Origin of the sequence: Rhodopseudomonas sp. BR0G17, assembly GCF_010907025.1 — a bacterium.
In the GTDB taxonomy this organism is placed as follows: Bacteria; Pseudomonadota; Alphaproteobacteria; order Rhizobiales; family Xanthobacteraceae; genus Rhodopseudomonas; species Rhodopseudomonas palustris_H.
In genome coordinates, this window is record NZ_QUML01000034.1 from 1 (window position 1) to 54846 (window position 54846).

The 54846-nt window shown below is 65.2% G+C and carries 51 protein-coding genes and 1 pseudogene; 25 read left to right on the forward strand and 27 right to left on the reverse strand.

Features of this window, described 5'->3' with window-relative positions; translation table 11 throughout:
- Together DY467_RS20910 and DY467_RS20915 are read left to right on the forward strand one after the other, a co-directional pair.
- On the forward strand, window positions 1-828 hold an 828-nt coding region (locus DY467_RS20910), incomplete at its 5' end, for a polysaccharide deacetylase family protein (protein WP_164638708.1).
- Window positions 829-865: 37 nt separating this feature from the next.
- Window positions 866-1429: a dihydrofolate reductase family protein gene (locus tag DY467_RS20915; RefSeq protein ID WP_164638709.1), complete on the forward strand. Its 564-nt coding sequence runs from the start codon at window positions 866-868 to the stop codon at window positions 1427-1429.
- A gap of 7 nt (window positions 1430-1436) precedes the next feature.
- On the opposite strand, the gene DY467_RS20920 is transcribed toward DY467_RS20915, so the two are convergent.
- The 3 genes from DY467_RS20920 to aspS form a co-directional block, all read right to left on the reverse strand.
- The gene (locus DY467_RS20920; RefSeq protein ID WP_107346631.1) at window positions 1437-1877 is read right to left on the reverse strand and encodes a DoxX family protein; all 441 of its coding nucleotides are present in this window, start codon (window positions 1875-1877) and stop codon (window positions 1437-1439) included.
- A 104-nt stretch (window positions 1878-1981) separates the two neighbouring features.
- Window positions 1982-4291, reverse strand: a complete 2310-nt coding sequence (locus DY467_RS20925) for an NADP-dependent malic enzyme (protein ID WP_107344917.1) — start codon at window positions 4289-4291, stop codon at window positions 1982-1984.
- 45 nt (window positions 4292-4336) lie between these two features.
- The gene (aspS, locus tag DY467_RS20930; RefSeq protein WP_164638711.1) at window positions 4337-6112 is read right to left on the reverse strand and encodes an aspartate--tRNA ligase; all 1776 of its coding nucleotides are present in this window, start codon (window positions 6110-6112) and stop codon (window positions 4337-4339) included.
- Between the two features lie 259 nt (window positions 6113-6371).
- Here aspS and DY467_RS20935 point away from each other — a divergent pair, with 259 nt between their 5' ends.
- The 3 genes from DY467_RS20935 to DY467_RS20945 all read left to right on the forward strand — a co-directional run bounded on the left by DY467_RS20935 (window position 6372) and on the right by DY467_RS20945 (window position 10051).
- A complete protein-coding gene (locus DY467_RS20935; RefSeq protein ID WP_164638713.1) occupies window positions 6372-7850 on the forward strand; it encodes a protein adenylyltransferase SelO in 1479 nt (492 codons plus the stop codon).
- 102 nt (window positions 7851-7952) lie between these two features.
- Window positions 7953-9131 (forward strand): ribonuclease D, encoded by a 1179-nt coding sequence (gene rnd / locus DY467_RS20940; protein ID WP_107344920.1) that lies wholly within the window; start codon window positions 7953-7955, stop codon window positions 9129-9131.
- Window positions 9128-10051, forward strand: coding sequence for a bestrophin family protein (locus DY467_RS20945; RefSeq protein ID WP_164638715.1), 924 nt, complete (start codon window positions 9128-9130; stop codon window positions 10049-10051). The genes rnd and DY467_RS20945 overlap by 4 nt, the downstream gene beginning before the upstream one ends.
- A gap of 22 nt (window positions 10052-10073) precedes the next feature.
- Here DY467_RS20945 and ppx read toward each other — a convergent pair whose 3' ends face one another.
- From ppx to DY467_RS20965, 4 genes are all read right to left on the reverse strand, one after another.
- Window positions 10074-11579: an exopolyphosphatase gene (ppx, locus tag DY467_RS20950; protein WP_164638716.1), complete on the reverse strand. Its 1506-nt coding sequence runs from the start codon at window positions 11577-11579 to the stop codon at window positions 10074-10076.
- A gap of 12 nt (window positions 11580-11591) precedes the next feature.
- Window positions 11592-13802 carry an RNA degradosome polyphosphate kinase gene (locus DY467_RS20955; RefSeq protein WP_164638718.1) on the reverse strand — a complete coding sequence of 737 codons (2211 nt, stop codon included), beginning with the start codon at window positions 13800-13802 and terminating at the stop codon, window positions 11592-11594.
- Window positions 13803-13952: 150 nt separating this feature from the next.
- A complete protein-coding gene (locus tag DY467_RS20960) occupies window positions 13953-14642 on the reverse strand; it encodes a P-loop NTPase family protein (protein WP_205502614.1) in 690 nt (229 codons plus the stop codon).
- A gap of 30 nt (window positions 14643-14672) precedes the next feature.
- Entirely contained in the window at window positions 14673-15218 is a 546-nt protein-coding gene (locus DY467_RS20965) for a CDP-alcohol phosphatidyltransferase family protein (protein WP_107344924.1), read from the reverse strand.
- A gap of 266 nt (window positions 15219-15484) precedes the next feature.
- On the opposite strand from DY467_RS20965, the gene purM reads away from it, so the two are divergent.
- Complete coding sequence (purM, locus tag DY467_RS20970; protein WP_164638720.1) at window positions 15485-16558, forward strand: phosphoribosylformylglycinamidine cyclo-ligase; 1074 nt, start codon at window positions 15485-15487, stop codon at window positions 16556-16558.
- An 8-nt stretch (window positions 16559-16566) separates the two neighbouring features.
- Window positions 16567-17220 carry a phosphoribosylglycinamide formyltransferase gene (gene purN, locus DY467_RS20975; RefSeq protein WP_107356006.1) on the forward strand — a complete coding sequence of 218 codons (654 nt, stop codon included), beginning with the start codon at window positions 16567-16569 and terminating at the stop codon, window positions 17218-17220.
- A gap of 63 nt (window positions 17221-17283) precedes the next feature.
- Here purN and DY467_RS20980 read toward each other — a convergent pair whose 3' ends face one another.
- Entirely contained in the window at window positions 17284-17487 is a 204-nt protein-coding gene (locus DY467_RS20980; RefSeq protein WP_013502093.1) for a cold-shock protein, read from the reverse strand.
- Between the two features lie 493 nt (window positions 17488-17980).
- Here DY467_RS20980 and DY467_RS20985 point away from each other — a divergent pair, with 493 nt between their 5' ends.
- On the forward strand, window positions 17981-18757 hold the full coding sequence (locus tag DY467_RS20985; protein ID WP_107356007.1) for a Crp/Fnr family transcriptional regulator: 777 nt from the start codon (window positions 17981-17983) through the stop codon (window positions 18755-18757).
- Between the two features lie 84 nt (window positions 18758-18841).
- On the opposite strand, the gene DY467_RS20990 is transcribed toward DY467_RS20985, so the two are convergent.
- Together DY467_RS20990 and ndk are read right to left on the reverse strand one after the other, a co-directional pair.
- Complete coding sequence (locus tag DY467_RS20990; protein WP_164638722.1) at window positions 18842-19663, reverse strand: TerC family protein; 822 nt, start codon at window positions 19661-19663, stop codon at window positions 18842-18844.
- Between the two features lie 73 nt (window positions 19664-19736).
- Window positions 19737-20159, reverse strand: a complete 423-nt coding sequence (gene ndk / locus DY467_RS20995) for a nucleoside-diphosphate kinase (protein WP_011158602.1) — start codon at window positions 20157-20159, stop codon at window positions 19737-19739.
- A 146-nt stretch (window positions 20160-20305) separates the two neighbouring features.
- Here ndk and DY467_RS21000 point away from each other — a divergent pair, with 146 nt between their 5' ends.
- Window positions 20306-22183 (forward strand): ABC-F family ATP-binding cassette domain-containing protein, encoded by a 1878-nt coding sequence (locus tag DY467_RS21000; RefSeq protein ID WP_164638724.1) that lies wholly within the window; start codon window positions 20306-20308, stop codon window positions 22181-22183.
- Between the two features lie 3 nt (window positions 22184-22186).
- Here the strand turns inward: DY467_RS21000 and DY467_RS21005 are convergent, their stop codons facing one another.
- From DY467_RS21005 to DY467_RS21015, 3 genes are all read right to left on the reverse strand, one after another.
- Window positions 22187-22726, reverse strand: a complete 540-nt coding sequence (locus DY467_RS21005; protein WP_107344930.1) for a hypothetical protein — start codon at window positions 22724-22726, stop codon at window positions 22187-22189.
- Window positions 22727-22855: 129 nt separating this feature from the next.
- Window positions 22856-23308: a DNA polymerase III subunit chi gene (locus DY467_RS21010; RefSeq protein ID WP_107344931.1), complete on the reverse strand. Its 453-nt coding sequence runs from the start codon at window positions 23306-23308 to the stop codon at window positions 22856-22858.
- Window positions 23309-23316: 8 nt separating this feature from the next.
- Window positions 23317-24819, reverse strand: coding sequence for a leucyl aminopeptidase (locus DY467_RS21015; protein WP_164638726.1), 1503 nt, complete (start codon window positions 24817-24819; stop codon window positions 23317-23319).
- A gap of 409 nt (window positions 24820-25228) precedes the next feature.
- Between DY467_RS21015 and lptF the strand changes: the two genes are divergently transcribed.
- The 7 genes from lptF (at window position 25229) to DY467_RS21050 (ending at window position 34024) form a co-directional block, all read left to right on the forward strand.
- Window positions 25229-26395, forward strand: a complete 1167-nt coding sequence (lptF, locus tag DY467_RS21020) for an LPS export ABC transporter permease LptF (RefSeq protein ID WP_107344933.1) — start codon at window positions 25229-25231, stop codon at window positions 26393-26395.
- A 13-nt stretch (window positions 26396-26408) separates the two neighbouring features.
- The gene (lptG, locus tag DY467_RS21025; RefSeq protein ID WP_107346633.1) at window positions 26409-27494 is read left to right on the forward strand and encodes an LPS export ABC transporter permease LptG; all 1086 of its coding nucleotides are present in this window, start codon (window positions 26409-26411) and stop codon (window positions 27492-27494) included.
- A gap of 8 nt (window positions 27495-27502) precedes the next feature.
- On the forward strand, window positions 27503-30010 hold the full coding sequence (locus tag DY467_RS21030) for an LPS-assembly protein LptD (protein ID WP_164638728.1): 2508 nt from the start codon (window positions 27503-27505) through the stop codon (window positions 30008-30010).
- A 78-nt stretch (window positions 30011-30088) separates the two neighbouring features.
- On the forward strand, window positions 30089-31015 hold the full coding sequence (locus DY467_RS21035) for a SurA N-terminal domain-containing protein (protein ID WP_164571859.1): 927 nt from the start codon (window positions 30089-30091) through the stop codon (window positions 31013-31015).
- A gap of 60 nt (window positions 31016-31075) precedes the next feature.
- Window positions 31076-32089, forward strand: coding sequence for a 4-hydroxythreonine-4-phosphate dehydrogenase PdxA (gene pdxA, locus DY467_RS21040; protein ID WP_164638730.1), 1014 nt, complete (start codon window positions 31076-31078; stop codon window positions 32087-32089).
- Entirely contained in the window at window positions 32086-32949 is an 864-nt protein-coding gene (gene rsmA / locus DY467_RS21045) for a 16S rRNA (adenine(1518)-N(6)/adenine(1519)-N(6))-dimethyltransferase RsmA (protein ID WP_107344936.1), read from the forward strand. The genes pdxA and rsmA overlap by 4 nt, the downstream gene beginning before the upstream one ends.
- 16 nt (window positions 32950-32965) lie before the next feature.
- Complete coding sequence (locus tag DY467_RS21050) at window positions 32966-34024, forward strand: alcohol dehydrogenase (RefSeq protein ID WP_164638732.1); 1059 nt, start codon at window positions 32966-32968, stop codon at window positions 34022-34024.
- Window positions 34025-34092: 68 nt separating this feature from the next.
- Here the strand turns inward: DY467_RS21050 and DY467_RS26560 are convergent, their stop codons facing one another.
- Window positions 34093-34311, reverse strand: a complete 219-nt coding sequence (locus tag DY467_RS26560; RefSeq protein WP_246701597.1) for a hypothetical protein — start codon at window positions 34309-34311, stop codon at window positions 34093-34095.
- Between the two features lie 208 nt (window positions 34312-34519).
- Between DY467_RS26560 and DY467_RS21055 the strand changes: the two genes are divergently transcribed.
- Window positions 34520-35365: a hypothetical protein gene (locus DY467_RS21055; RefSeq protein WP_246701598.1), complete on the forward strand. Its 846-nt coding sequence runs from the start codon at window positions 34520-34522 to the stop codon at window positions 35363-35365.
- A 3-nt stretch (window positions 35366-35368) separates the two neighbouring features.
- Here the strand turns inward: DY467_RS21055 and gmk are convergent, their stop codons facing one another.
- The 8 genes from gmk to DY467_RS26565 all read right to left on the reverse strand — a co-directional run bounded on the left by gmk (window position 35369) and on the right by DY467_RS26565 (window position 42557).
- Window positions 35369-36031, reverse strand: a complete 663-nt coding sequence (gmk, locus tag DY467_RS21060) for a guanylate kinase (RefSeq protein ID WP_107344939.1) — start codon at window positions 36029-36031, stop codon at window positions 35369-35371.
- Window positions 36032-36033: 2 nt separating this feature from the next.
- Window positions 36034-36921, reverse strand: coding sequence for a YicC/YloC family endoribonuclease (locus DY467_RS21065; RefSeq protein WP_164638734.1), 888 nt, complete (start codon window positions 36919-36921; stop codon window positions 36034-36036).
- A gap of 102 nt (window positions 36922-37023) precedes the next feature.
- On the reverse strand, window positions 37024-38280 hold the full coding sequence (mltG, locus tag DY467_RS21070; protein WP_107346635.1) for an endolytic transglycosylase MltG: 1257 nt from the start codon (window positions 38278-38280) through the stop codon (window positions 37024-37026).
- A 202-nt stretch (window positions 38281-38482) separates the two neighbouring features.
- Window positions 38483-39748: a beta-ketoacyl-ACP synthase II gene (gene fabF / locus DY467_RS21075; protein ID WP_107346636.1), complete on the reverse strand. Its 1266-nt coding sequence runs from the start codon at window positions 39746-39748 to the stop codon at window positions 38483-38485.
- Between the two features lie 96 nt (window positions 39749-39844).
- Window positions 39845-40084, reverse strand: a complete 240-nt coding sequence (locus DY467_RS21080) for an acyl carrier protein (RefSeq protein WP_002716125.1) — start codon at window positions 40082-40084, stop codon at window positions 39845-39847.
- A gap of 303 nt (window positions 40085-40387) precedes the next feature.
- Window positions 40388-41125 carry a 3-oxoacyl-[acyl-carrier-protein] reductase gene (gene fabG, locus DY467_RS21085; protein WP_107344942.1) on the reverse strand — a complete coding sequence of 246 codons (738 nt, stop codon included), beginning with the start codon at window positions 41123-41125 and terminating at the stop codon, window positions 40388-40390.
- Between the two features lie 19 nt (window positions 41126-41144).
- Entirely contained in the window at window positions 41145-42104 is a 960-nt protein-coding gene (gene fabD, locus DY467_RS21090; protein WP_107344943.1) for an ACP S-malonyltransferase, read from the reverse strand.
- A 237-nt stretch (window positions 42105-42341) separates the two neighbouring features.
- Complete coding sequence (locus DY467_RS26565; RefSeq protein WP_246701599.1) at window positions 42342-42557, reverse strand: hypothetical protein; 216 nt, start codon at window positions 42555-42557, stop codon at window positions 42342-42344.
- Between DY467_RS26565 and DY467_RS21095 the strand changes: the two genes are divergently transcribed.
- The 5 genes from DY467_RS21095 (at window position 42538) to rplI (ending at window position 46313) form a co-directional block, all read left to right on the forward strand.
- The gene (locus tag DY467_RS21095; RefSeq protein ID WP_349627672.1) at window positions 42538-43719 is read left to right on the forward strand and encodes a diguanylate cyclase domain-containing protein; all 1182 of its coding nucleotides are present in this window, start codon (window positions 42538-42540) and stop codon (window positions 43717-43719) included. The genes DY467_RS26565 and DY467_RS21095 overlap by 20 nt on opposite strands.
- Window positions 43720-43890: 171 nt before the next feature.
- Window positions 43891-44367, forward strand: coding sequence for a 30S ribosomal protein S6 (gene rpsF / locus DY467_RS21100; RefSeq protein ID WP_107344945.1), 477 nt, complete (start codon window positions 43891-43893; stop codon window positions 44365-44367).
- 5 nt (window positions 44368-44372) lie between these two features.
- Window positions 44373-44612: a 30S ribosomal protein S18 gene (gene rpsR / locus DY467_RS21105; protein ID WP_011158623.1), complete on the forward strand. Its 240-nt coding sequence runs from the start codon at window positions 44373-44375 to the stop codon at window positions 44610-44612.
- Between the two features lie 127 nt (window positions 44613-44739).
- Complete coding sequence (locus DY467_RS21110) at window positions 44740-45690, forward strand: hypothetical protein (RefSeq protein ID WP_164638738.1); 951 nt, start codon at window positions 44740-44742, stop codon at window positions 45688-45690.
- 35 nt (window positions 45691-45725) lie between these two features.
- Window positions 45726-46313, forward strand: coding sequence for a 50S ribosomal protein L9 (gene rplI / locus DY467_RS21115; protein WP_107344947.1), 588 nt, complete (start codon window positions 45726-45728; stop codon window positions 46311-46313).
- A gap of 169 nt (window positions 46314-46482) precedes the next feature.
- Here rplI and DY467_RS21120 read toward each other — a convergent pair whose 3' ends face one another.
- The 3 genes and pseudogenes from DY467_RS21120 to DY467_RS21130 form a co-directional block, all read right to left on the reverse strand.
- The gene (locus DY467_RS21120) at window positions 46483-47457 is read right to left on the reverse strand and encodes a hypothetical protein (RefSeq protein ID WP_164638739.1); all 975 of its coding nucleotides are present in this window, start codon (window positions 47455-47457) and stop codon (window positions 46483-46485) included.
- Between the two features lie 307 nt (window positions 47458-47764).
- Window positions 47765-48072: pseudogene (locus tag DY467_RS21125) on the reverse strand (class I SAM-dependent methyltransferase); the annotation flags it as partial.
- Window positions 48073-48191: 119 nt separating this feature from the next.
- A complete protein-coding gene (locus DY467_RS21130) occupies window positions 48192-48389 on the reverse strand; it encodes a hypothetical protein (protein WP_107344949.1) in 198 nt (65 codons plus the stop codon).
- A gap of 395 nt (window positions 48390-48784) precedes the next feature.
- Between DY467_RS21130 and DY467_RS21135 the strand changes: the two genes are divergently transcribed.
- Complete coding sequence (locus DY467_RS21135; protein ID WP_164638741.1) at window positions 48785-50281, forward strand: replicative DNA helicase; 1497 nt, start codon at window positions 48785-48787, stop codon at window positions 50279-50281.
- Between the two features lie 67 nt (window positions 50282-50348).
- The gene (gene alr, locus DY467_RS21140) at window positions 50349-51590 is read left to right on the forward strand and encodes an alanine racemase (protein WP_164638743.1); all 1242 of its coding nucleotides are present in this window, start codon (window positions 50349-50351) and stop codon (window positions 51588-51590) included.
- Between the two features lie 144 nt (window positions 51591-51734).
- Here alr and DY467_RS21145 read toward each other — a convergent pair whose 3' ends face one another.
- Complete coding sequence (locus DY467_RS21145) at window positions 51735-51992, reverse strand: hypothetical protein (protein WP_164638745.1); 258 nt, start codon at window positions 51990-51992, stop codon at window positions 51735-51737.
- On the reverse strand, window positions 51989-53626 hold the full coding sequence (locus DY467_RS21150; protein WP_164638747.1) for a hypothetical protein: 1638 nt from the start codon (window positions 53624-53626) through the stop codon (window positions 51989-51991). The genes DY467_RS21145 and DY467_RS21150 overlap by 4 nt, the downstream gene beginning before the upstream one ends.
- Before the next feature lie 205 nt (window positions 53627-53831).
- On the opposite strand from DY467_RS21150, the gene radA reads away from it, so the two are divergent.
- Window positions 53832-54846 (forward strand): DNA repair protein RadA (gene radA / locus DY467_RS21155; RefSeq protein ID WP_164638749.1); only part of this gene is annotated, 1015 nt, incomplete at its 3' end.

Below are 54846 nucleotides of genomic sequence, written 5' to 3' on the forward strand. Positions count from 1 at the left end.
GCCCCAGCGCCCGCCCCACAAGCGGCAGCCGCCGCCAAGCCGGTCTGCGCCAATCCTGATGCGCTCGGTGTCGGCCGCGTGGTCGAGATCGACACCACGGGCGGCCCCGGCTTCGGTTTCGAACATTTCAAGCAGCTCGACTTCCTTCGCGACAAGGAAGTGGTGCTGACGTTCGACGACGGTCCCTGGCCGGTCAACACCCCGGCGGTGCTGAAGGCGCTCGGCGACCAGTGCACCAAGGGGATCTTCTTCCCGATCGGCAAGCACGCCACCTACCACCCCGAAATCCTCAAGCAGGTCGCCGCAGCCGGCCACACTGTCGGCTCGCACACCTGGTCGCACGCCAATCTCGCCAACAAGAAGTTGACCGAGCAGCAGGCCAAGGACGAAATCGAAAAGGGTTTCGCCGCGGTGAAGTGGGCGATCGGCACCGCGCCGTCGCCGTTCTTCCGCTTCCCGGCGCTGCAGCATCCGCCGGCGCTGGTGACCTATCTCGGCACCCGCAATGTCGCGATGTTCTCCTGCGACATCGACTCGTTCGACTTCAAGGTGCGCAAGCCGCAGCAGGTCGTCGACAACGTGATGAACAAGCTCGACAAGCTCGGCAAAGGCATCATCCTGATGCACGACTTCCAGAAGAGCACCGCCGAGGCGTTGCCGGAGCTGCTGCGGCGGTTGAAGGCCGGTGGCTACAAGGTCGTGCAGATGCGTGCCAAGGCGCCGGTGCAGACGCTGCCGCAGTACGACGAGGAGCTCGCCAAGAGCAATCCGCTGCCGACAGTGAGCACCCGGCCGGTCAGCGCCGTCGTGCAGACGATCTCCGAATAAGCCGCATCGCCTTGCAGATGCGGATTGCGAAGCGCCAATGACGGCGACGCCGGCGTTGACGATCGAGGGCTACGTCATCGTGTCGGCCGAGGGCAACCTCGCCGACGCTAATCGGCTGATGCCGGACGCCTTGAAGTACAAAGGTGATCAGGCGTTCTTCGCCGCGGCGCTGGACCGCGCTGACCTGATCGTGCACGGCCGCAATTCGTTCGAAGACCAGCCCAACTCGCCGCTGCGCCGCCGGCTGATCGTGACGCGGCAGGTCTCCGGCCTGGCACCCGACCCGTCGAACCCGAAAGCGCTGCTGTGGAATCCCGCGGGCGCCTCGTTCGCGGAGGCCTGCGCCCGCGCCGGCGTGACCACTGGCACCGTGGCAATCATCGGCGGCCCCGAAGTGTTCGCGCTGTTCTTCGATCGCTACGACACGTTCTATTTGTCGCAGGCTCCGCGGGCACGGCTCCCCGGTGGCGAGCCCTGCTTCCCGGGTGTGCCCGAGCGGACGCCGGAACAGATCCTGTCAGCGCACGGCCTGCACCCGGCCGACCGCCAGATCCTCGACGCCGACCACGAGGTCAGCGTCACCGCTTGGCGCCGCAGCTAAGCGAGGGTCAGGCGTGGCCGCCGGACGCCGCGCCGCCCCTGCCGATCCCGGCAATGATCAGCAGTCCGCCGACCAGCGAGAGACTCTTCAGCGCGACCGCCAGATTGGCTTGCGCATCCGCACCGGTCTGGTTCCAGAAGTCGTGGAAGTAATAGGTTCCGATCGCCACAAACACGATCAGCACCAGCGCGCAGAAGCGCGCCCCGAAATTCAGCGCGATCAGCAAGCCGCACAGCAGCTCGATGCCGCCCGCCGCCAGCGCCAGCATCTGGGCAAACGGCATTCCGGCCGCCTGCTCGAGCTGCGCCGTGTAGGTCGCCAGCATCTCAGGCACAACGAACTTGCCGGCCGCCTGGGTGGTGGCAGGCAGATCGAGCAGTTTGATCGCGCCGGAGTAGATGAACAGAATGGAGAACAGAAAGCGCCCGAGTGCGATCAAGGCCGGCATGTGCATCCCCATCGACAGCGGCGAACGCGCCGCACCGCGCCGTCAGTATGGGCGCGGTGCATGGGGTTTTCAAACGAACAAAAAACGACAGGCCTGACGTGGCCTCAGGCGAACAGCGTTCCCTGATGCCGTCCCGCCCGCTCCTGTGCCTCGACCACCGCCACCGCGGTCATGTTGAGGATGCCGCGCGCCGTCGCTGACGGGGTCAGGATGTGCGCCGGCAATGCCGGGCCGATCAGGATCGGGCCGACGGGCAGCGCCTCGCCCACCACCTTGATCATCTGGTAGGCGACATTCGCGGTATCGAGATTGGGCATGATCAGCACGTTGGCGACGCCGGTCAGCCGCGAATGCGGCAGGATCATCTGCCGTGACGTTTCCGACAGCGCGCTGTCACCCTGCATTTCGCCGTCGGCCTCAATCTCCGGATGCTTCTCGGCCAGGATCGCGGTGGCGCGGCGCATCTTCAGCGACGAGTCGGTCGGGAAGCTGCCGAAGTCCGAGTGCGACAGGAACGCGATCTTCGGCTTGATATTGAAGCGCTGCACGTGGACCGCCGCGAGCGCTGCCAACTCGGCGAGCTCTTCGGCGGTCGGATTCGGCCGCACCTGGGTGTCGGCGATGAAGATCGGGCCCTTCTTGGTGATCAGCAGCGCCAGCGCAGCGTAGTCCGACACGCCGGGACGACGGCCGATCACGTCTCGGACGTGGCGCAGATGGTTCATGTAGCGGCCGTCGAGACCGCAAATCATCGCGTCCGCCTCGCCGCGCGCCACGGCGAGCGCCGCGATCACCGTCGAGTTGGTACGCACCACCGTGCGCGCCGCTGCCGGCGTCACGCCGGCGCGGCCGGCGATGTCGATGTAGGACTGCACATAGGAGCGATAGCGCGGATCGTCCTGCGGGTTGACGAGATCGAAATCCTCGCCGGGACGGATCGACAGGCCCGAGCGCTTGATCCGCGCTTCCACCACCGACGGACGGCCGACCAGGATCGGCCGCGCCAGCTTTTCCTCGAGGATGGTCTGCACCGCGTGCAGCACCTTCTCGTCTTCGCCTTCGGCGTAAATGACGCGGACGGGCTGGCCCTTCGCCTTGGCGAACACCGGCTTCATCACCAGGCCGGAGCGGAACGCGAAGCGCTCGAGCTGCGCGTAGTAATCGTCGAACGAGGTGATCGGACGGGTCGCGACGCCGGAATCCATCGCAGCCATCGCCACCGCCGGCGCGATCCGCAAGATCAGGCGCGGATCGAACGGGCTCGGGATCAGCGAGCCCGGGCCGAAGCCGAACGCTTCGTCGTTATCGAGACCGACCGACACCGGGTCCGCCGGTGCCTCGCGCGCGAGCTGCGCGATGGCGTCGACGGCGGCGTGCTTCATCGCCTCATTGATCGCGGTGGCGCCGACATCGAGCGCGCCGCGGAAGATGTAGGGGAAGCACAGGACGTTGTTGACCTGGTTCGGGAAGTCCGAGCGTCCGGTGCAGATCATCGCGTCCGGCCGCACCTTGCGCACGTCTTCCGGCATGATCTCGGGCGTCGGATTGGCGAGCGCCATCACCAACGGCCGCTCCGCCATCTGCTTGACCATGTCCTGCGACAGCACGTTCGGTCCCGAGAGGCCGAGGAAGATGTCGGCGCCTGGGATGACTTCGGCCAGCGTCCGCTTGTCGGTCTTCTGCGCGTAGACCTCTTTCCAGCGGTCCATCAGCACATTGCGGCCTTGGTACACCAAGCCTTCGAGGTCACAGACGAAGATGTTCTTGCGCTGCGCGCCGAGCGACACCAGCAGATTGAGGCAGGCGAGCGCCGCTGCGCCAGCACCGGCCGCGACGATCTTGACCTTGGAGATGTCCTTGCCGGTCAGCGCCAGCGCGTTCTTCACCGCGGCGCCGACGATGATCGCGGTGCCGTGCTGATCGTCGTGAAATACCGGGATCTTCATCCGGTCTTTCAGCATCGCCTCGATCTCGAAGCACTCCGGCCCCTTGATATCTTCGAGGTTGATGCCGCCGAAGGTCGGCTCCAGCGCGGCCACCGTTTCGACCACGCGATCGACGGTATCGGCCGCGATCTCGATGTCGAACACGTCGATGCCGGCGAACTTCTTAAACAGAACCGCCTTGCCTTCCATCACCGGCTTGGCGGCGAGCGGCCCGATATTGCCGAGGCCGAGCACCGCCGTGCCGTTGGTGACGACGGCGACCAGGTTGGATCGCACGGTGAGTTCGGCGGCCTGCGCCGGATCGGCCGCGATCGCGTTACAGGCTGCAGCAACGCCGGGGGAATAGGCCAGCGCAAGGTCGCGCTGGTTGGCGAGCGGCTTCGATGCCTGAATCTCCAGCTTTCCGGGCTTCGGCCGGCGATGATAGCCGAGCGCTGCCGCCTGAAGATCTTCGGAATACGACGCCATACGTTCCCCCGCCATTGTGGTTGGTTTCGACTCGCTGCCTGACGCTTACTTAGTGTCGGGCAGATTGAGCCGGATGTGCAGTTCGCGAAGTTGCTTGGGCGACACCTCGGACGGCGCCCCCATCAGCAGATCTTCGGCACGCTGGTTCATCGGGAACAGCGAGATTTCGCGCAGGTTGGTGGTGCCGCACAGCAACATCACGATGCGGTCGACGCCGGCCGCCATGCCGCCATGCGGCGGAGCGCCGTACTGGAAGGCGCGGTACATGCCGCCGAACCGGTCGATCACTTCCTGCTCGCCATAGCCGGCGATTTCGAACGCCTTCACCATCGCCTCGGGGCGATGGTTACGGATGCCGCCCGAAGCGATCTCGTAGCCGTTGCAGGTGATGTCGTACTGGAACGCCTTGATGGTCAGCGGATCCTGCGACGTCAGCGCTTCCATGCCGCCCTGCGGCATCGAGAACGGGTTGTGCGAGAAGTCGACCTTCTTGTCGTCCTCGTTGTACTCGTACATCGGGAAGTCGACGACCCAGGCGAGCGAGAACTGATCCTTGTCGATCAGGTTCAATTCCTCACCGACCTTGGTGCGCGCGAGCCCGGCGAACTTGACGAACTTGGACGGATCGCCGGCCACGAAGAACGCGGCATCGCCGGCCTTGAGGCCGAGCGCGGCGCGGATCGCTTCGGTGCGCTCCTGCCCGATGTTGTTCGCCAAAGGACCGGCGCCCTCGCCGCCTTCGCGCCACATGATGTAGCCGAGGCCCGGCTGGCCTTCGCCCTGCGCCCACGAATTCATGCGATCGCAGAACGCTCTGGAGCCGCCACCCGGACCCGGGATCGCCCAGACCTGGTTGCGCTGCTCTTCGAGCATGCGCGCGAACACCTTGAAGCCGGAGCCGCGGAAGTGCTCGGAGACGTCCTGCATCTCGATCGGGTTGCGCAGGTCCGGCTTGTCGGTGCCGTACTTGCGCATCGAGTCGGCGAACGCGATGCGCGGCCAGCCCTTGGTGACGCGCTTGCCCTTGGCGAATTCCTCGAACACGCCGGTGATCACCGGCTCCATCGCGGCGAAGATGTCGTCCTGGGTGACGAAGCTCATCTCGACGTCAAGCTGATAGAACTCGCCCGGCAGACGATCGGCGCGCGGGTCTTCGTCGCGGAAACACGGCGCGATCTGGAAGTAACGGTCGAAGCCCGACATCATCAGCAGCTGCTTGTACTGCTGCGGGGCCTGCGGCAGCGCGTAGAACTTGCCGGGATGGATGCGGCTCGGCACCAGGAAGTCGCGCGCGCCTTCCGGCGACGACGCCGTCAGGATCGGGGTCTGGAATTCGAAGAAGCCCTGCTCCTTCATCCGCCGGCGCATCGAGTCGACGATGGCGCCACGAGTCATGATGTTCTGGTGCAACTTCTCGCGGCGCAGGTCGAGGAAGCGATAACGCAGCCGCACGTCTTCCGGATATTCCTGCTCGCCAAACACCGGCAGCGGCAGTTCGCCCGCCGGGCCGAGCACTTCGATCTCGGTCACGAACACTTCGACCGCGCCGGTCGGCAGGTCGGGATTCTCGGTGCCTTCGGGGCGGCGGCGGACACGGCCATCCATCCGCACCACCCATTCGGCGCGGAGCTTTTCGGCGTCCTTGAACGCGGGAGAATCCGGATCGGCAACGCATTGGGTAATGCCGTAATGGTCGCGCAGATCGATGAACAGCACGCCGCCATGGTCGCGAATGCGGTGGCACCAGCCGGACAGGCGAACGGTCTGGTCGATATGGCTGTCGCGGAGCGCGCCGCAGGTATGGGTTCGATAACGGTGCATGGAAATCCCGGGAAAGCCGTCTTTAGGCAGAATCGCGTGTCCGCAAGCCGTTGCGGAGAGCGTCAGGGTTTACCCGAGCGAACCCACCGCGGCAACCAAATGCGGAACGGGGGACCACCGCATTCAAAGCAGGCCGCAAGTCCCCTTTACAACCTTTCGCCTACCCGCCTCCGGATTGCAGCTTTTCCGCGGAAGCTGTTGAAACCGGCCGGTTTCCGGCGGATTGTCGAAACGGCGAAGCGTTCTTAACTGGTGATCGATGACAGCGCATTTTCCGTTCGACAACAGCTACGTGGCGCTCCCGCCGAACTTCTTCGCGCGGGTTGCGCCGACGCCGGTCGCCGCCCCTCGGTTGATCAAGCTGAACCGCCCGCTTGCGGTCCAGCTCGGGCTCGATCCGGACCTGCTCGAGACGCCCGAAGGCGCCGCGATCCTCTCCGGTAACCAAATGCCGGAGACCGCAGCCTCGATCGCAATGGCCTATGCCGGCCACCAGTTCGGCAACTTCGTGCCGCAGCTCGGCGACGGCCGGGCGATCCTGCTCGGCGAGGTGGTCGATCGGAACGGAGGCCGCCGCGACATTCAGCTCAAGGGCGCCGGCCGGACACCGTTTTCCCGGATGGGCGACGGCCGCGCTGCGCTCGGTCCCGTGCTGCGCGAATACATCGTCAGCGAAGCGATGGCTGCGCTCGGCATCCCCACCACGCGCTCGCTCGCCGCGGTTCTGACCGGTGAAACGGTGTTGCGCGATCCGATCCAGCCCGGCGCGGTGCTGACGCGGGTGGCGTCCAGCCACATCCGGGTCGGCACCTTTCAGTATTTTGCCGCCCGAGGCGATCTCGACAGCGTCCGGGCGCTCGCCGACCATGCCATCGCCCGCCACTACCCGGAGGCGGCGCAGGCCCCCTCGCCTTATCTGGCCCTGCTCGAAGGCGTGATCGGCCGGCAGGCGGAACTTGTGGCGAGCTGGATGATGATCGGCTTCATCCACGGAGTGATGAACACCGACAACTGCTCGATTGCCGGCGAGACTATCGACTACGGCCCCTGCGCCTTTATGGACACCTTCGATCCGAAGACCGTCTATTCCTCGATCGACCAGTTCGGCCGCTATGCCTACGGCAACCAGCCCCCGATCGCGCTGTGGAACCTGACCCGGCTGGCCGAATGCCTGGTGCGGCTACTGGCGGATGACGACGACAAGGGCATCGAAATCGCCCAGACCGCGCTCGGCGGCTTTGCCGAGCGGTTCAACGCCGCCTATCTGGCCAAGCTGGCGGCCAAGCTCGGCCTGTTCACCAGTCAGCCGGACGACCAGCAGCTGTCGCAGGAATTCCTGGCTGCCCTGGCCAAGGGCGAAGCCGACTTCACGCTCGCCTTCCGCCGGCTGAGCGATGCCGCCGGCGATCCGTCGGATCTTAGTGAAGTTCGGGCCCTGTTCACCGATCCGGCGCCGTTCGACGAGTGGGCCCCGCGGTGGCGCGCCCGGATCGCAGCCGAGCCGGAGGATGCCGCGACCCGCCAAGCCGCAATGCGGCGGGTCAACCCGGCCTATATCCCGCGCAATCACCGGATCGAGGCGGTAATCCGGGCTGCCGTCGACCGAAACGATTTCACGCCTTTCGAAGAAATCCTGACGGTGCTCGCCAACCCCTTCGAGGAACAGGCGGAATTCGCCCGCTATGCGGAGCCGCCGCAGCCCCATGAACGGGTGCTGGAAACCTTCTGCGGAACTTGATCGCCGCCGGGCGAGCGTGTCTAGTGGACCGGATTCGACGGCTTTGGGCAGCCGGCGCGGCCGATTGTCGCCCGAACCGTCCCCCGAACGCGACAGAGTTTAATGGACCTGATTTCAACTTCCGAGCAGCTTGCCGACGCCTGCGCCCGTCTCGCCCGCCATCCCGTCATTACGGTCGACACCGAGTTTCTGCGCGAGACGACGTTCTATCCGCTGCTCTGCGTGGTGCAGATGGCGAGTGCCGACGAAGCGCTGGTGATCGACGCGCTCGCCGAAGGCATCGATCTGAAGCCGTTCTTCGACCTGATGGCGAACGAGCAGGTGCTGAAGGTCTTCCACGCCGCCCGCCAGGACATTGAAATCGTCTGGCACCGCGCCGGGATCGTGCCGCATCCGATCTTCGACACCCAGGTCGCCGCGATGGTCCTCGGCTATGGCGACAGCATCGCCTACGACCAGCTCGTCGAGCGCATCACCGGCCATCGTCCCGACAAGACCCACCGTTTCACCGACTGGTCGCGCCGCCCGCTCACTCAGGAGCAGGTCCACTACGCGGTCTCCGACGTCACCCATCTGCGCGACGTGTTCGCTGCGCTCGATGCCGACCTGAAGAAGCGCGGCCGCAGCGATTGGGTCAGCGAGGAAATGGAAGTCCTGACCTCGCCGAATACGTATGACGTCCACCCCGAGCGCGCCTGGGAAAGGCTGAAGACGCGCGTGCGCAAGCCCAAAGAGCTTGCGGTGCTGATGGAGATCGCCGCCTGGCGCGAGCAGGAAGCGCAGAGCCGCGACGTGCCGCGCTCGCGCGTGCTCAAGGACGATGCGCTCGGCGACATCGCCACCCACGCGCCGACCTCGCTGGAGAAGTTGGCCAACCTGCGCTCGCTGCCGAAGGGATTCGATCGGTCGAAATGGGGCACCGAGATCGTCGCAGCGGTGCAGCGTGGGCTCGCGCGCGATATGGCTTCGCTGCCGAAGATCGACAAGCCGCGGAACAACTCGAACGGCACCGCGATCGTCGAACTGCTCAAGGTGCTGCTGCGGATGACCTCCGAGCGCCACGCCGTCGCTGCCAAAGTCATTGCGACCGTCGACGACCTTGAACAGATCGCAGCCGATGACAATGCCGATGTCGGCGCGCTACGCGGCTGGCGCCGCGAGTTGTTCGGCGAGGCGGCTCTCGCTCTGAAGCACGGCCGGCTGTCGCTTGCGATCGAACGCGGCAAGGTGATTCAGGTCGACCGCAGCGCCGCCACTCGGAGCTCAAGCGCCGAACAATGATCGTTCGACCGCAGCCTAATCTGCTTCAGCTGTTCTTTCTGGTTCAAGGCTCGGTGGTGCAGCGGATCTTTCCGCAGGCGCTGCTGATCGCGGCCTTGTCGGTCGCGGTGGTGTGGGCGCATCACGCCTATCCGGGCCTCGTCTCCGATTTCAACAGCGCGCCGTTCACGGTGCTCGGCATCGCGCTGTCGATCTTCATGGGCTTCCGCAACAACGCCTGTTACGATCGCTGGTGGGAGGCTCGCCGGCATTGGGGCGAGCTGATTTGTCTCAGCCGCAATCTGGCGCGGCAGACGCAGATCCTGCCCTGCTCCGGCGAAGAGCCGGAGCGCAGCCGGCGGACGCTGCTGAGGCTGGCGATGGCATTCGCCCAAGCACTGGTGCTGCATCTTCGCCCAGGAATCGACACCACCAAGGTGACGCGCCATCTCACCGTCGAAACCCGCGCGCGCTATGAGGCCAGCTGCAACGCGCCCGAAGTCATCCTCTCAGCCATGCAGGCCGAACTGGCGGCACTGCATCGTAGCGGCGAACTACGCGACATCCCGTTCCAGATCATCGATCGCACCATCGGCCAGATGGCGATGGTGCAGGCTGCGTGCGAACGCATCCGTTCGACGCCGGTGCCGTTCGGCTATTCGCTGCTGCTGCACCGAACCGCTTACGTGTTCTGCCTCCTGCTGCCGTTCGGCTTCGCCAACACGCTCGGCTGGCTGACGCCGTTCGCCACGGCGCTGGCGGCCTACACCTTCTTCGGCCTCGACGCGCTCGGCTCCGAGCTGGAAGAGCCGTTCGGCCAACTGCCCAACGATCTGCCGATCGCCGCGCTCGCCGATACGATCGAGATCAACCTGCGCGAAGCTCTCGGCGAAACCGACCTGCCGCCCTTGCCGAAGCCGGTCAACCACATCCTGGTGTGAGCAACTAAGAGCTGGGCAGACTTCAGCGCAGCACGATCGTCCCTGATCGCCCGACCATCTTGGCGAGCTGCTTGAACCGGCTGCCGACGCGATCGGCGACGAGATCGACCAGGCTGTGCTCGAACACCAGCATCAGCTTGCGGCCCTCGGTGCGGAAATGCGTTGCAGGCAGCACGCCCGGCCGCGCCGCGCTGATCAGATGCGCCACCCGGAACGCGGCGCCGAGCAGCCGGGCGCGTTCGTCGAGCGCTTCGGTCACCAACTCGCGCGCCGACATCGGCGGCTCGTTCTGTTCGCTGAAGCCAGCGTAGCGGTAGTACACCGACAGCCCCATGAAGGCACGGTCGCGATGGGTGACGTCACCGAAGTTGGCGTTGGCGATCAGCGACAGTGTCTGCTCGCCGCGATGATCCGGATGCACGCGCCAGCCGACGTCGGACATCAGGCAGGCGGCGCGGCGGAGGCGGCGATCCTCATCGGTTTCCTTGACCTTGGCGACGCGGAACAGCCGATCGGTCCATTCGATCAGCTCCTCAGCATGCCGCGCCGATCGCGACAACAGCAGGTTCAGGTTCTGCGCGGCGCACAGCAGCCCATCCTTGGCGCGCTCTTCCGGCGGCAGCTGCTCGTACAGCAGTCCTTCGCGCACGCCATAGGTCGAGAACACGATCGTCTTCGGCTTCGCAATGCGGATGACGTATTCGAGCACGACCGCCGCATAGGCGAGCAGCGGTCGCCGCGCATCCGCGACGACTTCGATATCGGCGAGCTGATTAGCAGCCGCCAGCACCCGCAGCCGCTGCGCGAACCGCAAGGCTTCGGCTGCCGAGATCGAATAGCCGTGCATCACTTTGAGCGAATGGCCGCTCTGGATGATGTGGATCCGGGCGAGCGCACGCCAGGTGCCGCCGACCGCATAGAACGTGCGGCCGCGGGCGGTCTTCAACGGTCCCGCCTGGGACAGCAGTTGCTGAGCGATCCGCTCGGCGCGCTTGAGTGACTTCTGCGAGGCGTCCTGCAGAGCCAGGCTGCCGAGCGGCAGGGTCACGCCCTTACGGACGGCGTTGCCGCGGACATCGATCAGTTCGAGCGAGCCGCCGCCGAGATCACCGACGACGCCGTTCGGCTTGTGCACGCCGGAGATCACCCCGAGCGCCGACAGCTTGGCCTCGCGCGGTCCTGACAGGATCTCGATGGTGACGCCGCAGATCCGCTCGGCCTCGGCGATGAAGTCGGGGCCGTTCTTGGCATCGCGGCATGCGGCGGTCGCGATCGCGAACACCTTGCCGACCTTCATCACCCGGATCAGCGCACGAAACCGCCGGAGTGCCACCAGCGCCTTGCTGACGGCGTCCTTCGTCAGCAGCCCGGTGGTCTGCACCTCGCGGCCGAGGCCGCACAGCGCCTTCTCGTTGAAAACGGTGACCAGACTGCGCGCCAGCGCCTCGTAGACCACGAGACGCACGGAGTTCGAGCCGATGTCGATGACGGCGACGCTGGGTTCGCGCCTGTGCGGCTGCTTGCTCAACGTCGTCGTCCCTTAGGAAGTCTGCTGGGACTGCTGACGTTCAGCACGCCGGGTGAGCCGGCGGGGTGAGGATTCCTGGAGCGACTTCCCACGGCCGGACAAGCTCGGATTGGTCATGAAGTAGTTGTGGACGTTGAAGGGCTCCTCGCCCTTGGCCGCCTTCATACGCGTCGACGATCCGTCCGGCAATAACCGCCAGCTTTGCTCGGTATCTTTCAGGTTGGCGACCATGATCTGCTCCAGCACCTGCTGATGCACGGTCGGGTTGAGCATCGGGCACAGCACTTCGACCCGGCGGTCGAGATTGCGCGGCATCATGTCGGCGGAGGAGATGTACACCGCCGCCTTGGCACTGGGCAGGCCGTAGCCGTTGCCGAAGCAATAGATACGGCCGTGCTCGAGGAACCGGCCGATGATCGACTTCACCCGGATGTTGTCCGACAGACCGGGGACGCCCGGACGAAGGCAGCAGATGCCGCGAACCACCAGTTCGACGGAGACCCCTGCCCGCGAGGCTTCGTACAGCGCATCGATGATCTCGGGGTCGACCAATGCATTCATCTTCAGCCAGATCGCGGCCGGCTTGCCGTGGCGGGCAAAGGTCGTCTCGCCGCGGATGTGCTCGAGCATGGTCTTGCGCAGCGTGATCGGCGATACCGCCATCTTCTCGATGTCGCTCGGCTCGGCGTAGCCGGTGATGTAGTTGAACACCCGCGCAGCGTCGCGGCCGAGGATCGGATCGGAGGTGAAGTACGACAGGTCCGTATAAATACGCGCCGTCACCGGATGGTAGTTACCGGTGCCGGTGTGGATGTAGGTCGTCAGGCTGCCGCCCTCGCGCCGCACCACCAGCGACAGCTTGGCGTGGGTCTTGAGCTGCAGAAACCCGTATACTACCTGCACGCCGGCGCGCTCGAGGTCACGTGCCCAGCGGATATTGGCTTCTTCGTCGAACCGTGCCTTGAGTTCGACCAGCGCAGTGACCGATTTGCCGGCCTCGGCGGCTTCTGCCAGCGCGCGCACGATCGGCGAGTTGTTCGAGGTGCGGTACAACGTCTGCTTGATCGCGACGACGTCGGGATCGCGCGCCGCCTGCTGCAGGAACTGAACGACGACGTCGAACGATTCATACGGATGGTGAACGATCAAGTCTTTCTGCCGGATCGCCGCGAAGATATCACCGCCGTGGTCGCGCACCCGCTCCGGATGCCGCGGCACATAGGGCACGAATTCGAGGTCGGGACGATCGACGCGAGTAAGCTGCGACAGCTCGTTCATCGCCAGCACGCCGTCGACCAGGAACACCTCGTCGTCGGCCGCGGTGAGCGCGCGCTGCACGAACACGCGCAGCTCCTCCGGCATTGAGGCGTCGACCTCCATCCGGATCACCGACCCGCGCCGCCGCCGCTTCAGCGCGGTCTCGAACAGCCGCACCAGATCCTCGGCCTCTTCCTCGATTTCCAGTTCGCTGTCGCGGATGATCCGGAACGAGCCCTGGCCCTTGACGTGGTAGCCGGGGAACAGCCGCCCAATGAACAGCGAGGTCGCCTGCTCCAGCGTCATCACCCGCACGGTCTGGTCGCGGCCGTTCGCAGGCAGACGGATGAAGCGGTCGATCCGCGCCGGCATGCGGATCAGCGCGTTCATCGGCTTGCCGTCGGAGACCCGTGCCAGCTGCAGGCCGATGGTGAAGCCGAGGCTCGGGATGAACGGAAACGGATGCGCGGGGTCGATCGCGAGCGGCGTGAGCAGCGGGAAGATGTTGTGGAGGAAGTGATCCTCGATCCAGGTGCGCTCCGCCTTGGTGACGTCCTTGCCGTCCAGCAATAGGATACCGGAATCGGCGAGCACGCCGCGCAGCTCGCGCCAGATCGACTGCTGGTCGCTGGCGAGTTTAGAGACCGCCTCGTTGATCAGCGCGAGCTGTTCGGACGGCGTCAGGCCGTCCGGGCTGCGCTCGGTGATGCCTTCGCGGATCTGCGCCTTGATACCGGCGACGCGGACCATGAAGAATTCATCGAGGTTGTTGGCCGAAATCGACAGAAACCGCACCCGCTCCAGCACCGGGTGGTGCGGATTGACCGATTCTTCGAGCACCCGACGGTTGAAGTGTAGCCATGACAGCTCGCGATTGATGAATCGCTCGGGGCCGGCAGCAATCATCGACGCCGGCTCGGCTTCGCCTTTTTTCTCTTCGATGGCAATCACTTGCTCGGAGTCCATGAGAAATTGATCCAGACCAGGATGTGGCGCACCGCGGCTGCGGCGCCGCGAGACAATGCTGACGCTGCATGACGTTTCCATGACATTGAGAAACGAGGCGCAGAAGCCGTCAAGCGGCCCGCCTTCCCGCCATATGCCGCAGGGCGGGCGCTAGTCGGCGCGCAGCACTTCGGAGGCGAGCGCCCGGGTCACCGGACGGCCGAGCCGCAGCGCCATGGTGTCGAGCTTTTCCACCACCTGGCGGGCAGCCACGAATGACCGGTCGATCCGGTTGGCGAGGTAACCGACCAGCGCAGCGTCGATGCACATCTGGCGGTCGGCGCAGAACTTGACGATCAGGGCACGAAACAGCGCATCGTCAGGCGGCAGCAACGACACCACCGGCACGGCCCGCAGCCGCGACTTCAGGTCGCGCAGGTCGATCGACAAGGCTGCCGGCTCGACCCGGCCGGTGAACAGCACATAGGCCTCGTCTTCCCGCGCCATGTTCATCAGGTGGAAGAGCGCCCGCTCGTCGAAGCTGCCCGGCACAAGGTCTTCCACCACCACCGCGCCGGTCGCCAGCGCGCCGGGCACCGCTGCGGCATTCAGCGCCTGCGCCGCGGTCGACCGGGCGCCCGCCAGTTCGGCCCAGATCGCTGCCAGGTGGCTCTTGCCGCTGCCCTCGGGGCCAACCAGCATCATGATACGGTTGGGCCAGTCCGGCCAGCTCTCGATCAGAGACAGCGCCGCGGTGTTGGCCGAACCTTCCAGGAAATCCTCGCGCGACAGGCTTTCGGCATGCGGCAGGTCGAGGGCTAATTGTCGAGGTTCAACGCGAACTGGCACGGGGCGCTCCATGCCGGCCCAAAACGCGGCCGGCCGACGCGGTCAACGGCTTGGCTCGATCGTGCTCATATGCCGCATCCACTCGACGAGATAGAGGGAGACGGAAAGCAAGGTCAAGACGGTCACCGCGCCCATCAGAAAGAGGTCGTAAGGCGCGGGTTCGAAGCCGAAGGCGAGCGCGCCGAGGATCAGCGCGGCGAACGACACCTGCGCGACGGTGTTCAGCTTCGACACCATCAGCGGCTTCATCGGGATCGGCCTCCCGAACACCCAGGAGATCATCACCGCACCGACGATCATGATGTCGCGCGACACCACCAGGATCACCAGCCAGCGCGGGATCGCCCCCCAGATCCCGAGCGAGACGTAGATCGAGACCAGCAGCGCCTTGTCGGCGAGCGGATCGAGCAGCGCGCCGAGCTCACTGGACATGTTGAAGCGCTTGGCCAGAAACCCGTCGACCGCGTCGCTGACCCCGGCCACCACGAACACCGCGAAGGCGATTTCCATCTCATTGGACGCGATCGCCCAGACGATCACCGGCACCAACAGGATGCGGCAAAGCGTAATGATGTTTGGAATGCTCACGCAACGTTCCCGGCTTCCGGCCCAAATCCGCCGAAAAACCTCGACTTTCGACGGTTGAGCGGGCTGGTTTTCTACATAGACCATGCTGGGTCCCCTTGCGAGCCATTGCACGCTGGCGGAATCCGACGTAACCACCCCAAAACATCGGCCGGGCGCGGACAAGCGGGACTTAGGTCTAGCGTCGTCGCGCCGGCGAAATCGACGGCGGGCTCCGCCCTGGCGACGGATGCCCGGGTGCCGCACAGCTTGAATTGGGAAAACCGGGCATGACCGAGCGGAAGCACGGCCTCACCTACGCCGACTCCGGCGTCGACATCGATGCGGGCAACCGGCTCGTCGATCTGATCAAGCCGATGGTGCGCGCCACCGCGCGGGCCGGCGCGGATTCCGAGATCGGCGGCTTCGGCGGCCTGTTCGATCTGAAGGCGGCCGGCTTCAAGGATCCGGTGCTGGTCGCCGCCACCGACGGCGTCGGCACCAAGATCAAGGTAGCGATCGACGCCGGCCTGCACACCGGCATCGGCATCGACCTGGTCGCGATGTCGGTCAACGACCTCGTGGTGCAAGGCGCCGAGCCGCTGTTCTTTCTCGATTACTTCGCCTGCGGCAAGCTGGATCCCGAGGCGGCCGCCGAGATCGTCGCCGGCGTGGCGGAAGCCTGCCGCGAGTCCGGCTGCGCGCTGATCGGCGGCGAGACCGCCGAAATGCCGGGCCTGTACAAGGACGGCGACTACGACCTCGCCGGTTTCTCGGTCGGCGCCGCCGAGCGCGGCACGCTGCTGCCGTCGAAAGATATCGCCGAGGGCGACGCGGTGATCGGGCTGGCCTCCTCCGGCGTGCACTCCAACGGCTTCTCGCTGGTCCGCAAGATCGTGGAGAAATCCGGCCTGCCCTATGACGCGCCTGCGCCGTTCTCGCCGGTGATGACGCTCGGCGGTGCGCTGCTGGCGCCGACCAAGCTCTATGTGAAGTCCTGCCTGCAGGCGATCCGCGACACCGGCGCCGTCAAAGGCCTCGCCCACATCACCGGCGGCGGCTTCACCGAGAACATCCCGCGCGTGCTGCCGAAGCATCTCGGGGTCGGCATCGACCTGCCGCGGATCCCGGTGCTGCCGGTGTTCAAGTGGCTCGCCGAACAAGGCGAGATCGCCGAACTCGAGCTGCTGCGCACCTTCAACTGCGGCATCGGCATGGTCATGATCGTCAAGGCCGACGCCGTCGATCAGGTCATTGAGAGCCTCACCGCCAGCGGCGAAAGCGTGCACCTGCTCGGTCAGGTCATTGCCGCCAAGGGCGAGCAGCGCGTGGTCTATGACGGCCACCTCGACCTCGCCTGGTGAGCGCGCCGATGAAGCCTCGCGTTGCTATCCTGATTTCCGGGCGCGGCTCCAACATGGCCGCGCTGATTGAAGCCGCGGCTGAGGACGGCTTTCCGGCCGAGATCGCTGTGGTGATTTCCAACGTGGCGACGGCGGGCGGCCTTGCGATCGCCGAGCGCAGCGGCATCGCCACCGTGGTGATCGAAAGCAAGCCGTTCGGCAAGGATCGCGCCGGCTTCGAAGCCAAGCTGCAGGCCGAGCTCGACGCGCGCGGCATCGAGCTGATCTGCCTCGGCGGTTTCATGCGCCTGTTTACGGCCGAGTTCGCGCAGCGCTGGTACGGCCGGATGCTGAACATCCACCCGTCGCTGCTGCCGTCGTTTCCCGGCCTCGATCCGCATGGCCAGGCGTTGCGCGCCGGCGTGAAGATCTCCGGCGCCACTGTGCACTTCGTCACGCCGGACACCGACGCAGGCCCGATCATCGTCCAGGGCGCGGTCCCGGTGCAGGACGACGACACGCCGGACACGCTGGCCGCACGCGTGCTCGCGGTCGAGCATCGCATCTACCCAGAGGCGCTGCGGCTGCTCGCTGCCGGCCTGCTCCGGTTCGACGGCGATCTCTGCCGGTCCGCCACGCAAAGCGCAGCTGAGCGAACGCTGATCGTGCCCGCGGCCAGCTGAGCGGCAGCACGAAGTTCCCCCGGCTTTCGACCGGGGGCAGTCCGACGAACCTTCGGCCTTGAATTAGGAGATCTTCAGGTTCTCCGCCGAGGTACGGCCGCGATTTTCGACCAGATCGTACTCGATCGCCTGGTTCTCGTTGAGCGTGCTCAGCCCAGCGCGCTCGACCGCCGAAATATGGACGAAAACGTCCTTATCGCCCGTGGTCGGACGGATGAAGCCATACCCTTTTGTGGGGTTGAACCATTTGACGGTGCCCTTTTGCATCGCCTGCCTCCCGATCTAGATACAAAAAAGACGCGGCACGCTGCCCGCGTGCCACGCCACAAACGGCGAACCCAATGCGATATCGATTTCCCAGTCGCGAAACATAAAGCCGAAGGGGCCAGATCCGATTGCGGGTCAATTGCAACACGAAATTTGTGGTATAGCAAGTGTCGCGCAACGCACCGTGCTGATCTCGTGTAGTACGTAGCGTAACTGATCAGTTCCGATGCAGCGCACGCTGCAATCTGCAGCACGCGTAGTTCGTCCGCCTCACCGCTGCTGCCTGTTTCACTCGCACTGACTCAATTTCGCGCATGTGAGCAGCTGTGCCGTTTGCTGCACTGCCGAACTGCGTCGCCACTACGGCGAGGATGCGACAATATTGGACACCCGCGAGACGTGGCCACCCCCGCCTCTGTCCGGTAAGCTCCCTTCTGAATCGGCGCAGCCGGTTCCACGGACATCCACCCATCACCAAGGAGCCGTTGATATTTTGGCGAACGATCTTCAAGCTAGCTCTCCTGCGGTGAGAAATCGAATTCTGGCGCAGCTCGCACCGGACGATTTCGAAGCGCTTAAACCATTGCTCCGGCCCGTCGAGTTTCGCGGTCGCGCTGTACTGCAGGAGGCCAACCGACGCGTCGAATGCGTTCACTTCATCGAGGACGGCCTGGTGTCGCACCTCTCTGGAACCCGCACCGACTTCGTTGAAACGGCCATGGTCGGCTATTTCGGCTACGTCGGGGTTCCGCTGGTGCTGGGAGCCGATGTCGCGTCGCAGCGCTCGGTCGTGTGCATGCCGGGAACTGCGCTGAGGGTCGAGGCCGACGATCTGGCACGGGTGATGGCCGACCGGCCGCAGATCCGTGAAGAGATGCTGCGCTACGTGCCGGCTCTGATCGCCCAAAATACACAGAGCGTGCTCTGTGCCGCCAAGCACGAAATCAATCAGCGTCTCGCACGCTGGCTGCTGCTGGCGAACGATCGCATTCAAAGCGACGTGCTGTACATCACGCACGAACTGCTCGCCTCCAGCATGGGCGTTCGCCGTGCGAGCATCACCAACGCGCTGCTGCAGCTCGAGGCTGAAGGTGTGGTGGAGAAGCGCCGCGGTGCCGTGCGGATCGTGGATCGCCAGGCGCTGGAAAGCCGCACCTGCGATTGCTACCACATTGTGCGCGAAGCCTATGATCGCACCCGCACCGTCGAGTGCTGCGGTCACGATGGGGCCGATCACAGCCACCACGGCTTAGTCGCCGGAACTGCCTGAGACCAGCCCACTTTCAGGTTCATGGAAAAAGCGAGCCGCGCGGCTCGCTTTTTTCTTGTCCGGCGCGGCAGCGGCAAGCTGCGGTTAGGCGCCCTGCTCGACCGATTGCCGGCTTCGCCAGATTGATCCCGCGATCAGCACCACGATGGCGCCGACCACGGCGAACAAGTGCTCGCCGACGCCGCCGTTGCTGGCGAGGTGCGTGTACATCCCAACCATTGCGAACCACGCATCGAGCTGACCGCCGATCGGCGCATCGAGCTTGTTCACCAAAGGCAGCACGACCGGATCGGTGGCGATCACCTGCCCGGCGATCCAGCCGAGCAGCGCAGCACCGGCCCACACCAGGATCGGCAGTTTCTCCAGAACCATCAGGATCAGTGCCGCGCCCGCCACGATCAGCGGAACGCTGATAGCGAGCCCAAGGATCAGCAGCGGCACACTGCCATCCGCGGCAGCCGCGACCGCGATGACGTTGTCGAGACTCATGATGATGTCGGCAACGACAACGATCTGAACGGCGTGCAAAAGATGCGAGGCCGCTTGGACGCTGTCTTCATCTTCGTTCTCGGGGACCACCAGCTTGGCGGCGATCACCAGCAGCGCCAGGCCGCCGACCAGCTTCAGATACGGCCACTCCATCAGCGTGGCGACGATGCCGGTGAAGACGATGCGTAGCAGGACGGCAGCGCCCGCGCCGAGCACCATGCCCCACAATCGATGGTTCGGCTTCAGGCCGCGGCAGGCGAGCGCGATCACCAGCGCGTTGTCGCCAGACAACAGCACGTTGATCCAGATGATCTTGCCGACGGAAATCCAGAATTCGGTCTGCTGAACGCCGCTCTTGAATTGGGCGACGATCGACCAGAAGGTCGCGGGGTCAAAGACGTGCAGCACCCAGTCCACGATCTTTCCCCGACTGCGCCGGCATCCCGCGGCCGCCGAAGATCAGCGGCCGGGGACGTCCGACGGGTAATGCTTATCCGACGATTTCGTTGCCGGAGAAGAACTGGGCGATCTCGATCTTGGCGGTTTCAGCCGCGTCCGAACCGTGCACCGAGTTCTCGCCGATCGACTTGGCGTGCAGCTTGCGGATGGTGCCGTCAGCCGCCTTCGACGGATCGGTCGCGCCCATCACGTCGCGGTACTTGGCGATCGCGCCCTCGCCTTCGAGCACCTGAACCACCACCGGGCCGGAGATCATGAAGTCGACCAGCTCGCCGAAGAACGGGCGTTCCTTGTGCACGGCGTAGAAGGTCTCGGCCTGGTCGCGGGTCATGCGGATGCGCTTCTGGGCGACGATCCGCAGACCGGCCTTTTCGATCAGCGCGTTGATCGCGCCGGTGATGTTGCGCTCGGTCGCATCGGGCTTGAGAATCGAGAAAGTCCGTTCGATCGCCATGGAATGTCCTTGAAAGCTAAGGGCGGGAGGAGTTGCCGGGCTTATATCGGCGCCGCCGCGCGCGGGCAAGCTGCGGGTGGCGATTCATCCGGCACTGATCTGTTCGTGCCGGTTGCCTTTGCGGCCCGACCCGGCCAAAACGCGCCATGCTCACGCTTACCGACATTTCGATCCGGCTCGCCGGACGGCTGTTGATCGACCAAAGTTCGGTCCAGATCGCCCCCGGCGCTCGCGTCGGCTTCATCGGCCGCAACGGCGCCGGTAAATCCACCCTGTTTCGCGCGATCCGCGGCGAGCTTGCAACCGAGACCGGTCGGATCACCCTGCCGCCGCGGTGGCGGATCGGCAGCTTGGCTCAAGAGGCCCCGAACGGGCCTGAGACGCTGCTGGAGGTGGTGCTGACCGCCGACATCGAGCGGGCCGCGCTGCTGCATGAGGCGGAAACCGCCCAGGACCCGCACCGCATCGCCGACATTCAGACCCGGCTGGTCGACATCGACGCCCACTCCGCGCCGGCGCGGGCGAGCGCCATTCTCAGCGGACTCGGCTTCTCCGCCGCCGATCAGGCCCGCTCTTGCTCGGAATTCTCCGGCGGCTGGCGGATGCGCGTGGCGCTGGCCGCGACGCTGTTCGCCGCGCCCGACCTGTTGCTGCTCGACGAGCCGACCAACTATCTCGACCTCGAAGGCACGATGTGGCTCGAGGACCATCTCGCCAACTATCCGCGCACCGTGATCGTGATCAGCCACGATCGCGACCTGCTCGATACGTCAGTCAACGAGATCCTGCATCTCGACCGCGGCCGGCTGGTCCACTTCCGCGGCAGTTACTCGGCCTACGCGGACTTCCGCGCCAACAAGCTGGCGCTCGACGCCAAGAACGCCAAGCGTGACGAAGCGCGGCGCAAGCATCTGCAGGACTTCGTCGACCGCTTCAAGGCCAAGGCTACCAAGGCGCGGCAGGCGCAATCGCGCGTCAAGATGCTGGAGAAGATGAAGCCGATCGCGCCGCTGGTGGCGGACGACACTCCGGAGATCAACTTCCCTGCCCCTGAGAAAACGTTGTCGCCGCCGATCATCGCGGTCGACAACGTCGCGGTCGGCTACGACCCGAAACATCCGGTGCTGCGCCACGTCACGCTGCGGATCGATCCGGACGATCGGATCGCGCTGCTCGGCTCCAACGGCAATGGCAAGTCGACCCTGGTGAAGCTGCTGGCGAACCGGTTGGCGCCGTTCTCGGGATCCGTGACGCGGGCGGACAAGCTGTCGATCGCGTACTTCGCGCAGCATCAACTCGATGAGCTGAACGAGGACGGCTCGACCTATGACCACGTCCGCAGGCTGATGCCCGATGCGCCGGAGAGCAAGATCCGGGCGCGTGCCGGCGCCATGGGCTTCTCCGGCAAGGCGGCCGACACCCTGGTCAAGAGCCTGTCGGGCGGCGAGAAGGCGCGCCTGCTGCTCGGGCTCGCGACCTTCTACGGCCCGAACATGATCATCCTCGACGAGCCGACCAACCATCTCGACATCGACAGCCGCGCGGCGCTGGCGGAGGCGATCAACGACTTCCCCGGCGCGGTGATCATGGTGTCGCACGACCGCTATCTGATCGACGCCTGCGCCGATCGATTGTGGGTGGTGGCCGAGCACAAGGTGAAACCGTTCGACGGCGATCTCGACGATTATCGCCGGGCCGTGCTGTCGTCCCGTGGCGCCCGAACGACGTCGTCAGAGACCAAGGAACGCAAAGCCGATGACAGCGCCGCCAAGGCGTCGGCACCGCGCCCCAAGAAGACGGTTTCGCTGAAGCAACAGATCGCCGACGCCGAAACCGAGATCGACCGCATCACCGCGATCATCGAGAAGATCGATGCAGCGCTGGCGATCCCGGACCTTTTCACCCGCGATCCAAAACAGGCCGCTCAACTCAGCACCGCGCGAGCCAACGCGCAGGCGGCCTTGCAAGCTGCGGAAGAGAAGTGGCTGGAGGCGAGCGCGGCGCAGGACGCCGCGCAAAACTGAGCGCTACTGCGCCGAGCGCGCGCTTCGCTTCTTCGCGCGCGTCGGCTTGCGTTCCTGGACAGCGTCAGGTGCACGCTCGATCGCGCTGAGCCGGCCCGCCGTGAAGGTGTAGATGCCGGCACGCGCTCCGCGGTTATAGGTCAGGACCGCGAGACGGTCGCCGCGCTCATTGTTCGACAGGCTGACGTGGTCCGGCGCACCGAGGCCGCGCGCGACGTCGCATTCGGTGTGGCCGAGCGCGACCGTGCCGCCTGCTGTCATCGGAGCGGCCTGCCCGTCCTGCGGCGCGTTGGGATCGCCCGGCGCCGGCCCCATGCCAGGGCAGCGGCCGTCGGCGCTGATCAGGTCTTCCGGAGTGACCGGTTTGTCCGGCGTCAGCGGCGGGGTCTCGATCGAGATGTTCTTGATGAACACCCGGCCCGGCTTCGAGAACCACTCGGCGTCGCGCGACAGGAATTCAGGAGTGCCGGAACAACCCGCAAGCAAGGGCGTGGTCAGCGCCAGCGTTATGAACAGCGGCCGCACGGAAAACTTCTGATACACGATCGATCGCGCCCCAATAGAGATCTTAAGCACTTGTCCAATCACCGATTTACGGCACCACCGTGACGGCCTTGCCGTAGCCCTGCGGTCGCCTTCAGCATCCACAGCCTGTTGCCTAGTCTCGCCCGCCTAGTCCCGCCGCTGCCAGCGACCGGCCTCGTCGGCCTGCCAGTACGTCACCTCAAAAGCCTTCGCTTTGCACTGCTTCCAGGCGTCGCGGGCCATGGCCACCGCCTCGTCGTCATCGCCGTTAAACAGCAGCACCATCCGTTCGTAGCTGCCCGAATCCTCGGGCAGCGCTGCGTTGTCGACGAGGAACCGGACCTTGGCTCCGTTCGGATTGCCCTCGCCCGTGGTCAGCAGGATCGGCTGTTGCGCGGCGTCTGCCACACGCCAGGTGGCGTGCGGCAGAAACGAGTCGTCGCGATAGGTCCAAAGATGCGAGTCGAGCGCGTCGGCCCGCTCCTCGGATGTCGACTGCACCACCACCCGCCAGCCGCGCGCGAGTGATTTCTCGAGCAGCGGCGGCAGCACCTGTTCGACGGTCCTGCCTTGGAGGTGATAGAACAGCACTTCGGTCATCGCGCCGATTACTTCTTGGCTTCGTAGTACTCCGCCACGAGCTGATTGAGCAGACGGACGCCGTAGCCAGAGCCCCAGCTCTGATTGATCTCGTTCTTCGGCGAAGCCATCGCGGTGCCGGCGATGTCGAGATGCGCCCACGGCGTGCCGTCGACGAAGCGCTGCAGGAACTGCGCCGCGGTGATCGAACCGCCGTTGCGCGATCCGGTGTTCTTCATGTCGGCGAACTGGGAATCGATCTGCTTGTCGTATTCCGGGCCGAGCGGCATCCGCCAAACCTTCTCGCCGGTGGACTGACCAACGGCGGTCAGCCGCTCCGCGAGCTGATCGTTGTTGGAGAACAGGCCGGCATATTCGGTACCGAGCGCCACCATGATGGCGCCGGTCAGCGTCGCCAGATCGACCATGAACTTCGGCTTGTGCTTCTGAGCCACGTACCAGAGCACGTCGGCCAGCACCAAGCGGCCCTCGGCGTCGGTGTTGATGATCTCGATGGTCTGGCCCGACATCGAGGTGACGATGTCGCCCGGCCGCTGCGCGTTGCCGTCCGGCATGTTCTCGACCAGACCAATCGCGCCGACTGCATTGACCTTGGCCTTGCGGGCCGCGAGCGCGTGCATCAGGCCGACGACGCAGGCCGCGCCGCCCATGTCACCCTTCATGTCTTCCATGCTGGCCGACGGCTTGATCGAGATGCCGCCGGTGTCGAAGCACACGCCCTTGCCGACGAAGGCGAGCGGCTGCTCGCCCTTCTTGCCGCCGTTCCAGCGCATGATCACGGTGCGGCCGGGATGTGCCGAGCCCTGCGACACGCCGAGCAGTGCGCCCATCTTCAGCTGGGTCATCGCCTTGACGTCGAGGATCTGGACCTCGACGCCGAGCTTCTTGAGCTGTGCGGCCCGCTTGGCGAATTCTTCCGGATACAGCACGTTCGGCGGCTCGTTGACGAGCTCGCGCGCCAGGATGACGCCGTCGACGACATGGCTGTCGGGCGTGAACGCCTTCTTGGCCGCGGCCGGATCGGCCACCGCGAGCGTGACGCTGGCATTCGCCGCGCCGTTCTCGTCGTCCTTCTTCTTGGTCTTGTAGCGATCGAACTTGTAGGCCCGCAGCCGGATGCCGGAGGCGATCGCGGCCGCCTGCTCGGGCTTCATCGCGCCGGTCGGCAGATCGGCAATCACCGTCACGGCCGTATCGCCCGCGCCGATCTTGCCGGCAACCGCGCCGCCGAGCTTGAGCAGATCGTAATCGTTGATCGACGCGACCTTGCCGGCGCCAACGACGATCAGGCGGCCGACCTTCAGGCCCTCAGGGGCCAACAGATCCAGGGCGGAACCGGACTTGCCCTTGAACTGCGCGGTGGCAGCCGCGCGCTTGACGGTGGCAACCGCTGCCCCCAAGGCCTTGGTCGCCGTCGCGCCGAACTTCAGACCGTCGTCGCAGAACACGATCAGCGTGCCGCGCGCGGGCGTAGAAAACGGGACGAAACCGACCTTGACGGCGTCGGGCATTGGCATTCCTCCAAAAACAGGCTGTCGGCGGAAACGATCCGGCAGGCGCGGGTCCAAAGCCGTTGTTTTGGAGCGTTGAGGCGTCAAGTCAAGACAACATCGCTAAGCCGCGCAGCTTTCACGGGAAAGTGGATTGCGCGGCGCCCCGCCGGCAGATCGGCGGCGAGGTCACCGTCAACGGGGCAGTTGCCCTGTCTTTACATTGCGCGAGACGGGAATCTGTGGTCTTCGGGAGCCGGTCGCGCACCATTAACCATATCCCCAGTGCGCCGCGTCCCGGCCATTTTGTTGACAGATCAGACAGATGGTAATGGCAACCTGGGACAAGGCCGGGCTTTCCGCCCTGGGGAGGATTCATCATGAATCCGGGCGGCCATAGAATCCGGATTCGAGGGGATCGTACTGAGCGATGGGCTCCATCGACCGCTATATCTTCCGCACGACGCTGGTGTCGTTCGCGGTCGTGATGGGCAGCCTCACGGGTGTGATCTGGATCACCCAGGCGCTGCGCGGCATCGATTTGATGACCAGCCAGGGCCAGACCATCATCACCTTTCTCGGGCTGACCGGCCTCGCCGTTCCGGTGCTGGTGCTGGTGATCGCTCCGATCGCGCTGATGATCGCGGTGGCCCACACCCTCAACCGACTGGCAACCGATTCCGAAATCATCGTGATGAACGCCGCCGGCCTGTCGCCGATTCGGCTGTTCCGGCCGTTCTTCTACGCCACCATGGTGGTGGCGGCGCTCGTGATCATCATCGGCGCCTATATCGCCCCTGATGGGCTCCGCCGGATCGCGCGGTGGGACAGCGAGATTACCGCCGACGTGCTCGCCAACGTGCTGCAGCCCGGCCGGTTCGCTCAGCTCGAACAGGGGCTGACGATCCGGGTTCGCGAACGTCAGCCGGGCGGTCTGCTGGTCGGCGTGTTCATCGACGACGCCCGCGCGCCCAACGAGCGCATCAGCATCATCGCCGACCACGGCACCGTCGTGAAAAACGACAAGGGCTCGTTCCTGGTGCTGGAAGACGGCCACCTCGAGCGTTTCCAGACCGGCAAGGAAGAGCCCGCGTTGGTGGCGTTCAGCCGCTATGCCTTCGACATGTCGAAGTTCTCGCGTGCCCGCGACGTCGCTTATGGCATTCGCGAACGCTATCTTTGGGAACTGCTGTGGCCCGCGGAGAACGATCCGCTGCTGGCGCGGCTGCCGACCGAATTCCGCTCGGAAATGCACGATCGGTTGCTGGCGCCGATCTATCCGTTCTTCTTCGCCGCGGTCGCCTTCGCCTTTCTCGGCCTTGCCCGCACCACCCGACAGAGCCGCAACTTCTCGATGGCCGGCGCAGTACTGGTCGCTTTCGTGGTGCGACTCGCCGGGTTCGCGTTGTCGGTGATCGCCAACAAGACGCCTTACGTCGCCGGCCTGCAGTATCTGCTGCTGTTCGTCGCCACCGGGACGTGCCTGTGGCTGATCAACCGCAACGTCGTGATCGAACCGCCGGCGCGTGTGACTGAAGCCCTGAACGCCTTCAATGCGTCGATCGCCCGGTTGATCCGTCGACCGGTGCCGGCGTAACGCGGGGCGCATGATGGTCGTCAACACGCTCGGACGCTACTTTGCCCGCCGCTTCGTGATCGCCTCGCTCGGGGTGTTCTTCGGGCTGTTCGTGCTTTTGGTTTTCGTCGACTATGTCGACCTGCTGCGCCGTGCCGGCGGCCTCGCCGTCTCGGCGTTCTATGTCGCGCAGGCCTCGTTCTGCCGCGTGCCGCAATTGCTCGAACGGCTGCTGCCATTCTGCATCCTGATCGGCGGCATGACCTGCTACCTGGCGTTGTCGCGCAGCCTTGAACTGGTGGTGGCGCGCGCTGCCGGGCTTTCAGCCTGGGAATTCATCTCACCCGCCCTGTGGAGCGCGATCGCGATCGGCATCTTCGCGACCACCGTGTTCAATCCGCTGTCCGCGCACATGCAGGAGCGCGCCAAGCAGATGGAAGCCGAAATGTTCGGCGAGAACACCGGCGGGCTGCAGGATGCCAACGGCTTTTGGATGAACCAGGTTAGCCCTGACGGACAGGCGATCATCAACGCCGCACGCAGCCAGCAGCAAGGCGCGGTCCTCACCGGCATCACGGTGTTTCGATTCGAACCCGACTTCCAGTTCAAGGACCGAATCGAGGCTCGGGAGGCGGTGCTCGAACCGGGGCATTGGCTGCTGAAAAACGTACGCCGTTATACAATGAACGGTGCCCCGGTAGATCAAGACACCCTTGAGTTGCCGACGTCACTCACACTCGCGCAGGTCCGCAACAGTTTTGCCACGCCGGAAAGTGTGTCTTTTTGGCAACTTCCGACCTACATCAAGTCTTCGGAAAACTCCGGTTTTGCGACCGCTGGCTATCGTCTGCAGTATCACAAGCTGCTGGCAAAGCCGTTTTTGCTGGCCGCGATGGTCATGCTAGCTGCTTCTGTGAGCTTGCGATTCTTCCGTTTCGGCGGCGTGCAAAAGATGGTTTTGAGTGGCGTGGCCGCAGGCTTTCTGCTCTATATCCTGTCGAAAGTGACCGAGGATTTGAGTAAGGCTGAACTGATGCATCCGCTTGCTGCAGCGTGGTTGCCCGTGTGCGTGGGCGGTCTCGCTGGATTTCTAGCCTTGCTCTATCAGGAGGACGGATAGTGGCTGCGATGGCCGCCCTCCATGGAAAGCTGTCGACCAAGCGTCGGCGCACCAAGGTGCGCCGCGAGCGTGTGGTGACGGCTGTATTGCTGACGCCGTTTGCTGTGCTCGCGCTTGCGGGCGGGATGCAGGCGGTCGCGATCGATTCCGCCTCCGCTCAGGGCTACACCTACAATCCCCGCCCTGCCCGGCCGAAGCCGCCTCCGCCGCCGGCCGCCAACAACGGCCAGATGCTGGTTCAGGCCAGCGAGGTGAATTACGACTACAATAACAAGCGCGTCGCCGCGGTCGGCAACGTGCAGATGTATTACAACGGCACCACCGTCGAGGCTGATCGTCTGGTCTACGACCAGGACACCAAGCGGCTGCGCGCCGAGGGCAACGTCCGCATGACCGATGCGGACGGCAAAATCACCTACGCCAATTTCCTCGATCTGTCGGACGACTATCGCGACGGCTTCGTCGACTCGCTGCGGGTCGATACGGCGCAGGACACCCGCATCGCGGCGTCGCGCGCGGACCGCACCGGCGGCAATTACAACGTGTTCCAGAACGGCGTGTACACCGCGTGCGCGCCTTGTAAGGACGATCCGAAAAAGCCGCCGCTGTGGCAGGTCAAGGGTGCACGGATCATCCACGACCAGACCGACAAGATGCTGTACTTCGAAGATGCTCGGATCGAGTTCTTCGGCGTGCCGCTCGCCTACATGCCGTATCTGTCGACCCCGGATCCGACGGTCGCGCGCAAGACCGGCTTCCTGATGCCGGCCTACACGAGCAACACGACGTTCGGCTCGGGCTTCGAGATCCCATTCTATTGGGCGCTCGCGCCCGACTACGACGTCACGATCACCCCGCGCATCACCACCAAGCAAGGCGTGTTGATGCAGGGCGAGTTCCGGCAGCGGCTGCTGGACGGTGCCTACGAGGTCCGCGCCTACGGCATCAACCAGTCCGATCCCGCCGCCTTCGGAGCGAATACGCCCGGCAACCGCGACCTCCGCGGCGCCGTCGATACCAAAGGCCAGTTCGCACTCAACGACAAATGGGTGTGGGGCTGGGAAGGCGTGCTGATGTCCGATCGCGCGTTCTTCCTGGACTATCGGCTGGCGCAATATCGCGACAGCTGGGGCACCTTCCTCAATCAATCGACCGAAGCGACGTCGCAGATCTATCTGACCGGCGTCGGCAACCGGTCGTATTTCGACATTCGCGCGATCCACTATCTCGGTTGGGCCGCTGCGGATATTCAGGGCCAGATCCCGGTCGTGCACCCGGTGCTCGACTATTCGAAGACGCTCGATCAGAACATCTTCGGCGGCGAGTTCAGCTACAAGACCAACCTGACCAGCCTGAGCCGCCAGACGGCGCAGTTCGATCCGGTCACCACCATCGCCAACACCACGGGGCTCTGCCTCAACACGTCGGCCGATCCGGCGGCGCGGCTGCCGTCGAGCTGCTTGCTGCGCGGCGTCCCCGGCACCTACACCCGGTTGACCGCGCAGGCCGATTGGCGGCGGTCGTTCACCGACCCGTACGGCCAGATCTGGACCCCGTTCGCTTCGCTGCGCGCCGACGCGATCGACGCCTCGATTTCGAACCAGCCGGGCGTGTCGAACTATCTGCTGCCGGGCGACACTCAGGCGATGCGGCTGATGCCGACCGTCGGCCTGGAATATCGCTATCCGTTCATCAACGTTCAGCCGTGGGGCACCACTACGATCGAGCCGATCGCGCAGGTGATCATCCGCCCGAACGAGTCCTACGCCGGCAAGCTGCCGAACGAAGACGCACAGACCATGGTGTTCGACGCCAGCAATCTGTTCAGCGTCGACAAATTCTCCGGCTACGACCGCGTCGAAGGCGGCGGCCGCGCCAATGTCGGCGTCCAGGCGACCACGCAGTTCGATCAGGGTGGCTCGGTCAACGTGCTGTTCGGCCAGTCTTATCAGCTGTTCGGCCTGAACTCGTTTGCGGTGGCGGACGCCACCAACACCGGCCTCGACTCCGGTCTGGCCAAGCCGAAGTCGGACTATGTCGGCCGAGTGTCGTACTCGCCGAACTCGACCTACAAGTTCACGACCCGCGCACGCTTCAACGAAGCGACGTTCAATGTCGAGCGGTTCGAAGCCGAGGCCAGCGCCAGCTTCAATCGCTGGTCGGTGAGCATGATCTACGGCAACTACGCCGCCCAGCCCGATCTCGGCTTCCTGACACGTCGTCAGGGCATTCTCGGAACCGGAACGCTCAAGATCGCATCCAATTGGGTGGTCTCGGGCGGCGCCCGCTGGGATCTTGAAGCCAACAAGATCAACCAATACATCGTCGGCGCCGGTTACGTGGACGACTGCTTCGTGTTGGCGCTGAACTACGTCACCGGCTATTCCTACGCCAACTACGGAACGACGCCGACGCTCAACCACTCGGTCATGGTGCAGATCGGACTCCGCACCATCGGCATGTTTGCGATGCAGCAGAGTGTGTCTGGCGCAGCGAGCGGCATGTTCGGCCAATAGCGCGCGCCGCGCGGGCCTGAACCGTTTTCCGGCTCGCCACCATCCAGAACCCGATCGGCTGTGAGGTAAACGCGACCCATGACGAGCAAGCTTTCCCTTCGCATCATTGGCTTGGCGCTGTGCTGTGCGGCGGCGACGCTGGGTCTTGGAACGACGCAGGGCCAGGCTCAGTCGGTCGTGGTGATGGTCAATGGCGAACCGATCACCAATTTCGACATCGATCAGCGCTCGAAGCTGAACCGGATGTCGCACAAGGCGGACAGCCGGCAGCAGGTGCTCGAAGATCTGATCGACGAGAAGGTCAAGATCAAGGAAGCCAAGAAGTACGGCGTCAATCCCAGCGATTCCGACATCGACTCCTCCTTCTCCACGATGGCGTCGCGGATGCGGATGAGCACCGCGCAGATGACGAATATGCTGGCCGCTCAAGGCATTCGGCCGGATACGTTGAAGTCCCGGATCAGGGCCGAGATGGTCTGGGCGAGCCTGGTGCGCGGCCGCTTCAAGGACAGTCTCCAGGTCAGCGAGCGTGAAGTTCAGGCGCAGCTCAAGGGCGGAGACGACTCCAAAGCCGTCGAAAGTTTCGAGTATCAACTCCGGCCCGTGGTGATGATCGTTTCGCGCGGCTCGGGTTCGGAGTCACTGGAATCCCGCCGCAAGGAAGCGGAGCAGCTTCGCGGCCGCATTTCGAGCTGCGCCGAGGCGGATCGCGTCTTCAAAGCGATGCCGAATGCGGCGATCCGCGGCATCGTGATGAAGACCTCCGCCGACCTGCCGCCGGCCCTCCGCGAGATCCTCGACAAGACGCCGGTGGGCCACCTCACCCCACCCGAAGCCACCAAGCAAGGCATCGAGATGGTGGCGCTGTGCGAGCGCAAGCAGTCGACAGCCGACACGCCGCGCAAGCGCGAAATCCGTGAGAAGCTGTTCGGCGAGAAGTTCCAGGCGAAGTCGAAAGAGTATCTGCAGGAAGTACGCAAAGCCGCGATGATCGAGTATCGCTGAGACGTTGCAGCGAGCTTCCTTGCGGCACAAGTGCCGGCGGTCCGCGCCTCGGAGTCGATCATGACCGGAATGGCAAAACCACTGGCGCTGACACTCGGCGAGCCTGCAGGGATCGGCCCCGACATCACCCTGGCAGCCTGGCTGCAGCGCGAGCAACACGGACTGCCGCCGTTCTACCTGCTTGGTGATGCCGGCTGTCTGTCCCGCCGTTCCAAGCTGCTTGGCCTCGACGTTCCACTCGCCGAGGTCAAAGCCGAAGACACTGCGGCTGCGTTTGCCACTGCCCTTCCGATCGTCTCCACGGGACAAACCGCAACCGCGCAGCCCGGCCAGCCGAACGACACCAGTGCGCCGGCTGCGATCGCCTCGATCGAGCACGCCGTGGCAGACGTCCAGAGCGGCCGCGCAGCCGCCGTCGTGACCAATCCGATCGCCAAGAGCGTGCTGTACCAAGCCGGTTTCCACCATCCCGGCCACACCGAGTTTCTGGCCGAACTCGCCAAGCGAGACGGCGTCGTGCCGCAGCCGGTGATGATGCTGTGGTGCCCTGCCCTCGCGGTCGTACCGGTAACGATCCATGTCTCGCTGCGCGACGCGATCACCCAACTCACCACCGATTTGATCGTGTCGACCGCGCGGATCGTCATCAAAGATCTGCGCGAGCGCATGGGGATCAAGCAGCCCCGATTGGCCCTCGCCGGCCTCAATCCCCATGCCGGGGAAGATGGGGCGCTGGGCCACGAGGACAGCGCCGTGGTCGCACCCGCGGTCGAGATGCTACGGGGCGAAGGCATCGATGCGCGGGGACCGCTCCCAGCCGATACGATGTTTCATGCGGCCGCACGCAAGACCTATGACTGCGCGATCTGCATGTATCACGATCAGGCGCTGATCCCGATCAAGACCATTGCATTCGACGAAGGCGTCAACGTCACCCTTGGTCTTCCCTTTATCCGGACGTCACCCGATCACGGCACGGCGTTCGACATTGCCGGGAGCGGACGCGCCAATCCCTCAAGTCTGATCGCGGCCTTGAAGCTCGCCGCACAAATGGCATCGGCCAAGACCGCATGAGCGCGATCGACGATTTGCCGCCACTGCGCGAGGTGATCCGGCGGCATGATCTCGCTGCACGGAAATCGCTCGGCCAGAACTTCCTGCTCGATCTCAATCTGACGGCGCGCATCGCACGAGCAGCCGGCCCGCTCGAGGACGTCACGGTGGTCGAGATCGGGCCCGGTCCGGGCGGCCTCACCCGCGCCCTGCTGGCGACTGGCGCCAAGCGTGTCATTGCGATCGAGCGAGATGAGCGCGCACTCGGCGCGCTGGAGGAAATCGCTGCGCACTATCCTGGCCGCCTCGAGATCATCAGCGGCGACGCCATGGAGTTCGATCCGCGCCCGCTGCTGAACGGCGACCGCGCCCGGATCGTCGCCAACCTGCCGTACAACATCGCCACCCCGTTGCTGATCGGCTGGCTGTGCGCCGAGCCGTGGCCGCCGTGGTACGAGATGATGGTGCTGATGTTTCAGCGCGAAGTGGCGCAGCGCATCGTCGCGCATCACGACGACGACGCCTATGGCCGGCTTGCGGTGCTGGCGAACTGGCGCGCCGAGACGCAGATGCTGTTCGACATTTCGCCGTCCGCCTTTGTGCCGCCGCCGAAGGTGACCTCCTCGGTGGTGCGCTTGGTGCCTCGTCAGCAACCTGAGCCGTGCGATCGCGCAGCGCTTGAGCAAGTCGCGGCGGCCGCTTTCGGTCAACGCCGCAAGATGCTGCGTCAGAGCCTCAAATCGCTTGGCGTCGATCCGGCACAGCTTACAGCGGCCGCCGGGATCGATCCGGCGCGGCGTGCCGAGACCGTGCCCGTCTCCGGTTTTGTTGCCATGGCGAACGAATTGGCCAATAGTCGCGCGATAAGAACACAAGCCTGAAAGGGAGAAACCCGACATGACGCAAATGCGTCGCCAGTCTCTGGTGAAATTCGACGCCCCGCTGTGCGAGACCATCATCGATGCGCCGAAGCCGCAGGGGCGCGAAGTGCTGGTGAAGATCGAGCGCTGCGGCCTGTGCCACTCCGACCTGCACATTCAGGACGGCTACGCCGATCTCGGCGGCGGCAAAAAGCTTGATACCACGCGCGGCATGACGCTGCCTTTCACCCTGGGCCATGAGATCGCCGGTGTCGTTGCCGAAGTCGGTCCCGATGCTCCGCAGGAGCTGATCGGCACCAAGAAGGCGGTGTTTCCCTGGATCGGCTGCGGCAAATGCCGTGACTGCCTCGCCGGCGACGAAAACCTGTGCGCCAAGAACCGTTTTCTCGGCGTCTCGATCGACGGCGGCTTCGCGACCCACGTGCTGGTGCCGGATGCCAAGTATCTGCTCGACTACGACCCTCTGCCGACGAACGTCGCGGCGACGTTGATGTGCTCTGGTATCACGGCCTATGGCGCCCTTAAGCGTCTGGTGGACCGGCCGCGTCAGCGCAACCTGCTGCTGATCGGATTGGGCGGCGTCGGCATGATGGGGCTGTCGCTGGCTCAGGCGATGTTCAAGCAGCCGATCGCGGTGGCCGATCTCAGCCCCGCAGCGCGCGAAGCCGCGCTGAAGAACGGCGCGGCCGTGGCCTATGATCCATCGGAGCCTGATGTTGCCAAGCGTATCTTCAAGGAGACCGACGGCGGCTTCGATGGCGTGGTGGATTTTGCCGGCAACGACAAGTCGATGAACTTCGCCGTCAGCACCGTTGCGCGGGGCGGCAAGATCGTGGTCTCGGGCCTGATGGGCGGCCAGTTCAGCTTGCCGATGGTGCAGTGGATCTACAAGCGGATGACTGTCGAAGGGTTCATGGTCGGCACGCTCGAAGAGACTAAAGAGCTGCTGGCCCTTGCGCGTGACGGCAAGGTCAAGCCGACGCCGATGAAGGAAGAGCCGATGCAGGACGCCCAGAAGTGGATCGATCAGCTGCGCGCCGGCAAGGTCGTCGGCCGCATCATGCTGGCGAACTAATCGTCGCCTTCTTCCTGGCATTGCGGGTTCCCAAAGCCCGCAATGCCAGGCTCCGAATTGTCTCACCCTCACCGGATTGTCGGCATATTGCGACCCCATTTGTCGCGGAAAAAACGGGCGAACAGAAGTTCCGTTGTCCGCGTCAGAATGGGGAATGCCATGCACAACCGATCCGCGAAACTGCTGTTGGCCGTGAGCGCCGGCGCGATCGCGAGCGTTGCGATCACAGCAAGCCCCTTATCCTCGGCGCAGGCCGACACCTGCTTGTCGGCACCGAACGCGCCCACCCCGGCCGGAAGTCATTGGTTCTACCGGGCCGATCACGCCAACAAGCGAAAGTGCTGGTACTTGCGCAAGGTTGATGGCGCATCAGCAGCGGCAACTCCTACGGAAGCGACCTCGCCCGAGGCGACCGATACTGCCGAGAGCGCCCCCGCAGCGACAACAACCAGTCCAGCTCCATCTCCCAAAGCCAAGTCCGCTGCAACACCGAGCATGACGCAGCCGACGGCGCCGTCGCAATCGAATGCCGCTCCATTGCGCTCCTCCGTTGCCGATGCCCGCGCCGAATTCGCAGCGCCTCAGCAGCCGCCCACGGCCGCTCCCACGACGACCAATTCGCCGTTCCCCGCACCGGTGCTCACAGCGCCCGTGGAGGCGACACAGGCCGCGGCAACGCCTGCCCCCGCGGCCGAGCCGCCGAGCTCCCCCGCTCCCACCTCGATGAACGATCGCTGGTCGGATTCAGCGGCCGGTGGCGCTCCGGCCAATGCCGATGTCACCGACAAGCTGCGCAAGGCCGCAAAGACGACTAAGTCGGCGCCGGCATCCATCACCGAGGGATCGATGAGCGCAGGCACACTTGCCACGCTGATTGGCGCCCTGCTCGCAGCCCTCGCGGTCGCCGGCGGCATCGCGGCCGCACTCATGAAATTCGGCCGCAGTGAGCCGATCGTCCGGCGTGAGCCCGGCGGACGTCCCGACCTCTGGGCGGGCCGGACCGAACCGGTTGCAACCGACATTTACGCCAACGACTTCCGGTCGAGCCCGATCGACCTCGATGCTCCGCGACGCAAGCCGGCAACACCGCCGCCTGCCGAACACGTCGCGTCGGAGCATGATGTCGAACCGCCCGCCTGGATCAAGGCGGCCCGCGAGCGTCGTATCGCCAATGACAGCATTCGGCCGGGTGCGGCGGAGGTCGGGGCCTCAGACCTCAACAGCGCTCAGTCGCGGGCAGCATCGGAGACGGCGAGCCGATCCGTTGCGGAGCCTGCTCCGCCCGCAGCAGACGAAATCGAACAGTTGCTGGCGCTGGCGCAGAAGCGTTCTGCGGCGTGATCGTCAGCCTTCGAGCTGCTGGCGCATCCCGCGGACGAAGGCGTCCAATCCGACTTGGCGCTCTCGCTTGAGCTGCTCGGCGCGCAGGATCGAGCGCACGGACTCGAAGGCAACGCCGATATTGTCGTTGACCACGATGTAATCGTAGGCGTCGAAGTGGCTCATCTCGTCGCCGGCTTTCTTCATCCGGCCGCGGATCACGTCGTGGGAATCCTGCGCGCGGGTGTGCAGCCGATGCTCCAGCGCCTGCACGGACGGCGGCAGGATGAAGACGCTGACGACGTCGCTTCCAGCGCGACTGCGGAGCTGCTGCGTCCCCTGCCAGTCGATGTCGAACAACACATCGCGGCCGGCTGCGAGCGCGGCTTCGACCGGGGCGCGCGGCGTGCCATAGCGATTGTCGAACACGTTGGCCCATTCGAGGAATTCCCCGGCGCCGACCATCTCGTCGAATCTCGGCCGATCGACGAAGTAATAGTCGCGGCCGTCGACCTCGCCGGGCCGCATCGGCCGTGTCGTTGCCGACACCGACATCTGCAACCCAGGCATCTGCTCGACCAGCATCCGCGACAGCGTCGTCTTGCCGGCGCCGGAGGGCGACGACAGCACGAACATCAGCCCGCGCCGCTCGACACCGCTGTAGCCGCCCGCCGCTCCGTCGCTCATGATTACTCCAGATTCTGAACCTGCTCGCGGAACTGTTCGACGACGTTCTTCATCGCCAGTCCGGCATTGGTCAGCTCCAGATCGATCGACTTGGAGCAGCAGGTGTTGACCTCGCGGTTGAATTCCTGCGCGAGGAAATCGAGCCGGCGCCCGACGGCGCCACCCTTGGCGAGCATCTCGCGGCTCTGCGCGATGTGGGACGCAATGCGATCGAGCTCTTCCCGAATATCGGCTTTGGTCGCCATCATGATGGCTTCCTGATGCAGCCGATCAGGATCGAAACGGTCGGACGTATCGAGCAGCGCCGCGATCTGTTCGGCAAGACGCGCCTTGATCGCATCGGGCTTGCGGCCGGGCGCGGCCTCGGCCTGCTTGGCGAGCGCTTCCAGCTCATCCAGACGTTGAGCCAGCACCGCGCCGAGGCTCGCGCCCTCGCGCTTGCGCATCTCGATCAGGCTCTTCAGCGCTTCACCGAATGCAGTTTCGACGGCGGCGCGTGCGGCCTTCTCCTCGGCCTCGTCGGCCTCGGGCTCGACCACTTCGATGACGCCCTTGATGCCGAGCAGTCCATCGATGCTCGGCGCGACCGCGTCGACCTTGCCGGCGATCTCACTGGCAACCTTCAACACCGAGGCGAGCACATCCTGATTGATCTGGATGCCCGACACCGCGTTGGCGCGCTTGACGGTGAGATTGGCGTAGACGGTGCCGCGGGACAGCACCTCGGCGGCACGCTTGCGGACCGGCGGCTCGATATCGTCCCAGCCGGGCGGCAGCCGCATCCGGAAATCGAAGCCCTTGGCGTTCACCGACTTCAATTCCCACTCGAACACGTAGGGGCCGCTGGCACCGTGGCTACGCGCAAATCCGGTCATGCTCGATAACGACATCGCGTCACTGTCTCCGGATTTCGAGGTTTAAGAATCGCCGCGTATCGGCCGGCGGAACTTAACGCAAACTCCGCCGCGATGTGAACTGCCGGCGCGTGCAAGTTACTCGGTCGCACCGTTCGGCGTCGCGTTGCGGGCGCGGCGCTTCTGCGCGCCGTTCTTGCCGGCCTTCGGCGCCCCCGCAGGCGCGGCTGACGCGGCAGGATCCGCCGCTGGCTCAGTGGCCGGCGCGGCTGCGGCCGGCGGTGTTTCTTCCGGCGGCTCGACGGTGTCGTTCTGGAGCTGCTTTTCCTGGGCGCGGAGCTTGCCGACGTTCTTCTGGTGCACCTCGTAATTGTCGCTGAAGGCGTGACCACCGCTGCCGTCGGCGACGAAGTACAGATCGCGGGTACGAGCCGGATTGGCGGCCGCCTCCAGTGACGCGCGCCCCGGATTGGCAATCGGCCCCGGCGGCAATCCGTCGATCACATAGGTGTTGTACGGGGACGGCTGGGTGATCTCGCTGCGCTTGATCGGCCGGCCGAGCGTGCCCTTGCCGCCGACGAGTCCGTAGATGATCGTCGGGTCGGACTGCAGCCGCATCTTCTTCTGCAGCCGATTGACGAACACCGCGGCGACGCGGGTGCGCTCGTCCGGCTTGCCGGTCTCTTTCTCCACCAGCGACGCCAGCGTCACCAGCTGCTCCGGCGTCTTGATCGGCAGATCCTGACTACGACGCTCCCAGATCTCGCTGAGCACCCGCTTCTGCGCCTGCTGCAAGCGATGGATCACCTGCTCGCGCGGCGTGCCGCGGGGAAACTTGTAGGTCTCCGGCAGTAACGTTCCTTCACGCGGAATTTCCCGAATACTGCCGGTGAAGATCGGATTGTCGGACAGGCGTTCGACGATCTGCTCCGAAGTCAGTCCTTCGGGAATCGTCACCGCGTGCTGAACCACCTTGCCTTCGACGATGGTTCCGATCACGTCGCGCAGGCTGGCGCTCTTCTGAAACAGATACTCACCGGGCTTGAGTTCAGTGCGGGCGCGCAGCGCCATCACACCGCCCGCAAACACCAGCCACCCGTCTTCGATCACGCCTTCGCGTTTCAGGATCTGAGCGATGTCGTCGAGGCCCGCGCGCTGCGGGATGTTGACGACTTTGTCCTGTGCCAGCGGGCCTGGCGCTTCGAGCTTGTTCTTGCCATACACGTACAAGCCGCCGGCACCGATCATCACAACCACGATGAAGGTGATGATCGCGTTGCCGATGATCACCAGCGGATTGCGGGCATGATCGGACCGCTTCGGCGGCGGCGGAAGCTGCTCCGGCTCAAGCGCCGCACGCGGGCTTCTCGGCGAAATCGGCGGCCTTTCACTCATCGGTGCAACCTGAATCCTGTCGGCTCGCATTGGGGCCGGCGCAATCTGCACCGGCGACATTCGGGATCACGACTTCGATGCAATGTCCGGTCTGGAGTCTATCCAGGCGGATGAGGGCTGCAACCGATCATACTCCGAAACTAACGGATCGCGTAGGGTTTAGCAGCGATTGCGGCGAAACGGTGGATGAAGGCGCGCGCGTTTAGTTCGGCACGCGCTGCAACAGCAGCGACGCATTGGTGCCACCGAACCCGAAAGAGTTCGACAACGCAACGTTGATCTCGCGCGACCGCGGCTTCCACGGCACCAGATCGATCGCGGTCTCGACCGAAGGATTGTCGAGATTGATCGTCGGCGGCGCGACATTGTCGCGAATCGCCAGCACGCAGAAGATCGCTTCCACGGCACCGGCAGCGCCGAGCAGATGGCCGATCGACGACTTGGTCGACGACATCGACACACGCGATGCCGCGTTCCCCAGGAGACGCTGCGCCGCACCGAGTTCGATCTCGTCGCCGAGCGGCGTCGAGGTGCCGTGCGCGTTGATGTAGTCGATGTCCGACACCGCGATGCCGCCACGCTTGATCGCGGCGCTCATGCAACGGAACGCACCGTCACCATCCGAGCTCGGCGCGGTGATGTGATGTGCGTCGCCCGACAGACCGTAGCCGATCACTTCGGCATAGATCCGTGCGCCACGCGCCTTGGCGTGCTCATACTCTTCCAGCACGACGACGCCCGCGCCCTCGCCCATCACGAAGCCGTCGCGATCCTTGTCATAGGGCCGCGAAGCCTTGGTCGGCGCATCGTTGAAACCGGTCGACAGCGCCCGCGCGGCGGCGAAGCCGGCCATCGCCAGACGGCTGATCGGAGATTCGGTGCCGCCGGCAACCATCACGTCGGCGTCGCCGAGCGCGATCAGCCGCGCCGCATCGCCGATCGCATGCGCGCCGGTCGAGCACGCGGTGACGACCGCGTGGTTCGGACCCTTGAGGCCGAATTCGATCGAGACGTAGCCCGACGCCAGATTGATCAGGCGGCCGGGAATGAAAAACGGAGAGATCCTGCGCGGGCCGCGCTGCTCGAGCAGCAGCGCCGTCTCGGCGATGCCCTGCAGACCACCGATGCCGGAGCCGATCAGCACGCCCGAGGCGCAGCGCTCTTCTTCGGTGGAGGGACGCCAGCCGGCGTCATCGAGCGCCTGACGCGCCGCCGCCATCGCATAGACGATGAAGTCGTCGACCTTGCGCTGGTCTTTCGGCTCCATCCATTGATCAGGATTGAAGGTGCCGTTGGTACCGTCACCACGCGGAATAATGCAGGCGATCTGGCTGGCGATATCCGACACGTCGAACGCGTCGATCTTGCGTGCACCGCTTTCGCCGGCAAGCACGCGGCTCCAGGTTGGTTCGACGCCGCAGCCCAGCGGCGACACCATGCCAAGGCCCGTGACGACAACCCGTCTCATCTCCAGCACTCCGGCGTAGAATGCGCGATGCAAAATAAGAAGCCGGTGGACCGCTTTTGTGCGGTCCGTCCGGCTTCCATCACACCGCGCGGAGCGTCAGCTCTTTGCGTTCTTCTCGAGAAACTTGGTGGCGTCGCCGACGGTGAGAATCGTCTCGGCGGCATCGTCCGGAATTTCGCAGCCGAACTCTTCTTCGAACGCCATCACGAGTTCGACGGTGTCGAGGCTGTCGGCGCCGAGATCGTCGATGAAGCTGGCGCTATCGACAACTTTCTCGGGTTCGACACCAAGGTGTTCGACCACGATCTTCTTAACCCGCTCGCCAATCTCACTCATCTATTTAACCCCGTGCTGTTCCGTTTCGACCCGACCGACAGACGATACGAGCCATCGTGGTGCGTCAACTCGCTAAGTTCCCGTCGCATCGCGAAGTGTGTTGATTTTGCCCCCGTCCCCGGGTCGAAGCCGACCACCCGGGCGGCAAGCTCCCCATCGCCAATATACAGGGTTTGGACATCCTGCAATGGCCTTCTTTGCTTGTCCGCCAGTGGTTCGGTTATCATACTTCCGATGCATTGACCACAAGCCCGCGGCGACTGCGGGGGACCGCGTGCGCCGCCACAAGCTCGCAGATTGCTGTCAGATCATCGCCATCCCGCCGTTGACGTGAATGGTCTGACCGGTGACGTAGGCGGCCTCATTTGAACTGAGATAAACCGCCGCAGCCGCAATGTCGTCCGGCGTGCCGAGCCGGCCGGCCGGCACCTTGCCGAGAATCGCCTCGCGCTGCTTGTCATTGAGAACGTCAGTCATCGGCGTCGCGATGAAGCCCGGCGCAATGCAGTTCGCCGTGACGTTGCGCTTGGCGTATTCGGCGCCGATCGTCTTGATCATGCCGATCAAGCCCGCCTTCGAGGCCGTGTAGTTGCCCTGCCCCGGATTGCCGGTGACGCCGACCACCGAAGTGATCGCGATGATGCGGCCGAACTTCTTGCGCATCATCAGCTTGGTGGCGGCACGCGTCAGCCGGAAGGTCGCGGTCAGGTTGACCTTGATCACCTCGTCCCAATCCTCGTCGCGCAATTGCACGAACAGATTGTCGCGGGTGATACCTGCGTTACATACCAGGATGTCGAGCCCGCCCATGGCCTCGGCCGCAGCCGGCACCAGCGCCTCGACGTCCGCCGCATCCGACAGATTGCAAGGCAGCACGTGCACGCGTTCGCCGAGCTTACCGGCCAGCGCGTCGAGCGCCTCGCGCCGCGTACCGGAGATCGCCACGGTGGCACCCTGGCCGTGCAGCGCCTGAGCGATCGCGCCGCCGATGCCGCCGGTTGCGCCGGTGACCAGCGCGGTTCTGCCTGTCAGATCGAACATCTCGCCTCCTTGTGCCGGCTTATGCCGAGCGTCCGGCCGCCAGCGCGTCTTTCGCCGACGCGATGTCGTTGGGGCCACCTACGGAAATACCAGTCGCGCCATCCGCGATCCGCTTCACCAGGCCGCTCAGCACCTTGCCGGCGCCGATCTCCAGAAACTGGTTCACGCCCTGTGACGCCATGAAGGCAACCGACTCGCGCCAGCGCACAGTGCCAGTGACCTGCTCGACCAGGCGGCGGCGGATTTCATCCGGATCGGTGATCGGCGACGCCAGAACGTTGGCGACCAGCGGCGCCGCCGGGGCCTTGATGGTGACGCCCGCGAGCGCCTCGGCCATGGCTTCCGCCGCTGGCTGCATCAGCGAACAATGGAACGGAGCGGACACCGGCAGCAGCATCGCACGCTTGGCACCCTTGCCCTTGGCGATCTCGACCGCGCGCTCCACCGCATCCTTATGACCGGAGACGACGACCTGTCCGCCGCCATTATCATTGGCGGCCTGGCACACCTGACCCTGCGCGGCTTCGGCCGCCACGGCGACGGCGGTGTCGTAATCAAGGCCGAGCAGCGCGGCCATCGCGCCGACGCCGACCGGCACCGCCTTCTGCATTGCCTGACCACGGATCCGCAGCAGCCGCGCCGTATCGCTCACGCTCAGGCTGCCGGCCGCCGCCAACGCGGAATATTCGCCGAGCGAATGACCGGCCACGAAAGCCGCATCCTTGCCGACCGACACACCGGCTTCAGCCTCCAGCACGCGCATCGTCGCCAGCGACACCGCCATCAGCGCCGGCTGCGCGTTCTCGGTGAGCTGCAGCGTTTCGGCCGGACCTTCCCAGATGATCGAGGTCAGCTTTTCGCCGAGCGCAGCGTCGACTTCGTCGAACACCGCCCGCGCCGCCGGGAAGGCTTCGGCGAGCGCCTTGCCCATGCCCACGGCCTGGGACCCCTGCCCCGGAAAAGTGAATGCTGCGGTCATCTGGATTCCTGAACCTGTCTCTGAAGTCGGGGCCGTAAGACACCGCCCGGCCCCGTCGTGTCAAGTTGACTGCTGTCTAACATCCTTTCGAACAGCCCTGTGACTCACAGGCTTGTTGTCATCGTCTCGGCAACGCCTCACAGGGTCGAACGGCCGGCATCTGCGAAATGCATTTACCGTACAGGAAGGTGCGTACGACTTTTAAGGAACCCATCAACGCTTTCCCGGCTACCGCTATCACCAGCACAGCGGACGATTATTCCTCATGCGATTGATCAGCGAACGATACTGGCCTTCGACAAATGCGAGCTTTTTGCGCGCAATCGGCCCATCCAGTCCGATCATCACTTGGCTGATCAGCGGCCCGCAGCCGCAGCCCGCCTCGATCGTTCGCAAATTGCTGCTGCATACGCAGACCAGGAAGCGGACGCTGGTGCTGGCGATCTTCTCCACAACTCTGATGGCCGCGGTGGTCGCCGCCACCACCGGCGCAATCTGGGCGATGGTCTGGCTCGCGGTCGAACTCGGGTTCGGTGCAGCACGCTACTCCGCGCTTGCTGCATTGCAGCGCGACGAAGCGGCCGGTCGCCCCGGCAATGCGGTCCTGCCGCTCTATCTCGGCATGTCCTGGGCGATTTGCTACGGAATTGGTTGCGGGCTTTGCGCTATCTCCGGCGAGTGGCTGCTGATTTTGATGGCGGGCATCTTCATCTCCGGCCTTGCGGGCGGGATCTCGTCCCGCAACTCGGGCACGCCGCGCTACGGAATTACGCTGATCTATCTGCTCGGCACGCCCTACAGCGTGGCGATGGTGCTGTCGCCGCTGCCCTATATGTACATCGTCGGACTGCTCGTTCCGATCTGGGGCCTGGGCATGGCTCTCGTCCTGCTCGAGAATTACGAGGTGCTGCTCAACCTGTTTCTCTCCGAGCGGAAGAATCGCCGTCTCGCCAACTACGATTCTCTCACCGGGCTTCCCAACCGCGTGCTGAAGCGGCAGCGGTTCGAACGGTTGCTGCGCGGCGCTGATGCGGCCGGCCACCAGCCGCTCACCGTGTTCTGTCTGGACCTCGACGGCTTCAAGAGCGCCAACGACCGGTTCGGGCACGCCGTCGGCGATGCCGTGCTCGTTTCGGTCGCGGAGCGGCTCCGCAGCAGCGTCCGCGAGCAAGATCAGGTGTTTCGCGTCGGCGGCGACGAATTCGTCGTGCTGCTGCCGGGAACACGGACGGACGATGCGGCTCCCGTCGCGCAGCGAATCATTGCGGCGATTGCCGAGCCGTTCGAATTGGCGGGCCACGGCCGGCTCGACATCGGCGTCAGCATCGGCGCGGCAACCTTCCCGAAGGATGGCGCGACGGTCGACGACCTGCTCCGGACCGCCGATATTGCCATGTATGAGGCCAAACGTCAGGGAAAGGGCCGGTTCGTGGCATCCAGCCTCACCGGCACAGCCGCTCGAGCGCCCGCACCCGCTACCGCCAACCTGGCTCTCCCCTCGAGACGCCGCGCACTGGAATCGGCCGACCGGTGGCCGAAACGGCAGCTTCAGTCCCTTGCCAAGGCGACCGAAATCCGTATAACGGCGCATCCGCAGATCCCGGCCGGGAGCTGAACGGACGGTCTCACCATGATCTCCCCTGGGCTTTATCTCCCTTGGCGATTTTGATGCGGCAGGGCCAGTCGGCTCGTCGTCCCGTGCTTCCGCCTTCTGAGCAGTCGAGTCCTTTCCGAAGGGTTCGAAGGGCTTGCCGCCGGTTCTGCGCTAACACGAGAAAGGACAGCCATGCCTCTTTATGAGCATGTATTTTTGGCGCGCCAGGATGCCAGCGCCCAGCAGGTCGAAGAGCTCACCACCCAGATCACCGGCGTGATCGAAGGTCTCGGCGGCAAGGTCACCAAGACCGAGTCGTGGGGCCTGCGCTCCCTGACCTACCGCATGAACAAGAACCGCAAGGCGCATTTCGTGCTGCTGAACATCGACGGCCCGGCCGCGGTGGTCGCCGAGATCGAGCGCCAGGAGCGGATCAACGAAGACGTCATTCGTTATCTGACGGTGCGCGTCGACGAACACGAGGAAGGCCCCTCGGCGATGATGCGCAAGGCCGATCGGGATCGCGAACGCGACGACCGTGGCCCCCGCGAGGGTGGCTTCCGCGGTGATCGCGAAGGCCGTGGCGACCGCGACGGTTTCCGTGGCGATCGTGGTCCGCGCCGTCCGCGTGAAGACGCCGACGCCCCCGCAGCAGCAGTCGAGGAGTAAGCATCATGGCTGAAGCAGGTGCACGCCGTCCGTTCTTCCGCCGCCGCAAGACCTGCCCGTTCACGGGAGCGAATGCGCCGAAGATCGATTACAAGGACTCCAAGCTGCTGATGCGTTACGTCTCTGAGCGCGGCAAGATCGTGCCGAGCCGCATCACCGCCGTGTCCGCCAAGAAGCAGCGCGAGCTCGCGCGCGCCATCAAGCGCGCCCGTTTCCTCGGTCTGCTGCCCTACGTGATCCGCTAATCGAAGCAGCCCCGCGGCGTTCGCGCCGCGGGGCTCTCCTCTTTTTTCTCATAAGGCTTCCGGGTCGTCCGGTCGCCGATGGTTGGGGCGAAACGCCTCTAACCGCTCGAAGGGAGCGGGACAGCTGATGATGGTCAACATTCTGATCGCGCTCGCCGCCGGCTGTGCTTCGGCGCTGATGTTCGTCTCGATCGTTTCGGGCGCGCTGATCTCCCTGCTGCTGTTCTATCTGGCACCGCTGCCGCTGATGGTGGCCGCGCTCGGCTGGGGCGTGCTCGCCGCCGCGATCGGCGGTCTGGTCGCCGCCATCGGCCTCGCTGCGCTGGTCAGCTTCTCCTACGCCATCGCATTTGTCGTGACGATCGCCGTGCCGGCCTGCTGGCTTGGTCATCTCGCGCTGCTGGCGCGCCCCGCGGAAGCCGCGCAGGGCGAAACGCCCACGCTGGAATGGTACCCGGTCGGCCGCCTGGTGGTGTGGATGGCCGGCTTTGCCGCCACCACCACGATGGCCGCTCTGTTCACGCTCGGCACCGACGGCGCCGCCATCAATGACGGCCTTCGCAACGGCCTGCAGCGCGCGCTCGGTCCGCGCAGCACGCCCGGCAGCGACGCCGCGCTGGTCGACGCGCTGGTGGCGATCGCGCCGCCTGCCGCCGCCACGGTGGCGATGGTGACGCTCACGCTCAATCTGTGGCTGGCTGCAAAGATTACCTCCGCTTCCAACCGCCTCGGCCGGCCGTGGCCGGATCTGCGCACCGTGACGCTGCCGCCGATGACCCTGGCGGTGTTGTCGCTGGCGCTGGCACTCAGCTTCGTCGGCGGCCTGACCTCGATGTTCGGCAAGACCGCCAGCGCGGCGCTGTTCGTTGCCTATGGGCTCACCGGTGCGGCGACCCTGCACACGCTGACGATGGCGTCGCGCAGCCGACTGTTTCTGCTCAGCTCGACCTACGCGTTGATGCTGATCTTCCTGTGGCCCGCCGTCGGCCTGATCGCCCTCGGGCTCGGCGACGCCTTCCTCAATCTACGGCAGCGCTACTTCGAGCGCCGCTCAATGCCGCCTCCCCCTACTCACTAGTTCAACGTCTTTCGCAAACACACGAGGAGATCATCATGGAAGTCATTCTACTGGAACGTGTCGCCAAGCTCGGTCAGATGGGCGAGCTGGTCCGCGTCAAGGACGGTTTCGCGCGCAACTTCCTGCTGCCGCGCGGAAAGGCGCTGCGCGCCACCGCCGCCAACCGCGAGAAGTACGAGCACATGAAGGCCGATCTCGAGGCGCGTAACATCGCCGCGAAGGCCGAAGCCACCAAGGTCGCGGAGAAGATCGAAGGTCAGAACGTGGTGGTGATCCGCCAGGCGTCGGAAGGCGGCCAGCTGTTCGGTTCAGTGTCGGTGCGCGACATCATCGCCAGCTTCGACGGCCAGGGCGTCAAGATCGATCGTAGCCAGGTGCTGCTCGACGCCCCGATCAAGACCATCGGCAAGCACTCGATCCAGGTCGCGGTGCATCCGGAAGTCGAAGTCGAAGTGTCGGTCACCGTGGCGCGCAGCGCCGAGGAAGCCGAGCGCATCAACCGCGGTGAAGACATCTCGACCCGCCGCGAGGACGAAGACGCCGCCGCCGAGGCGCTGGCCGCCGCCGGCGAGTTCTTCGATCCGGACGCGGAGTTCGGCGAAGAGCAGCCGGCCGAGCAGTAAGCCTCGCCTGCAGCCGACCATTTCCGGAGCCCGGCCTGAGCAATCAGGCCGGGCTTTTTGTTGCCCACTCATAGGCCGGGCACACTCTCCAGAACCAAGCCTTGGCTGCCGACCAACGAAAAAGGGCCGCGCATCGCGCGGCCCTTTGATCGTCAGAACACCTGAGTGGTTATTTCGAGGCCGGCACGTCGCCCGATCCGGACGGCGCCTGCGCGGGCGGCGGCACCACTTCGGTCGACGGCGCCGATGGCGTTTCCGACTGTCGAGCCGGCGGACCGGCCGGTGACGGCGGCGGAGCAGCCGGCTTCGGCGTCGCGGCGGCCGGCGCAGCAGATTCGGGCGCCTTGGTCTCGGACGGAGCCGCCGGCTTGGCCGGCTCAGGCTCCGCAGCCTTCGGCGCCGGGGTCACCGCAGGCACCGGATCGGTGCGTGCGGGAGTTTCGGCCGCCGGCGCCGCAGCGGGCTTGCCCGCTCCATGCTTCGGATCAGCGCCGGCCTCGCCGTTCTTGGGCTCGGCCGCAGGCGCCTCCGGCTTGGCGGCTTCGGGTTTGGCAGCTTCGGGCTTGGCGGCTTCGGGCTGAGCCGCCGGCTTCTCGCGCAGCCGCTTCTTGTCGCGGCGCTTCTTGGTCGGCTTGGCTTCCGGCTCAGGCGCGGCGGTCGGTTCTGCTTCGGCGCCCGGAGCCGGAGCTGCGCTCTCCGCCGGAGGCGCAGCCTCGACTGGAGCGGCACGGCGCTTGGACTTGCGACCGCGCTGAACCTTGGGCTCTTCCGCCTGCGGCGCCGGCGCAGCCTCGTCCGGAGCAACCGCTTCGGGAGCGCCGCGGCGCTGGCGCCGCTGCTTCGGCTCGGCAGGTCCATCCTGCCGGCTGCGAGCGTCGGTGGCGCCGTTCGACACCAGATAGGCGCCGAGCGCCGACGCCATTTCGGCGCTGGTGGTGTAGTGCTGTCTCAGGAACGACCCGACCGCATTCGGCGGCACGGTGCGGAGCAGACCCCGAGGGCTCTTATGGCAGACCGAGCAGGTGCTCGCGAAGATCTGTGCCGAGCTCTTGCCCGCCTCTAAATTCTGGGCCCGGGCGGGCTGCGCGACGGTGATCCCAAGCGCGAGCAGTACCGCTACCGAACTGAGCAATCGGCTTACCATTTAGCCCTCCGATGCAAACAATCGCCGCTGGAGCGGCGGTGACCTTTTAGCGAATTGTGAGATGATTGGAAGGGACAGATGGAACATCACCGTGCATGAAATGAGGCAGCTGATCAGCCTGATGGTCATGACGCGGATGTTACCTGTGAACGCTTCGGCCGTGGCCGGGTCACAGCGATAAGAGCAGAGCTTCACGGCCGCCGTTGATGCAGCCGAGGCGCCGCTTCGCTGTCGGCGTCCGGTTTTGGGGCAAGTCGATGGACGGAGTATTTCGTCTGCTGCTCGGCCGCTTCATCCAAAGCGGCACCACGAACCGCGCGTCGTATGAGCGTTCGGCTTCCTCCCGATGCTTTAGGAAGTGCTGGCGCCAGGCTTTGAACCTCTCGGCGTAATGCAGCCGCAGGATTTCGATGTCGTACCCGAGAAGTCCGGCGCGTTCGTTAGCGGCAACACCTTCGAGAGGGCCGGCAGGCAGCCGCCCGGGAAGATGTATTTGGCGAGCCAAGGATAGGTGAAACCGGGGCCATCGGAGCGGCCGATCGAATGCCGCTGCATCACGCCGTCTTCCTTGAGCAATTCGGCACGGCGGCGGAAGTAGGTGTCGTAGTGATCAACAGTCGATCACTCGCGACGATATCGCGGCGGGGGAGAAACGACTTCGCGGGATTGAAAGCAGCCGCAAGCCGCGGCTGCAACTCGCCGGCGAGGAAACCCGCCGGGCAGTGTTGGAATTCTCAGCTGACGAGACGGACCGGATCCTCATGGTCCGGCGCCAGGGGCAGCGGGCGTGCCAGATGAGCCTCGGCAGCGCACAGCAGTTCGCGGTCGCAAGGCCGATGCTCGGCCTCTTCAGCCGAGGCGCGCTCGAAGGAATCGATCAGCGAAGTCAGCCAATCGCGGTCGGAGTGGTCGTGGCAATACTGCTGCGCCATCTGCTCTGTCCATCATCCGAGGAGCCTCGCTAGCCGTTGCGAAGTCCTCGACGCTCTTGCCCTGTCCCGCGTCACCTTGTTCGAGTGCATCCCTCAGGGAGCCTCAGTGATCGCGTCTTGCCGCTATCCTCGCCGAAAATTCTTACGAATCCCCGACTGGAGCGGATCGATCTGTCTCGACCGTCCATTTTGAACTGTCGCCCCACAGCGCCGCGAGGTTCAATTCGGCCCCCACGCCGCCGGAACGCGTCAAGCACGGGTGATGGCGGCTGTTGCGGTCATCCACATCCTTGTCGCGCTGGTGCATAACGCGCGATTGCGGCTTTCGCTCCCGAGCAAATCGGCGCTTTAGTCGCGCCCCGCATCCGACAAATTCGACCCGATATTCGAGAGCTATGGCCGCATCTGATTCGAACGTTCTGAAGCTCGCGCCGGAACCCGGCGCGCCGGCTTTCCGGACCGCGCCGCACAACATCGAGGCCGAGCAGGCCTTGCTGGGCGCGATCCTGGTCAACAATGACGCGTTCTACCGGGTGTCGGACTTCCTCGAGCCGAAGCACTTCTTCGAGCCGATCCACCAGACCATCTTCGAGACCGCTGCCAGCATCATCCGCGCCGGCAAGATCGCCACCCCGGTCACGCTGAAAACGTTCCTGGCGGCCGATCTGGATCTCGGCGGCCTGACGGTCGCGCAATACCTGGCGCGCCTCGCCGCCGAAGCCACCACGATCATCAACGCCCAGGACTACGGGCGGACCATCTACGAGCTGTCGCTGCGCCGCGATCTGATCGGCATCGGCACCGACATGGTCAACGTCGCCTTCGACGCGCCGGTCGACTTCGCGCCGAAGAACCAGATCGAAGACGCCGAGCGCCGGCTGTACGAACTGGCGGAATCCGGCCGCTATGACGGCGGCTTCCAGAAATTCTCCCAGGCGCTGACCACCGCCGTCGACATGGCGGCGAAGGCGTTCCAGCGCGACGGAAAACTGTCGGGTATCTCCACCGGACTGCGCGACCTCGACACCCGGATGGGCGGTCTGCAGCACTCCGACTTGATCGTGCTCGCCGGCCGTCCCGGCATGGGCAAGACCGCACTCGCCACCAACATCGCCTACAACGTCGCCAAGGCCTATCGCGGCGAAGTGCAGCCGGACGGCTCGACCAAGACCGTCAATGGCGGCATCGTCGGCTTCTTCAGTTGCGAAATGTCGGCCGAACAGCTCGCCACCCGTATTCTCGCCGAGCAGGCCGAGATCGCGTCGAGCAAGATCCGCCGCGGCGGCATCTCGGAAGCCGACTTCGACAAACCCCGGGACGTGTCGATCGAGCTGCAGTCGCTGCCGCTCTTCGTCGACGAAACCGGCGGTCTGTCGATCGCCCAGCTCACCGCCCGCGCCCGCCGCCTGAAGCGGCAAAAGGGCCTCGACATGATCGTGGTCGACTACATCCAGCTGCTGCAGGGCTCCAGCAAGAAGGGCGACAACCGCGTCCAGGAAGTCACCGAGATCACCACCAGCCTGAAAGCGCTCGCGAAGGAATTGAACGTTCCCGTCATCGCGCTGTCGCAGCTCTCGCGTCAGGTGGAATCCCGCGACGACAAGCGCCCGCAGCTTTCCGACTTGCGTGAATCCGGTTCGATCGAGCAGGACGCCGACGTCGTGATCTTCGTGTTCCGCGAGGAATACTATCTGCAGAACAAGGAGCCGCGGCCCGGTACGCCCGAGCACGAGAAGTGGGCGACCGACATGGAGCTGGTGCACGGCAAGGCCGAAGTGATCATCGCCAAGCAGCGTCACGGTCCGACCGGCACCGTCGATCTGCAGTTCGAAGGTCAGTTCACCCGCTTCAGCGATCTCACCGACGACAGCCATCTGCCCGAACGGATTTGATGCCGAAGCGGATCTGAGCCGCGCCGGCCGCCGTTGAACGCGCTGCAGGCAACGCATAAGGTGCGCCATGCATATCCTTCCCGATCCGAACGCCACCGTCGCCGAGTTATTGACGCCGGAGGCGGGCAAAGCTGCTGAGTTCGCCGCGGTCAACGCGGCAGCAACCGGCATTCTCACCGTCGATCTCGACGCGCTGGTCGCGAACTGGCGCAAGCTCGAGAAGACCGCCATCCCCTCCGAATGCGCCGGCGTCGTCAAAGGTGACGCCTATGGCTGCGGCGCCGGTCCCGTCACCAAGGCGCTGCTGGCGGCCGGCTGCAAGACCTTCTTTGTCGCCACGCTGAGCGAAGCACGCGTCGTGCGCGAAGCCGCACCCGAGGCGACGCTGTACGTGCTCGATGGGTTCTTCCCGAACTCCGGCGACGAATTCGCCAAGCTGAACTGCCAACCGGTGATCGGTGATCTGTACGAACTCGCCGAATGGGACGTGTTCTGCCGCCGCACCGGCTGGCGCGGCGGTGCGGCGCTCCACATCGACACCGGCATGAGCCGGCTCGGCCTGACCGTCGTCGAGGCGCAAGGCATCGTGCCGCGCATCATCGCCGGTGACCATGGCATCACGCTGGTGATCAGCCACCTCGCCTGCGCCGATCTCGTCAACCATCAGCTCAACGCCAAGCAGGCGGCGGCATTTCGCGAGATCGCCGGTCAATTCGCCGGCGTGCCGGCGTCACTGTCGGCGTCGTCAGGCATCTTCCGGGGTCCGCAGTTCGCGTTCGATTTGGTCCGCCCCGGCGCGGCGCTGTACGGCATCAATCCCACGCCGGAAGCCGACAATCCGATGCAGCCGGTGGTCGACCTGAAAGCGCGGATCGTCCAGGTCCGCAGCGTCGAACGCGGCGACACCGTCGGCTACGGCGCGACCTGGAGCGCACGGCGCCCGAGCAAGATCGCGGTGGTGTCGGCAGGCTATGCGGACGGTTACTTCCGCGCCGCCGGCTCGAGCGACGGCACCCGTGGCGCCGACGTGATCATCGCCGGCCAGCGCTGTCCGATCGCCGGCCGGATCTCGATGGATCTGCTCGCGGTCGACGTCACCGACCTGCCCGCCAACGCCGCGCGCCGCGGCATGATGGCGACCCTGATCGGCGACGGCATCACCGCCGACGAACTCGGCCATCACTTCGGCACGATCGGCTACGAAGTGCTCACCAGCCTCGGCCGGCGCTACACCCGGATCTACAAAGGCGGCGACGCCAAGCCAGCGACCGAACCGCCAGCGGTCGAGCCGGTGGCACCGGCGAGCTGAGAGCACGCCACCCGCCAACGTCATTGCGAGCGAAGCGAAGCAATCCAGTCCCGCGCACAGCACTGGATTGCTTCGTCGCTGCGCTCCTCGCAATGACGTGGAGATGATCTGCGGAAATCATGAGCGCGCGCGTGCAGGTGCGGCTCAATCCTCGTGGACCAGAAACAGAAAGCCGGTGATCGCCGCCATGAAGGCGAATGATCCGGCGACGCCGACCACGAAGATGATCCGCACCAAAGTCGGCGCCTCGCTGGTCGCGATCACGCTCGACAGACCGAAGTAATTGTTGAACAGCACGAGGCCGGCGAACAGCGCGCCGAACGCCGCGCCCATGCCGAAATGGCCGGCGACCTGACGCCACTTGCGGCGTTCGTAATCGCTATCGTGACGGCGCGGGGTCATTGCACCGGCGAGCTTAGCTCACCGGCATGAACGCGGCCAGCGGAACCCGGCTCGGCCTTCGGCGGCGTCACGCGATACAGCGCGACATAATTGCCTCGATAGACCGGCGACAGCTCCGGCGACGGCGCCGTGGCCGGCGGCTCCAGCATCAGCACCGCGTCGAAGCGATGCGGCCAGTCGGCGAGATACGTCTTGCAGCGGTGCCCCGCCTGCCCGACCTGCAGCGACGCCGTCTCCATCAACAGCGCCAGCTCCACCGGCTCGCACAGCGGCGCCGCATAGGACGCGAAGGCCGGCTTCACCACCAGCGGCTGCTGCGTGGCGTCGGCGAACATCAGCGGCCAGAACGCGCGCCGCTCGATCGTCAGCAGCGCGCCGACGTGGTTGTCGAGCGGAAAGTAGCGGGCCAGCGCGCGTCCGGCCTGCGCCGCGGCAATGATATCGACTTCGCGGCCGCGGGCCATCAGCACCCGCTCGCCAGGTTCGACATGGGCGATCGCAGCGCGCAGTTCGGCGAGATCGCGGCGATGGTCATACCAGTCCTGCGCCACATAGGCCGAGCGCCCGGCCATCAATGCGATCACCAGCGCCGCCACCGCCGCAGCCCGCCGCGGCGAGAGCTGTGGCAGCATGCCGGCGAACAGCAGCACGGCCGCCATCACCGCGAGGCGGATGTCGAGAAAGCTGCCGCCCTTGTACATCGCCGGCACGATCACAAAGCCCGCCGCCAGCACTACCAGAGTCAGCGGCAACGCCGGCGCCACCCCCGCGCCGCGGATCGCCAGCCCCAGCGTGATCAACAACGCAGCGACGCTCAGCATCGTCACGACTTCACTGGTCGTCATCACCGGCGCAAACAGGTCCCACAGCTTGGCGAGGCCTCGCCATGGCCCGACGCCGGCGCCGGCTTCGGAGAGCGGGCTCGCCAGATACAGCGCACCCGCGGGAGCGAGCGCGAGCGCCAGCAGAAGTGCCGAGACAGCCATCTTGCCAAACACCGGCGCGCGATCCCGCCGGGCCCGCACGATCCGCGCCATCTCTTCGCTGCCGATCAGAAGCGCGAACAGCGCGACACCGAAGATGTGCGAGAAGAACGTCAAAGCGGCGAAAGCAGCGCCGATCACCACGGCTGTCACGTTGCGGTTACGCCGGCGCAGCGCGATCCAGGCGGCCGCGCCGATCAGCGCCAGGCCGAGCGACAGCAGGAAGTTCATGAAGCCTAGAAAGAACACCGCATTGTAGGCGACGACGCCGGAGGCGAGCGACCAATACGAGAACCGGCCGAACACCACGCGGTGATACACGATGGCGCCGATCACCGGCATCAGCAGGCTGAGCGCCAGCAGGATGCGGCCGCCGACGTGAACGCTCGACACTTTCAGCAGCGCCGCACCGATCACGTCCATGCCGAGATTAGGCAGGATCCGCCAATGCGGCGCGTACACCTGCGATAGGAATGGATCGTCCGGATGCGCCAGCACGAAGTAGCGCGCCAGATGATTGGGATAGTCGAGCACCGGCGGCACATCGACCATCAGCAACGGCACCAGCAGCACCACGAGAAGCGCAGCCGCCGCGGCCCACCAGCCAAGCGTCGGTCCGCCGCCCGGCGCGGCATCGGCAGCCTTGATCATCACGCGCAGTCCCTCGCCCCATGTCTGTTCGCGGCGGATCATCGCGGCCGCGGGTTAGCACCAGGTCAATGCAACCTGTGAAAGGTGGCTGGCGATCGCCTTCAATCGATCGCGGCGACTTGCATCTGGAACAAAAAGCGAACATATTCGGCGACTGCCAGGCCGTCTTCGTGTCGGGCGCTTTCTTCCCATCCACGTGGACGTCATGGCCAAAGCTTCCTCTTCCTTCGTCTGTCAGAACTGCGGCGCGGCGTTCAATCGCTGGCAGGGCAAGTGCGAGGCTTGCGGCGAGTGGAATACGCTGGTCGAGGAAGCCGGTGACAACGCGGTGCCGGTGTCGATCCGCGCCAAGCGGCGCGGCCGGACGTTCAAGCTGGAATCGCTGGCCGGCAAGAGCAACGACGCCCCTCGCCTGCCGTCGGGCATGGCGGAGCTCGACCGTGTCACCGGGGGCGGCTTCGTGCGCGGCTCGGTGCTGCTGGTCGGCGGCGATCCGGGCATCGGCAAGTCGACGCTGCTGACGCAGGCGACCAGCCTGATGGCCAAGGCCGGACACCGCACCGTTTACATCTCCGGCGAAGAAGCGATCGCCCAGGTGCGGCTGCGCGCCGAACGGCTCGGGCTCGCCTCAGCGCCCGTCGAGCTCGCGGCCGAGACCTCCGTCGAGGACATCATCGCGACGCTGTCGGAAGGCGCGACGCCGAAGCTGATCGTGATCGACTCGATCCAGACGATGTGGACCGACACCGTCGAATCCGCACCCGGCACGGTGACCCAGGTCCGCGCCTCGGCGCAGGCGCTGATCCGCTTCGCCAAGAAGACCGGCGCGGCGATCATCCTGGTCGGCCACGTCACCAAGGACGGCCAGATCGCCGGCCCCCGCGTGGTCGAGCACATGGTCGACGCGGTGCTGTCGTTCGAAGGCGAAGGCTCGCAGCAGTTCCGCATCCTGCGCTCGGTGAAGAACCGCTTCGGCCCGACCGACGAGATCGGCGTGTTCGAAATGACCGGCCTGGGCCTGCGCGAAGTCAGCAACCCGTCGGAGCTGTTTCTGTCGGAGCGCGACCTCGGCTCGCCGGGCACCGCGGTGTTTGCCGGCATCGAAGGCACCCGGCCGGTGCTGGTGGAATTACAGGCACTGGTGGCCCCCTCGACGCTCGGCACGCCGCGGCGCGCGGTGGTCGGATGGGATTCGGCAAGGCTGTCGATGGTGCTTGCGG

Coding starts and splice junctions, on each gene's coding strand:
- DY467_RS20915 (WP_164638709.1), top strand. CDS start 866: ATGACGGCGACGCCGGCGTTGACGATCGAGGGCTACGTCATCGTGTCG.
- DY467_RS20920 (WP_107346631.1), bottom strand. CDS start 1,877: ATGCCGGCCTTGATCGCACTCGGGCGCTTTCTGTTCTCCATTCTGTTC.
- DY467_RS20925 (WP_107344917.1), bottom strand. CDS start 4,291: ATGGCGTCGTATTCCGAAGATCTTCAGGCGGCAGCGCTCGGCTATCAT.
- aspS (WP_164638711.1), bottom strand. CDS start 6,112: ATGCACCGTTATCGAACCCATACCTGCGGCGCGCTCCGCGACAGCCAT.
- DY467_RS20935 (WP_164638713.1), top strand. CDS start 6,372: ATGACAGCGCATTTTCCGTTCGACAACAGCTACGTGGCGCTCCCGCCG.
- rnd (WP_107344920.1), top strand. CDS start 7,953: ATGGACCTGATTTCAACTTCCGAGCAGCTTGCCGACGCCTGCGCCCGT.
- DY467_RS20945 (WP_164638715.1), top strand. CDS start 9,128: ATGATCGTTCGACCGCAGCCTAATCTGCTTCAGCTGTTCTTTCTGGTT.
- DY467_RS20955 (WP_164638718.1), bottom strand. CDS start 13,802: ATGGACTCCGAGCAAGTGATTGCCATCGAAGAGAAAAAAGGCGAAGCC.
- DY467_RS20960 (WP_205502614.1), bottom strand. CDS start 14,642: ATGGAGCGCCCCGTGCCAGTTCGCGTTGAACCTCGACAATTAGCCCTC.
- purM (WP_164638720.1), top strand. CDS start 15,485: ATGACCGAGCGGAAGCACGGCCTCACCTACGCCGACTCCGGCGTCGAC.
- purN (WP_107356006.1), top strand. CDS start 16,567: ATGAAGCCTCGCGTTGCTATCCTGATTTCCGGGCGCGGCTCCAACATG.
- DY467_RS20980 (WP_013502093.1), bottom strand. CDS start 17,487: ATGCAAAAGGGCACCGTCAAATGGTTCAACCCCACAAAAGGGTATGGC.
- ndk (WP_011158602.1), bottom strand. CDS start 20,159: ATGGCGATCGAACGGACTTTCTCGATTCTCAAGCCCGATGCGACCGAG.
- DY467_RS21000 (WP_164638724.1), top strand. CDS start 20,306: ATGCTCACGCTTACCGACATTTCGATCCGGCTCGCCGGACGGCTGTTG.
- DY467_RS21010 (WP_107344931.1), bottom strand. CDS start 23,308: ATGACCGAAGTGCTGTTCTATCACCTCCAAGGCAGGACCGTCGAACAG.
- DY467_RS21015 (WP_164638726.1), bottom strand. CDS start 24,819: ATGCCCGACGCCGTCAAGGTCGGTTTCGTCCCGTTTTCTACGCCCGCG.
- lptF (WP_107344933.1), top strand. CDS start 25,229: ATGGGCTCCATCGACCGCTATATCTTCCGCACGACGCTGGTGTCGTTC.
- lptG (WP_107346633.1), top strand. CDS start 26,409: ATGGTCGTCAACACGCTCGGACGCTACTTTGCCCGCCGCTTCGTGATC.
- DY467_RS21030 (WP_164638728.1), top strand. CDS start 27,503: ATGGCCGCCCTCCATGGAAAGCTGTCGACCAAGCGTCGGCGCACCAAG.
- DY467_RS21035 (WP_164571859.1), top strand. CDS start 30,089: ATGACGAGCAAGCTTTCCCTTCGCATCATTGGCTTGGCGCTGTGCTGT.
- pdxA (WP_164638730.1), top strand. CDS start 31,076: ATGACCGGAATGGCAAAACCACTGGCGCTGACACTCGGCGAGCCTGCA.
- rsmA (WP_107344936.1), top strand. CDS start 32,086: ATGAGCGCGATCGACGATTTGCCGCCACTGCGCGAGGTGATCCGGCGG.
- DY467_RS21050 (WP_164638732.1), top strand. CDS start 32,966: ATGACGCAAATGCGTCGCCAGTCTCTGGTGAAATTCGACGCCCCGCTG.
- DY467_RS21055 (WP_246701598.1), top strand. CDS start 34,520: ATGACGCAGCCGACGGCGCCGTCGCAATCGAATGCCGCTCCATTGCGC.
- gmk (WP_107344939.1), bottom strand. CDS start 36,031: ATGAGCGACGGAGCGGCGGGCGGCTACAGCGGTGTCGAGCGGCGCGGG.
- DY467_RS21065 (WP_164638734.1), bottom strand. CDS start 36,921: ATGTCGTTATCGAGCATGACCGGATTTGCGCGTAGCCACGGTGCCAGC.
- mltG (WP_107346635.1), bottom strand. CDS start 38,280: ATGAGTGAAAGGCCGCCGATTTCGCCGAGAAGCCCGCGTGCGGCGCTT.
- fabF (WP_107346636.1), bottom strand. CDS start 39,748: ATGAGACGGGTTGTCGTCACGGGCCTTGGCATGGTGTCGCCGCTGGGC.
- DY467_RS21080 (WP_002716125.1), bottom strand. CDS start 40,084: ATGAGTGAGATTGGCGAGCGGGTTAAGAAGATCGTGGTCGAACACCTT.
- fabG (WP_107344942.1), bottom strand. CDS start 41,125: ATGTTCGATCTGACAGGCAGAACCGCGCTGGTCACCGGCGCAACCGGC.
- fabD (WP_107344943.1), bottom strand. CDS start 42,104: ATGACCGCAGCATTCACTTTTCCGGGGCAGGGGTCCCAGGCCGTGGGC.
- rpsF (WP_107344945.1), top strand. CDS start 43,891: ATGCCTCTTTATGAGCATGTATTTTTGGCGCGCCAGGATGCCAGCGCC.
- rpsR (WP_011158623.1), top strand. CDS start 44,373: ATGGCTGAAGCAGGTGCACGCCGTCCGTTCTTCCGCCGCCGCAAGACC.
- DY467_RS21110 (WP_164638738.1), top strand. CDS start 44,740: ATGATGGTCAACATTCTGATCGCGCTCGCCGCCGGCTGTGCTTCGGCG.
- rplI (WP_107344947.1), top strand. CDS start 45,726: ATGGAAGTCATTCTACTGGAACGTGTCGCCAAGCTCGGTCAGATGGGC.
- DY467_RS21120 (WP_164638739.1), bottom strand. CDS start 47,457: ATGGTAAGCCGATTGCTCAGTTCGGTAGCGGTACTGCTCGCGCTTGGG.
- DY467_RS21130 (WP_107344949.1), bottom strand. CDS start 48,389: ATGGCGCAGCAGTATTGCCACGACCACTCCGACCGCGATTGGCTGACT.
- DY467_RS21135 (WP_164638741.1), top strand. CDS start 48,785: ATGGCCGCATCTGATTCGAACGTTCTGAAGCTCGCGCCGGAACCCGGC.
- alr (WP_164638743.1), top strand. CDS start 50,349: ATGCATATCCTTCCCGATCCGAACGCCACCGTCGCCGAGTTATTGACG.
- DY467_RS21145 (WP_164638745.1), bottom strand. CDS start 51,992: ATGACCCCGCGCCGTCACGATAGCGATTACGAACGCCGCAAGTGGCGT.
- DY467_RS21150 (WP_164638747.1), bottom strand. CDS start 53,626: ATGATCAAGGCTGCCGATGCCGCGCCGGGCGGCGGACCGACGCTTGGC.